Here is a 57,671-nt window from a genome sequence, read left to right on the forward strand (position 1 = left end):
TCAACCCGAAAGCTCCGTTGACACATCAGGAGGCAGCCATTATGGCACTCCGTTTCCTTGGCGTTGATGCTCCAGCCCCGGCTGCTTCCGCTTCTTCATTAGAAGTAAGTGACTGGGCGAATGCCTGGGTGCAAACTGCTATTAATGAAGGATTGATTAAGCCTGAAGAAGAACTGGCAGCAGGCTGGGGTACCCAGAACGCCAGCCGCGAGTGGCTTACACGGCTTGTTGTCCGCCTGATTGACAAGGAGAATGAAGCCCTTGCCTTAACCAGCGAAGCTCTTCCCTTCAACGATGAGAACCAGATTGCAGCGTGGGCAACCGGCTATATCAATGCCGCTTCCCAATTAAAGCTGGTGCAGGGCTTTGAGGACAAGACCTTCAGGCCTTCCGCCGATGTAACCCGTGCCCAGGCTGCAGCTATTTTCAGTCTGGCAGAGCGGTATGCCCCGGTTGAATCAGGCACTGTGGCCCGCGGTAAAATCATCAGTGTGACTGGCGGCAAAGTCGGTGTACTGACAGAGGCTAACCAGACTATCAATCTGACTGTTGACGGCACGACCCTTATATTTGGAACAAACGGAGAAACGGCATCTGCTTTGGCTGTCGGCCAGCCTATTACAGCTATTTACAGCAACGGTATTGCTTCCTATGTTGAAATTGCTGATATCAGTAAAGCGGAAATTACGCTGCCAAAAGGAGCCACTGGGGCTGCCGGGGCAATTGGTGCCACTGGGGCTACGGGTGCAACGGGGGCTACTGGCGCGACTGGAGCAACAGGCAGTGCAGGGTCTTCCGGCGGGCAAGGTGCAGTAGGCGCAACAGGAACTGCCGGAACTCCGGGACCTGCCGGAGAAGTTGGCGCGACTGGAGCAACGGGGGCTACCGGACCTGCGGGCGAGGTTGGTGCCACTGGTGTTACCGGGGCAACTGGAGATACCGGGGTTACCGGGGTTACCGGAGCGACTGGGGCGACTGGGGTTACCGGAGCGACCGGAGATACCGGGGCTACCGGCGCGACTGGGGTTACTGGTGCTACTGGAGATACCGGGGCTACCGGCGCGACTGGGGTTACTGGGGCGACTGGGGCGACTGGGGTTACCGGAGCCACTGGGGCTACCGGGGCGACTGGGGTTACCGGAGCCACTGGAGATACCGGGGCGACTGGGGCTACCGGGACGACTGGGGTTACCGGAGCCACTGGAGATACCGGGGCGACTGGGGTTACCGGGGCGACTGGGGTTACCGGAGCCACTGGAGATACCGGGGCGACTGGGGCTACCGGGACGACTGGGGTTACCGGAGCCACTGGAGATACCGGGGCGACTGGGGTTACCGGGGCGACTGGGGTTACCGGAGCCACTGGAGATACCGGGGCGACTGGGGTTACCGGGGCGACTGGGGTTACCGGAGCCACTGGAGATACCGGGGCGACTGGGGCTACCGGCGCGACTGGGGTTACCGGAGCCACTGGAGATACCGGGGCGACTGGGGCTACCGGCGCGACTGGGGTTACCGGAGCCACTGGAGATACCGGGGCGACTGGGGCTACCGGGGCGACTGGGGTTACCGGGGCGGCTGGGGCGACTGGTGTTACCGGAGCCACAGGTACCACTGGTGCCACTGGTACAACGGGCGCCACTGGAGCTAACGGATCTGCCTCCACTTCCTTTATTGCCTTCTCGTCAGGAACACCGGCTACGATGCAAACCCAACTGGGCGGAAATCAAGGCAAGGCAGCTTTGATTGGCTTCGGCAACAATCAGAGCTACGATTTCACAGGTTCAACTATTGATGTAACCAATAGTGCCAATACTGCCTTTTCTGCACCGGCTGATGGAACCATTACATCCCTTAGCGGATATTTTTCGCTGAGTAACGCTATGACTTTGATAGGCAGTACGATCACAATTACCGGACAGCTATACGCCAGTACAACACCTAATAATATATTCACTCCTATTTCTGGAGCCACTGTAACACTTGCACCTTCAATGACAGGAATTCTCGCGGTCGGTACAACAATGAACGGCATCACCACCGGGCTCAGTATTCCGGTCACAGCCCAAACCCGGCTTATGATGGTCTATACAGCCACAGTAGTCGCCGGTATAGACACCGCAACAACCATTAACGGTTATGTCAGCGGCGGCCTTGCAATTAATACCCAGCAGACTCCTTAATAGCGGTAATCCGGCAGTTTAATCCGTCCTCATCTTATAACATTCATCTTTAAGGCTGTCATGCCGCAGGATATCTGCGGTGCGGCAGCCTATTTATGCTGCTGAAGCGCCGGCCGGTGTGCCGGAACAGCTTGCAGAATCCGGAGCGAACCCCACATAATATGGTAATGAAACAGCATTCATCAGAATGAAGCTGTAAGGAGGCCTCCTCTTGAACACCCTATTAATCGTCGAAGACGACCGCAGCCTGAACAAAGGCATTGCCCTCTCCCTTGCCCAGACCGGTCTGCAAATCGAACAAGCCTATACACTGGCTATGGCTGAGCAGATTTTCGATACTACCAGGATTGATCTGGTCCTGCTGGATATTAATCTGCCCGACGGAAGCGGCCTGGACTATTGCGAGAAGCTGAGGAGAAGCTCACAGGTGCCGGTTATTTTTCTGACTGCCAACGACATGGAGCCGGATATTGTAACCGGATTTGCCCTTGGCGGGGATGATTACATCACGAAGCCGTTCAGCCTGATGGTGCTGCGGGCCCGGGTAATGGCTGTACTCAAACGGACTGCTCTGCAGGCTGACGAGGTCCTCACGTTCGGTGCACTGAGCCTTGATTTCGGAAAGCTGGAATTCTATAAGCACCGGGAACCATTGGCTTTTAGCAAAACAGAGCTTAAGCTGCTGAACATCCTGGTCTCGAATCCCGGCAGCATTTTAAGCAGAGAGCAGTTAATCGATAAAATCTGGCTGCAGGACGCGGAGTTTGTGGATGAGAACGCCCTGACTGTTGCGGTAAAGCGGCTGCGCGCCAAGCTTGAGGATGATCCTGCCTCACCCAAGTACATCAAAACCGTCTACGGCCTGGGATACACCTGGGCGGAAAGGCCACACTTATGATTAAAAGCACTGTCCGGCATCCCCGGCGGCTCCGTTATCTTTTTTCTGCGGTATTATTGCTTCTATTAATAGGTTATACCGGAACCGTGTTCTATCTTGAAGGGTTCAGTGCGGCACTTCTGCAGCTTACCCTGCTCTTCCTGATTGCCGTGCTCGGTACGGGTGCTATATATACCCGTATGCTGCAGCGGCAGATTACAGGCTTCATGGATACGATGGATGAAATGGTGGAACGGGCGATTCACGGGCAAGAACCACTGACCCTTTTTGAAGAGACCCGGCTGTCATCGCTTGAGCATAAGCTCCTGCGCTATATTGAAGTGGGGAAGGCGAACGAGCATAACCTTGCAGCCGAAAAGAACATGATCAAGGAGCTGATCTCCGACATCTCGCATCAGACCAAAACACCCCTTGCAAGCATCCTGCTCTACAGCCAGCTGCTTGCGGAAACACCGGATCTAAGCCCGGACACCCGGCAGCTGCTGGAGCAGATCGAGGCCCAATCGGAAAAGCTGGAATGGCTCATAACCTCGCTCATTAAGCTGTCCAGGCTGGAGTCGGGCATGATCCGATTGCAAAGTGAAGTAAGGCCGGTTGCCGCAACCATTACCAGCGCCCTCTCCCACCTGTACACGCGCGCAGGCAACAAAAACATCATCATTAACATAGACTGCGACCCGCTTACGTCAGCCCGCCACGATTACAAGTGGACCAGTGAAGCGCTGTTCAACCTGCTGGAGAATGCTGTGAAATATACGGAGCCGGGCGGCAGTATCCGGATTACGGCGGAGGGCAATGAAATGTTCACCAGGATCGAGGTTGCTGATACGGGAATCGGAATTCCGGAGGACGGGCTGGAGCATATTTTTAAGCGCTTCTATAGAGGGCATAATGCCAGGGAGGTTGAGGGGATCGGAATCGGGCTTTTTTTGGCGCAAAAAATCATTAGTATCCAGGGCGGCTACATCACAGCAGCATCTCAGCCAGGTCAGGGAAGCAGACTTACGATATATCTCCCTCAGCTCTGAATGTGTCAATTCCGTCAGATTTCAGACACTGTCCGGTTAGAATGGTCTGCTATCTTAGAGGACAACCACGAATGATGGAGGAGATACGCAAATGCCTATTTTAAGCATGGAAAGCCTGAAGAAATATTACGGCAAAGATCCGCAGACTACGGTAAAAGCACTGGATGATATATCCCTGACGGTAGAAAAAGGTGAATTTGTCGCCATTGTCGGCACCAGCGGCAGCGGAAAAAGCACTCTGCTGCATATGCTGGGCGGTCTGGACCGGCCTACGGAGGGCAAGGTAACGGTGGACGGAAACGAGCTTTTTGCGATGAGCGATGAGAAGCTGACGATTTTCCGGCGCCGCTCGGTCGGGTTCGTCTTCCAGAGCTATAATCTGGTGCTGATCCTGAGTGTGCTTGACAATATTACGCTTCCCATCGAGCTCGACGGCGGCAGAATTGACCGGACGTACCTTGATGAGGTCATTCAGGCGCTGGGTCTGCAGTCCAAAATCCACTCCCTCCCCGGAAGTCTCTCAGGCGGTCAGCAGCAGCGGGTCGCTATTGCCAGAGCGCTCGCTACCAAGCCGTCGATCATTCTGGCGGACGAGCCGACAGGCAATCTGGACAGCAAAACCAGCCAGGAAGTGCTGATTCTGCTGAAGCAAATGAGCGAAAAGTTCAACCAGACCATTGTCATGATTACGCACAACGAATCCATTGCCCAGATGGCTGACCGGATTATCCGCATCGAGGACGGGCGCATTGTATCCGGAAATGCAACACCATCTGGAGCTGGGACACTATGATTGCCAACAACAACCGTAAGATCGTAACCCGCCTCTCACTCCGGAGCCTGCGGGTAAGTCCGCTGCGCAACCTGGCTGTCATCTCCGCTGTGGTACTGACGACTCTGCTGATTACCTCGATTTTTACGATGTCGCTCAGCCTCAACAAGTCAATGGAACTAACAATGATGAAGACAGTCGGGACAGATTTTCACGGCAGCTTCAAACGGGTGAGTCCTGAGCAGATAGAGATATTAAAGCAGCATCCAAGCGTTAAGGAATACGGCGTTGTGCTGCATGCCGGGCTTTTGCGCAATGAGGTGTTCCGGGAAAGTGCGGTAGAGGTTAAACGGATTGATGAGGCTTCCGCCAGACATAGCTTTATTCATTTAATTGAAGGAGGCTTGCCGGAAGCTGAGAATGAGGTTGTGCTGAGCACCTGGGTGCTGGATAAGCTCGGTATAAAACATGCACTTGGTGAGCGGGTACAGCTGGACATAGATATTACTGAGCGTGTTCTCAAGCAGGAGTTTGTCGTGTCAGGCTATTACGAAGCGGATAAAAATCTGGCGATCGCAGGGCTGGCCTTCGTCTCCGATGCATGGGTGCAACAAAACATATCAGGGATCGATCCGGCAGATTCTGAAGCCAGCGGCTCCTATGTAAACACCGAAGAGATGAGCGTAATGTTCAAGAATGCCGTCGATATTGAAAAAAAGCTGGATAAAGTGCTCGCCGATACAGGTGTAGATAGGCCAACTGGAGTCAACTGGGCCTATACGACCTCTTCCCTGTCTGATAACCTTATTGAATTTGTGCCTTATGTAGCTGTTATCTTCATTATTATGCTGAGCGGGTATTTGCTGATTTATAATATTTTTTACATATCGGTTGTGCGTGATGTGAAGTTTTACGGTCTGCTCAAAGCGATCGGGACGACACCGAAGCAGCTCAAACGGATGATCAGAATACAATCACAGGTCTTGTATCTGATCGGGCTGCCCTTCGGCCTCGCTGCAGGTTATGTAATCGGACGGCTGCTTACGCCGATGATGAACACCTTTTCCAGTGAGACTATGGAAGCCGCTTATTCCGCCAGCCCGTGGATTTTCATTGGAGCCGCCCTGTTCGCTTATCTGACGGTATGGATTGCCGCCGGCAAGCCCGGCCGGATGGCCGCGCGGATTGCGCCTGTCGAAGCAGTCAGGTATACGGGAGTACAGGCAAAGCGGCGGAGGAACAAACGCTCGAAGCGCGGAGGCCGGCTGCATGTCATGGCCTTCACGAACCTGTTCCGCAGCAAAAAGAAGCTCACCCTCATGCTGACCTCACTTTCCTTGAGCATAGTACTGTTCAGTATTATTTTTACGGTGATAGGTTCGCTTGATGTGAATAAGTATCTTAGCACGTTTCTTTCCGGGGATGTGGTGATCCGCAATGAGAAAATAGAAACACATGAAGGTGAGCGCCCGGGTGATCCTTATAAGCTCTCGGAAGCATTCAGCAGTGAATTGGCGCGGATTGACGGCGTGGAGAGTGTGGAGAAGGTTTACTACTATTATGACATTCATGATATGGATGAGAAAATACGTGCTGTATTGCAGCCTTTATCAGAGACAGAGCCGCCGGAGCCTTATCTTACAAGCCTGCTGGAGCAGAACTCCGTTTATCTGCAATTGTACGGCATCGATCCCGGGTGGTATGACCTGGTGCAGAAGGATGTTATTGAAGGGCATTTCGACCTGCAGAAATTCGCTTCGGGTGACTATGTGCTGGTGGCTCAATCGCTCATGTGGGAGGAAGACACTTATACCTCTTACTATCATCCCGGTGATATGATTGAGTTTAAGAATCTTGGCAAAAGCTATGAGGTCATGGCTGTGATGAATTACGATGCTCTCTATGCTGCGACGACCCAGTCTTACTCAACGTATGGATTTAATGCGTTTTTTCCGTCATCCGAATTGACCAGAGAGCTTCCGGCGGGGACCAACCCGCCATGGGCGCTGTCAGCAACGCTGCATATTGACCCGGACAAGCTGTATAGTGCAACAGAGGCTGCCAAAACGCTTGCTGCACCCAGCGATGAGCTGGTGATTAAATCGAGAGAGGATTACCGGCAGGAGCTGGACGGATTTATCCGGGTTTTTCAGATTATCGGCTACGGCCTGAGCTTCGTTATTGCGTTGATCGGTGTTCTTAATTATATTAATACAGTCGTTACGGGCGTTATTATGCGGAGAAATGAATTCGCCCTGCTCGAGAGCATCGGCATGACCAAACGCCAGCTCAAAAAAATGCTGATCTATGAAGGAATGTACAATGTCCTTCTGACCACAGCCATTACCTCAACCCTTGGTGTCTTTCTCACTTATAGCATTGCAAAGAGCATTGCGGGCAACACAGCTTTTACCGTATTCCGCATGAGCTGGCTGCCCTTTGTACTGGTCGTCCCGGTGCTGGCTGTCATTGCTTACACGGTAACCCTGAGCTCGTACAGGATGCTGAGTAAGGATACGCTGATTGAACGGCTGCGGCAGGGGGAATAAGCTTAGCATTCTGAAAAACAAATTTATCCGCCCGCAGCCCTCATTGTGAGGAGAGCATATAATTAAACAGGCAGATTCGTATGGACACGGGTCTGCCTGTTTTTTGTCGTCTGCTTGCGCAGTATAGTTAAATGGCACTCTCTATAAGGGATAGCTGCACTTTCTGCTACTAAAAACAGTAAATAGGGATGTTAAAATCATATAACTGCACTTCGTGCAACTAAAATTGCCCGAAACGGCCAAAACAGAAGATTTAAGCCCATATAGTTGTGCAGAGTACACTTAAACCGGAGGTAGGAAGAAAAAAAGTCGATATAGCTGTACAAAGTGCAGCTAACCTGCAATAGCAGACTGGGTAAGGTTCAAATTCCCGCAGAAAAATTAGCACAGCATGCCTTGACTCAAGGCTGCTCCGCAACCGGTCCGCCGAACAGCTCCCCGTTCTTCAGCCCGTCAACAAACTGCTGCAGCCAGCTGTAATACTCCGTCGCATGCCGCAGCTTCTCCAAATCCCGGGCGCAGGACAGCCGTTCCTCTTCAGGCGTATCTCCCGTCTGTGCCAAAATTTCCAGCTGCGGGATTACCGCCCCCATCGCCTCCTGCATCACATCAATCTCACACTGCAGCTTCAGAGTGAAGAAGTTACGGAACGCCTGAAAAAAATCCTTCTCTGCCACATAGAGGTCCTTCCGCTCCCGTTTCTCTTCGAGCTTAGTTACCATCTGTGCGGACATCAGGGAGCGGACACCGTAGCTCATGTTGCTTTTACTCATATTCATTACCTGCTTCATTTCCTCCAGCGTCATTGGCTTGTCCTCAAAGAACATTATCCCGTACAGCTGTCCAAAGGAATAATTCGCCCCGTACAAATCCATTGTCTGCGCGATTGCATCAATCATCGTGCGCAGCAGCTGCTCCCGTGGAGATAACTGCCCGTTGTCTTCACTAAATGCGGCCTGCTTCATTCGCTGCACCTTCACTTTTCATTAGTGTTGTTGTCTCAGCATTACATAAAACGGGAATAAGCCGGGTGTATTTCAACAAATTTTACACAATTTCCGAGCCTGCTTTACCTCCGGTTGACCACACGCTGTCTTGTCCAGTGTACAATTTTTTTTGAACAGAGAATGTATTCACCTGCATTATACCGCAAAACTAAGCTCACGGAATGGGGTATCGGAACGAAAATGACACGAAATAAGGTAATAAGCGGTTTAAAGCCCGTTCTTTTTACGCTGCCGGCGATGATACCCTTTGTACTGTTCTGGCTGGCACCGCTGATCTATGTGCTGTATCTCAGCTTTACTGAGTGGGATTTCATGAGTCCAACCAAAACCTTTGTCGGGCTGCAGAATTATATCGACCTTTTTGGCAATCCGGCTTTTTACAAAGCGCTCAGGGTTACGGTACTGTTCTGCATCGGCAGTGTGCTGCCGGTTATCGCCATAGGCCTGGGGCTGGCCCTTCTCATGAACCGCAAGCTGAAAGGCTCCGGCTTCTATCAGGCGCTGCTCTTCTCTCCCTGGGTTACGCCGACTGTTGCTGTATCCATCGTCTGGTCCTGGATCTACGAGCCTGAAGTCGGGCTGGCCAACACGGTGCTGAATACTCTCGGCCTTGAACCGGTCGGCTGGCTGCAGGACCCCAAGTGGGCACTCTTCGGCGTGCTGCTCGTAACGGTCTGGAAATCCGCGGGCTGGGCGATGATCTTCTATCTCGTAGCTCTGCGTAATGTTCCTTCCGATCTGCTGGAAGCAGGCGAGCTTGACGGGGCCGGCGCTGTGCAAAAGTTTGTCCGGATTACGCTGCCGATGATCTCACCGACCACGCTGTTTCTGTTCGTGGTGCAGATGGTTCAGGCGCTCCAGGCCTACGATCAGATTAACGTACTGACACAAGGCGGTCCGTCCGGCTCAACCCGTACGCTGCTGTACCTGTATTACCAGTCTGCTTTTGAGTCCTTCCAGATCGGCGAGGCTTCCAGTGTGGCTGTAGTACTGGTGTTCATCTGTATGCTGCTGTCAGTACTGTCGCTCAGCATCAGTAAACGGACGACGCACTATCAATAAATCGTTACATCTAAGGAGGTCATTCCACTTGCGCACGAGTATGCTCTCACGGCTGGGCGGACCGGCCCGCCATGCTTTCTTCGCCGTACTGGCGCTGCTGATGGCCTTCCCGTTCTACTGGATGGTCACCAGCGCCCTCAAAACCAATGATGAAATCTGGGCCTCCCCGCCGACACTCTGGCCTGCGGCTCCGCTCTGGGGGAATTTCGCCGAAGCCTGGAATGAGGCACCGTTCGCCAGATATATGGGCAACAGCATTCTGGTCGCCGGATGCATTGTCATCCTGCAGATTATCAATTCCGGCATGATGGCCTATGCGCTGACCCATATGAAATTCCGCCTGAAGGGCATTTTCGCGGGAGTCATTCTATTCGGCTATATGGTACCTGCTACGGCAGTCTATCTGCCCAGCTATCTTGTGCTGTCCGAACTGAATCTGCTCAACAGCTACGGCGGGCTGATTCTCTCCAACTGCGTTAGCGTATTTGCAATCTTCCTGATCCGGCAGGCCTTCCTGCAGGTATCCCATGAGCTGGTCGAAGCCGGCGAGATGGATGGGGCATCGCATATGCGGATTCTGTGGACAGTGCTGGTGCCGGTGACAAGGTCCTCTTTTGCCGTAATGGCACTGATCACCTTCATCGATCATTACAACAATTATTTCTGGCCGATGCTGATTACCAAGGACCCTGCCCTGCAGCTGGTCTCCGCCGGTCTGCGCAGCTTCTTTGTGGAAGGAGGTGCTTACGGATTGAAATGGCCGCTAATCATGGCCGCCAGCGCCTTCACCATCGCCCCCCTGCTGCTTGTTTTTGTGCTGGCACAGAAAACGATTATGCAAAGTGTCAATATGACTGCAGGCTCCAGTAAAGGCTAAAATACTATTTTCTAATAAAGAGGAGAATGATGATGAACGTCTCATTGAAAAGATTGTCCGCACTATCCGTAATTGCCGGAATGACCGTCCTAACAGCTTGCGGTGCAAACGGCGCCGCCAATCAGGTTACAGAGGCCAGCAGTGCATCATCAGCTCCCTCCGCAGCAGCCCCTGCTGCCCAAAGCGAGCCGGTAACGATTGAATTCTGGTATGGCCTGGGCGGCAAGCTCGGTGAAAATATGGAAGCACTCATTCAAAAATTCAACGCCTCCCAGCAGGAGGTTACCGTTAAAGGCATCGTGCAGGCGGATTACACAGAAACCCAGCAGAAGCTCCAGGCGGCGATCGCTACCGGGCAGGTTCCGGCGGCCGTATTGTCCTCGAATGTGGACTGGGCGCGCAAGGGATATTTCGCAGAATTGGATCAGCTGATTGCGGCGCAGCCCGATTTCAATCCGGATGATTTCGTACAGACCTTCCTGAACCAGGGCAAGGTTGACGGCAAACAGTATTTCCTGCCGATGTATGGCACAACACAGGTGATGTATTACCGTCAGGATGCTTTTGCGAAGAGCGGAATAGATGCCAGCCAGATCAAGACCTGGGAGGATCTCGCTGCCGCAGCTGAGAAAATGACGGTTAAAGAAGGCGGCAAAACAAGCGTCTACGGCTGGGAGCCGATGTGGGGCTCCGGCAATATGATCGACGCGGTGCTGAGTAAAGGCGGCAGCATTCTAAGTGAAGACGGCAAGACCGTTACCATTGACTCTGCTGAGTGGACTGAAACGTGGGATCTGTTCCGCAAATGGATTCATGAGGACCAGATTATGCGCATTCATTCCGGGGGACAGGGCTGGGAGTACTGGTACAAAACGATTGATGACGTAATGAAAGGCCAGGCGGCCGGCTATACCGGCTCAAGCGGTGACCAGGGCGATCTGGACTTCAGCATCGTAGCGGCAATGGAACAGCCGGGCTGGGCCGGAGTCGGCGAAGGCAAACCGGTAGCCGAAGCTATTCAGGCCGGTATCCCTGCAAAAGCAAGCGATGAAGAGAAACAGGCCGCGCTGAAATGGCTGGCTTACTTTTCAAATTCGGAGAATACCGCCTTCTGGTCGATCAATACCGGATACATTGCGGTCCGCCAGTCTGCCCTGGAAGATCCCGCGTTCATCTCGTTCAGCGAGACCAACCCGCAGATCAAAATTCCGCTGCAGCAGGCCTCTCATGCCTCCGCTCCGTTCCAGGACCCTACGGGCGGCAAAATCAATGATGCACTGAAAATTGCTGCGGATAAGGTGCAGATCGAGAACATCCCGGCGGCTGAAGCGCTCAAAGAAGCACAGGCTACTGCACAGGCAGCGCTCGATAAGGTGAAGTAATCCGGGGCAATAGCGGACTCGCCTGACTCACAGATTAATCCCGTAAATATACAACGATGTAAATCATCAATGACGTGAATTACAAATAAAGGAGGCCGCAGCCGTGCCTGAGCTGATTACCCCGCAGGGGAATTACAGCATATCCGCCATCCTGTTTGACAAGGACGGTACCCTGCTCGACTTTGTCTCTCTTTGGGGGAGCTGGAGCGAATGCCTGCTGATGCATTTTACCCGGCAGCTGGAGCTGCGCGGCCTTACATTTCCCGAGCCTTACCTGAACAGTCTGCTGGGAACAGTCCATAACAGCGAAGGCCGGATTACCGGCTATGACCGCAACGGTCCGCTCGCCATGGGCACGATGAACGATCTGTATGCCATCCTGGGCTGGCAGGGCTACCTGCTGGGCCTCTCCTGGGCAGAGTCGATGGAGCTGGTAGAAGCCTGCCGCCGGGAGGCGGACGCCATGCTGGAGCATAGCCGTCCCGTTCTTCCGCTGCCCGGCCTGCTCCGATTCCTGGATGAATGCGCTGCCGGAGGCGTAAAGATGGCCGTAGTGACAGCGGATGAAACCGAAGCCGCGGAGAAGCATCTCCGCTGGCTCGGCATCCGCCATTATTTCTCGGCCGTGATAGGCACCGATCAGATCGAGCGCGGCAAGCCGTTCCCCGATATGGCCCTGCTGGCCTGCAGACAGCTTGGGGTCCATCCCTCCGCTGCAGCCGTAATCGGCGATACGAACGGTGATATGCGCATGGCCAAGGCCGCAGGCGCTGCGGCTGCCATTTCCATTGCACCGGATGCCGGAGCTGCTGTGCCGGGGGATTCTTCGGCCAGAATTCTATTCGCTCATGTGCTGCCCGATGCTGATACCGTTGTACAGTCTTATGAGGAGCTGGCTTTTAAATAGGCAGGAAATGATGCTCAAGGAGGCGAGTCTTTGCAGATGGAGACCAAGTTAACAGGCGGAGAAATACCGCTGCTCACCTTTCAGATTATTACCGACACCCATGTCACCGCTGACCCTGCCCATGAGTATAACCGGAACTTTGAACGTGCCTTGCAGGATCTGGCCGTCCATGCCCGGGGCAGCAGCGGAATCATGCATGTTGGCGATATTACCGACCACGGCTTCCCGGAGGAATATGCGGAGGTTGAGCGGATTCTCGGCCAATACCGGACGGTGCTGCCGGAAATCCGTTATACGCTGGGCAACCACGATGTCGGCATCGGCCACTGGCAGCCGCAATTGGCGGAGGTCGGTTTAGGCGACTGGGAGTCACGCCTCGGAATGTACACCTCCCGCATGGGCTCGCCGGGGCCTTATCATGACCATTGGATCGGCGGATATCATTTTATTTTCCTGGGAACCGAAGAGGGATTACCGATCTTCTGCAGCCTGTCGGCTGAACAGCTCCAGTGGCTGGAGCTGAAGCTTGGCGAGCGGCCTGACGGCGGACCGGCTGCAGCGGATCAGCCCGTCTTTCTCTTCCTGCATCAGCCGCTGATGAATACTGTCGCCGGCTCTCTTGAAGAACAGGAATGGTACGGAGTTACGCAAGACAAGGAGCTGCGTGCGATTCTGGACAAATATCCGCAGACCCTGCTGTTTACCGGCCATACCCACTGGGAGCTGGAATCGGAGCATACGATGTTCCCGGGTAACGGGGAGACGGCTACGATGTTCAATGCAGCCTCGGTTGCGTATCTGTGGAACAATGAGGATGTCCACCTGGACGGCAGCCAGGGGTATTATGTTGAAGTGTACAGCGATAAGGTGCTGGTGCGCGGGCGCGATTTTACCACTGGTACGTGGATTGAATCGGCAAGCTTCGAGGTTCCTGTGCTGCTGAAAACTAAGGACTAACCCATAAAAAAGGACAGTATCCCATTCGTTTCCGGATGAAATACTGTCCTTTTTTTCTATTTATTTAAAAGCCGGCAGAGCAATCTCTGCATAATTATCTTCCAGGAACTTCTTCACTTCGGGACCGCTGATGCGCTTTGCCAGCTTCTGGATTGCATCGGAATCCTGATTGTCTTCGCGCGCTACGAGCGTGATTGTGAATTCGGAATCCTCACGTTCGGTAATCAGCGCATCCTTCTTCGGAGTCAGGCCCAGCGGGCTGGCATATGCAGGAGTCATTGCCACCAGGTCGCCGTCATCCAGCATCCGGGCCAGCATCAGCAGATCGACCTCCTCGAACTTGAAGTTCTTCGGATTTTCCGTAATATCCGCCTGGGTTGCTGTGATGCCTACACCATCCTTCAGCTTAATCAGACCGGCATCGGCAAACATCTGCAGCGAACGTCCGATATTGGACGGGTCATTAGCCATTACCAGCTTCGCGCCTTCCGGCAGCTCTTCGATGGATTTGACCTTTTTGGAATAGCCTCCGTAGATCGCGTCATACACAGGCTGTACCGGAACGAGGTTCGAGCCCTTGCTGTCATTGAACTGCGTCATGTAAGGCACGTGCTGGAAGAAGTTCGCATCCACTTCCTTGTTCGCCAGCGCTTCATTCGGCTGCACATTATCAGACAAAACAACGATCTCCATATCCACCCCGTCCTCCAGCAGCAGCGGCTTCACAATATCAAGAATATCTGTCATTGGAGGAATCAGCGTTGCTACCTTGATTTTTACGGGTTCTGTACTTGCTGCTGTTGCTGCTGGTGCTTCCGTGGCTTCAGCATTATTTTGAGTATTGTTAGTGTTGTTACCGCAGCCGGCAGCAACCAGGACGAATAGCATCAGCATTGCAATCATGGACTTTTTCATTGTTTTTCAATAACCCCCGATATTTATGTTTGGATTTCAAAATAGTACAGCCAGCACATTCATTGTCCGGTCTTCCCTTGGATCAGCGTTTATCGAGCAGTCTTGCCGCCGTGCTTCCGGTGAACTGAATCAGCTGCACGAGCACAATCATGACGACGATGGCGTAGGCCATCACTTCGGTCTCAAACCGCTGATACCCGTAACGGATGGCAAAATCACCGACACCCCCGCCCCCCACAACACCCATCACCGTTGAAAAAGAAATAAAGCTGATCGTGGATGCCGTAAGTCCGAGCACCAGGCCCGAGCGCGCTTCTACATACAGGAACTTGAAAATCAGCTCCACCTTCGAAGCCCCCATGGACAGGGCCGCTTCAATAGTACCTTTGGGAACCTCCAGCAGGGATTGCTCCACCAGACGGGCATAATAAGCTATGGCGACAACCGACAGCGGCACTGTTGAGGCTAATGTCCCGATAGCCGTTCCAACCAGAAAACGGGTCACTGGAATAAGCGCCACCACCAGCAGCAGGAACGGAAAAGAGCGGACCACGTTAACGATGCTGTTCAGCGTCAGCGACAGGCTCCGGTTCTCATAAAGCTGGCCCTTGCGGCAAAAGTACAACAGTGTACCCAGCGGAAGCCCGACCAGTAGCGCTGCCAGGATGGAGATTCCGACCATAACAAAGGTCTCTCCGATTGACTGCCACATCAGATCCTGGTATTTCAGCATGCTTTCCCACATTATCGCCCACCTGCCTTGCCGGTAATCTGCTCGCGGTAAGAGCCGGAATGCCCTGATGGTGGAAGGAACCCGTTCTCCTCACGTGAAAAGGCATCCACGATTATCCCGTCCCGCATGACAGATACCTCAGTGCAGATGCTGCGCACCACATCCAGCTCATGGGTCACGATCACGATCGTTACGCCGAGCGCAGCGTTAATATGCTTCAGCACGCTAAGGATATCCGCCGTAGTCACCGGGTCCAGCGCGGAGGTCGGCTCGTCGCACAGCAGCAGCTGCGGATTATTCGCCAGGGCGCGGGCAATCGCCACCCGCTGCCGCTGTCCGCCGCTGAGCCGGGCGGGATATTGCTCCGCTTTGTCGGTCAGGCCGACAAAATCAAGCACCTCGGCCACCCGTTTCTGCCGTTCCCCCTTCGGCACGCGCGCCAACTCCAGCGGAATGGCTACATTACGGCTGACGGTTGCATTGGCGACCAGGTTAAAATGCTGAAAGATCATCCCGATCTTCTGCCGCTCCCGGCGCAGCTCTTTCTCTGTTAATGCCGTCAGCTCCTTGCCGCCTGCATGCACAGTGCCTTTGTCAGGACGCTCCAGCAGATTCATCAGACGCAGCAGCGTTGATTTGCCGGCTCCGCTTGCCCCGATTATGCCGTGGATTGAAGCCGGTTTCACTGAGAGTGATACATCCCGGACCGCGTGGTGGCTGCCTTCCCTCAGTTCGAAGCTTTTACTAACTCCGTTCAGCGCTAAAATCGTATTCCGCCCCTCTCCGGACCTGCTGATAATATAGCCTGTTTCCTGAAAAGTGTATTACAACTATTTTAAAACTGTTTTATTAAAAATCTCTTTAAATAATAAGGCATAACCTTCACTGTGTCATCATTTATTTTTAAAATGATATATCAGACCTATGAGAGGGTCCGCTTCCTCTAAGGATGTGCAGCCGGAGTTAAAATTATCCTGCGGCTATATAAGGTAACTGCGGCACCAAAAAGACAGCTGGTCGCGAATTCCCTGGCTTTATCTAGCGTGTCCATCCGGACGTTCAGGCATTGTTAGTGCTTGAGTTTATATATCAAAAATAGGTATTTTATGATATTTTCTTAATGATGCTGGCCGGCATGAATTAAAAAACTTTATTCAAATTCAGATTTTCTTAAATATGAAGGATATCGTAATGACTGGAAATCTCCAGGTACTATGTCCTATTAAATAGTTTGGCTAGCACGGATACACTATGTATTCGTGCTAGCCAACTATCAGGAGGATCAGTAACATGAATAAAAAAATTATTAAAACAGTACTTATTTTAGTTATAGGTGTAGTTATCTTTGGAGGAATAACAGTATACAGTCTGCCAAAAAATGAAATCAATCGCTACATAACCGAATTTCAATCAAAGAAAAGTAATTTGAAAATGTATCCCGGTAACATATCCGAATTTCTAAATTTTGATGAGCAAAATGGTTTACCCGCTCCCTTAGTTAAGCAAAAAGTCATTAACCGTTCTTTAAATAAGGTAGAAATTTTAACGGGCTTTGAAATAATGACTTATAATTCGAATAATGAGCTTACACAGGTGTATTATGGTGAACTATTGTTTTTACTCAATCGTGATAAATTGAATTGGAAAATAAATACCGTTAAGATTATTCATGGGATGCAAGAAAATCAACTTATTAATCAGCAATAATATGCTTTTCTCGAATAATTTGAGGTAATTGTATATCTTGCAAGATAACGACATAAAACCACGCCTTGTTGGCGTGGTTTTATGTCGTGGAAGGGGACTATTGACTTCTCCATTTAGGCGGCAGTCCGGAATGAATTACTTTTAATTAGTTTGTACTGTCCGTCTCTTTATTCATTAGCGGCTGCGCGCAGCAAGCCGCTCAAACGCAGGCTTTGGCCGGTGCTGTTCATCGAACAGGAACGGCCAGTTTTTCCGTCCGCGGACAGGGAAATTGTCCAGCCAGGTGTAGTCGTCCGCCGCCCCCCAGAAGGTGACGGAAGAGATGACCTCACGGTATTCCCGGAGCAGCCGGAATACCGCGTCATACCGCTCCGCCTGGAGCTCAAGCAGCTCCGGCGGCGGGCTTGTGAGGTCCGTCCGCTTATCTTCGAAGCGGAACAGGGATATATCCAGCTCGGTAAGCTGCAGCTGCAGCCCGAGCGAGGCGTACTTCTCGATCGCTGCCCGGATGTCATCCAGCGCTGGATCGTACAGATTCCAGTGGGCCTGCAGGCCGACACCGTGGACCGGCACACCCTGCTCCAGCAGCGACTTCAATAGTGTATAGATTTTGTCGCGCTTCTGCGGATGACTTTCATTGTAGTCATTGTAGAACAGAAGCGCCTGCGGATCAGCTTCATGAGCATATTCGAACGCCCGAGCAATGAACTCAGGTCCGGCGATTTCCAGCCACTTGGAGGGCCGCAGCAGCTCCGGACTATCATCAGCGATTACCTCATTGACGACATCCCAGGCATAAATCTGGCCCCGGTAACGCCCGACTACTGTATCAACATGTGATTTCAGGCGTGACAGCAGCAGCTCTTTACTTACCGCCTCGCCTGCTCCGTCCGTAAAAAGCCAATCGCTCGTCTGGTTATGCCACACCAGGGTATGACCGCGCATCGACAATCCGTGCTTCCGGGCAAATGCCGCCAGCTCGTCCGCCTGCTCAAAGGTATACACCGCCTCCTGCGGGTGCAGGCTCTCAAACTTCATCTCATTCTCGGCAGTGATACTATTGAAATGATAGGCGAGCAGCTGCTCCTGCGAGCGGATCGTGAGCGGATTCACCGCCGCACCGATCATAAAATCATCAGTGAACAAGCCTTTTAACGAAAGCCCGCTAAAGCTGTTATCTCCCATCCTAATACCCTCCCACCATAAAATTTCCGCAAGTATAATCAGCCTTCATTGCCATGCAGATGTAACAGCAGCCGCTCAAGCCTGCCATTCCAGCCAGTCGAAATAAGCAATTCCCGGCATCTCCCGGCCGTTACCAGTCGCGTACATGCCAACCACTACTCCGGTAAAAGCATTTCCTTCAGCAGCCTGCGGTGAAAGCTCATATGCTGCACCTGCTGCAAGCTGTGTCCACTCCTTACCGTCCATGGAATAAAGCAGACGGTACTCGTGGTAATCTGCGGTAATCTTCAGAAAAACCCTGCCCTCAGACCCGTTTACCGGAACCTCCGCTGCCAGCTCCGTCTGTCCTCTCACCGTTAGCCGTGCAAACACCAGCAGTTGACTGTCCCTGCGAATCATCCCTGCTTCATAATGGGCCCGCTCATTCATTCTGACGCATAATCCGGCTTCTGCACTGTCGGCCTGATCGTCCAGCTCAAGCAGCGTGCTCCACTCAGCGGTAAACTGCTGCTGTCTGCGGCCGACAAAGGCTGTCTGGCCGGTATCATTAAGTCCGGCCGGCTGCCCCTTAAGCGCCAGCCAGCCCGGACGCTCCTTCAGTGACCAGCTGTGCTCAGCCGGGTTGCGCAGGAAGACCAAATCATGCGGCAGCAAACGATCGTCAAACTCATGCCGTCCGCTATAAAGACCGCTATCCTGCACCTTTTCATCCAGGCTGCTACCTGACTGCTTAATGATTTTCTCAGAGCTGATCCCAGCTTCACTTAACTTATCAAGCTCACCCGCAGCCTCCAGCTTACGCAGCCCGCAGCCGCTCCCAGCTGCCTGCTCCTCTTCCCCGTCACTGTAACAAGGCCGCTCAACACACATCTCCAGCCCGACCGTACCCTCATTGTTATCAATCAGCGGCCAGCCGTCCTCACTCCAGCTCACCGGGGCCAGATATGTCTCCCGGCCAAGCACACCGTAGCCGTCGTCCCCAAGACGCACACCAAGAAAGACCGCCCACCATCCGCCGTCCGGTCCTTCGATCAGATCGGCATGACCCAGATACTGGATCGGATGCTCAAGCTCCCTGTGGGTCAGAATCGGCTCGGCCCATTCCTCAAATGGACCGTACGGCGAGCTGCTGCGGCCGATGATCTCGCGGTGCTCCTTGGCCGTTCCCCCGGAAGCCGCCATGATATAGTACATCCCGTTAATCTTGTATAAATGCGGACCCTCCAGCCACGGCCCGCCGTCACCGGTCCAGATCACTACGGGTTCAGTCAGCGCTGCTCCGGTAGCAATATCAATCTCATACTGGATGATATGCGAGTCATAGCCGGCACCCTGCTGAGCGGTTACATAGACTCTGCCGTTCTCATCGAACATGAGCGATGGATCAATACCGCCATAAGGGATAGAGATAGGGTCAGACCAGTGGCCTGCGGGGTCAGCGGCAGTCACATAGAAATTACCCCGTCCCCGTACATCTGTAGTAATCATATAGAATAGCCCGTCGTGATAACGGATGGCCGGCGCATAAATTCCGTCAGAGCTGCCGCAATTACGGATGTCGAGCTGGCTGATCCGGTCCAGCACATGACCGAATTGCTTCCAGTGAATCAGATCACGGCTGTGAAACAGCGGAACGCCGGGGAAATATTCAAAGCTGCTGCAGACCAGATAATAGTCCTCTCCCGCCCGGGTAATGCTCGGATCAGGATAAAAACCCGGCAGCACCGGGTTCGTATACTCTATGAATGATCGCTTCATATAAACGCAGACAACCTTTCTTAGATCGAAACTTTAGTTGGATTTTTGCCACCTAATCTCACTGAATCCGAGTCTCTCTGCGAATTAGTTGGAAAACCTCCGCCTAGTTCAGCCCGTAAGCCCCAATAGTGGCGAAAACAGCAGATTTAGTTGACCTTTTTCCCACTAATACCCACTTTACAGCATTTAGCCGCATATTAGTTGGCTAATTTCCACTTATTTGGATCACTCAGCCTGCTATAAACTTAGATGAATAGCGACTCCGGAGTGTACTGTGGATTCCGGCTGCTTTCCTAGAATTCCACCCGCCTTCACTACACCCACTCCTTCGTCTGCTGCCCCTACTCCTTAACACTCCCCACATTCAGCCCGACCACAAAATACTTCTGCATGAACGGATACACGAGCAGAATCGGAACTGAAGCGACTACCGTAATCGCAGCCCGGATCGACAGCGGTGTCACCAGCGCACGTGCTGAATCCTGGTCCATCCCTACCCCGGCGGCAACATTCGGATTGCTGTTGGAGTTCATCGTCGAGGATAAGAGCTTCATCAGCTCGTACTGCAGAGTACTCAGGTGCTGCCGGGAGGAGGTGTAGATAAACGCATCGAACCAGGAGTTCCAGGCACCCACCGCCACAAACAGCGCTATCGTTGCAAGCACCGGCTTGCACAGCGGGAAGACCACCCTCATGAAGATTTTGAAGTCTCCGGCTCCGTCAATTTTCGCCGATTCCATCAGACTCTCGGGGATCGTACCGATATAGGTCCGGATGACGATCATATTAAAGGCACTAATCATAGACGGGAAAATATACACCCAGAAGCTGTTAAGCAGGTTGAGATCCTTGATCAGGAAGTAGCTTGGGATCAGACCGGCGCTGAAATACATCGTCAGTACGAAGATTACTGTGATCGGCTGGCGGAAGACATACTCCCGTCTACTCAGCGTATAGGCCAGCATCGTCGTCAGAAAGATATTCAGCACTGTTGACAGCACCGTCCGCGCTACAGAAACCAGAAAAGCATCATAAATCGTGCCGGAGGCAAAGATCGCCTTGTAATTCTGGACAGTCCAGGCTCTCGGCCATAAGTAAATGCCGCCGCGGATCGTGTCATTCCCCGCGTTAAACGAAACGGCAATCGTATTCAGGAACGGATATAAGGTAACAATCACGAGACAAATCATAAACACCGTATTAAAGGTGGTGAACAGCACAGGCTCCAGCTTCCCTTTACCAATGCTTTTTCTCACCGTCATGCCTGTGTTGTGCCCGGGGCTAATCTGCCGGTTATCCATCATTATAACAACCTCTCTTCCCCAAGCCGCTTGGAAATACCGTTAGCCATAAGCAGCAAGGTTACGCTGACCACCGTTTTGAAGATACCGCCTGCGGTTGCGAGTGAATAGTTGCCTTGTGCCAGCCCGTATTTTAGTACAAAAATATCAATCGTTTCCGCCCAGTCCACAACCAGCCCGTTGCCGAGCAGATATTGTACCTCAAAGCCTGCCTCCAGCACGTGCCCGATGGACATGATCATCAGGATGACAATAGTTGCTTTGATGCCGGGCAGAGTGACAAACTGCATTTTTTTGTAGCGGCTCGCCCCGTCGATTTCCGCAGCCTCATACAGCGCCGGGTCAATCGATGCAATAGCTGCCAGATAAATAATCGTATTCCAGCCGACTTCCTTCCACACATGCGAGGCACCGACAATGCCCCAGAAGTACTTGCCCTCACTGAGCCATAGAATCGGCTCTTTAATCAGATGCAGCTTCATTAGTACAATATTTACAATCCCGTCATTGATCGACAGTGAGGTCGCTACAATGCCGGTAACGATAATCCAGGACAGGAAATGCGGCAGATAGGAAATGGTCTGGACCGTTCTTTTCCACAGCACATTTTTAATTTCATTCAGCAGCAGTGCCAGCACAATCGCCGTTACAAATCCGAGCACCAGGTTAATGATCCCCATAGATAAGGTGTTGCGCAGAACCCGCAGAAAATTATCGTCGGTAAACAAAAATTTGAATTGCTTGAAGCCCACCCATTCCTGTTCGCTGAAAGACTTGGCAGGGCGGTAATTCTGGAAGGCCATAGTCCAGCCCCAGACAGGCACATAGGCAAAAAGAATAATGTAGAGCATTAAAGGCACTGACATCCAAATCAGCTGGTTCTGGCTTTTGATCAGCGACCAGGTAACCGGCCGCTTCTTCTTTTTGCGGTTGGGATGCCGGACGGCTATTTCTGTTTCTAAGGTCTCAGCCATAGTAATTGTCTCCCCGCTCCTCGTTTATTGGAGCAGGCGGAAGGCCGCAACGGCCCTCCGCCTGCTGTTTCACTGCGTATTTATTACTTACTCCAGGTATCAATTCTCCATTTGATCTGCTCGTTGATCTTATCTTCGTAAGCCTTCACATTGGCTTTCTTGATCTGCCCGACATAATCGGTCCACACGGCATCGAATTCTTCCGGACTCGCGAGAATTGCCTTAGGCAAGAATTTGGTCTGTAATTCGTTTAATTTGGTATTAGCTATTTTGGCATCGGAGCCTTCAATCAGGTCAATGGACCAGGCCGGGTAATAGACCGGATTGGCAGGCGGCTCACTGAAGAAGTCCACATAAGTATCGTAGCCGTAAGCATCAAGCACTTCCTTATCAAACGGCTTGAGCCCTGCCTTATACTCTTCCGGCTGCGCTGCTGCATCGGTAGAGTTGCCGTCACTGAAGCTTCCCTCCATCTTAGGCAGGTAGCTGAAGAGTGACTTGGCTTTATTGGCCAGCTGCCAGGTAGCATCGGCTGCATTGTCGCGCTGTTCCTGTGTTCTCATGAATCTGCCGTTCTCTACGATATAATCTTCGCCCTCAATGCCCCAGGAGAAGGTCTTCTGCCATTCTTCCTGAATCAGGGTGTCGAGCAGCTTGATAATTTTCTCCGGATCTTTGGCGTTGATACTGATCCCGAAGCCGTTGTTAAGGTTCAGAACCGCAAGGTCACGGTAATAGTCCTTGGTAGCCTTATCGTATACGAGCGGAAGCCCGACGTAGGTACGCTCGATTTTGCCCTGGGTGGTCAGGGAATCTTCGGCAGCGTTGAAGTTCCAGTGCTGGTCGAACATGCCCAGAACGGTTCCGCTGGACAGCTTCGCCATATACTGGTCGTAGTTCTGCACAAAGGTCTCTTTATCGATCAGACCCTTATGATTGAGTTCATTAAGCTTCTGGTAGTACTGCTTGGCATAATCCTTGTCTGCAAAAATCTCCGCCACACCGTCTTTGACCACGACCCCGCCATCGTTCGGATGTCCGATCAGATGCTGAGGCGCATTGAACAGTCCCCAGTTCTTCCAGTCATAATTCAGAATTTCGAAGCCGATTGTCGGACTGCCGTCAATTTTCGGATATTTCTCTTTGTATTTCTCAATCAGATCAAAGTACTCATCCAGTGTCTTGACCTGCGGATAGCCGAATTCCTTGAGCACTGCCTTCTGGATCCAGAAGGCCGGGCCTGAATACCAGGCGCTGTTCACTTTGCCGTTGTATACCCCGTAGTTAGGCAGGATATAGATATGTCCGTCATTAGGGTCCTTCATCATGTTCCAGTACTCTGCATAATGCGCTTTCAAATTCGGAGCATGCTCTTCAATCAGATCTTCGAGCGGAATATATGCCCCTGCTGCAGTCAGCTTCGTATTTCCTGTCATCATGTCCGGATAATCCTGGCCGGCGATCATAACGCCCAGCTTCTGGTTAATGTCGCCTGCCAAAAATTCGAAATTGAAGCTGGCGCCCGTCTCATCTTTAATTTTCTTATAAATTTTATTGTCCGGTGTCGGCTGCTGGCCGGCTTCGCCCAGAAACACACTGATGTTGAACGGCTCAATTTTGTCGCCCGTATCCGCAGCTCCGGCGGTTTGTGCCGCACCGGTCTCTTCACCCTTGGCATTATCCTTGGTATTACCGTTGTTATTGCCGCCGCAGCCGGCGAGTGCAAAGCTCAGGGATAACAGCGTGATCAGTGATAACTTGAACGTCCGTTTTGACTTGCCCCCCATAAAGCACCTCCATATTTTTGGTTACGCTTTTTGTAAGCACTTACATTAATAAATTATAGAGGTGATTCCAGGCGTAAAATACAGCTGAATTAAAGGTATAACCCCAAAAACTTTAGAACTTTGCCTGCCGGTATTCGTTCGGGGACAGATGCATTTTCCTCTCAAACTGCTTCAGGAACTGCCCGTAATTGGCATAACCCGCCTTCTCGGCAATCTCCGACAGCTTGAGCCCCGGATCCTCCAGCAGCTTCACGGCCTCTTCAATCCGCAGGTTATGCAGAAGCTCATTGAAGCCCATCCCGTTCTTTTTGATCAGGAGCTGGCCCAAGTATACGGGGTGCAGATAAAAGATCTCAGCCAGCCGCTGAATCGTCAGGCTCTCACGGTAATGCTCCCGGATGTAGAGGTTGATATCTCTTACAACATCATGCGAGCGTCTGTCCCGCTCCTGCAGCAGCAGTCCGATCCCTGTCTCAGCAGCGGCAAGCAGATGATTCATCAGCCTGTCCAGCGTAAGAAGCTGACTGGTAAGCCCGGATAGACGATCCTCTCCGTAATTCTCCCGGGACGTATCCTCCTCAGGGAGCGGAGCCAGCTCAAGAATCCGGTAGACCAGGTGGATGATGAATTTCTTCACAGTACCGGGAGACACATGCTTCGCACGGAAGCTGCTGGCCGCGCTGGCCGCTGCCTGCCGGAAGCCGGGCAAGTCCAGCGTATTGACGAACCCGGCCAGTTCATCAGCCAGCTTGAGATGATCATAGTCGCTGCTGAAGGGAATATTACTGATCTCCTCATACATCAGCAGTCCGGCTGCTGGAGCTCTGTAAAAAAAATGCTGCAGCGTCTCTTTAGCTGTCTGGTAGCTGTGATTAATGCTGTTAAGCACAGCCGCATTGTCACCGGACGCAATAAATAACGGAATATCCGGGCACCCCTGCCGGAGTGCATCCGCTATTCTCTTAAACGTCCTGCGGCCCTCCTCAGCTGAAGCACTGCCGAACACAATTGCGCAGCTGCCTGCTTCCATATCTGCCAGAACCGCCCCCGTAATACCCGTGAGCAGCCCGGCAGCCCGGACTCTGACCTCGGCATAATGCTGCGGTTCCGTCTGGATCAGGCATACACTCCAGCTGCCCGGGTGTGCCGGAAGCCCGGCAGGAAGCTCCGGTGAGGCCTGTACAGAAGGCTGTCCGAGGAGCAGCCCTTTGACTACCGCCGCTGTCTCCTCCGAAGCGGCCAGCTGCCGGCATTTGCGGCTGTGCGCCTCCTGCTCCAGCTCCAGCCGGATTTGACGCAGCTCTTCCCCGGCCTCCTCCGGAAATACCGGCTTCAGCAGATAGTGATGGATGCCGTACCGGATTGCCGTCTGGGCATATTCGAACTCGCTGTAGCCGCTGAGAATAGCGAACTTGGTCTCCCGGCCTCCTGCACGCTGCCAGGCAGCAACCATCTCCAGGCCACTGAGCAGCGGCATATTCACATCCGTAATGACAAGATCCGGCGCAAGCTCCCGGATCATCTGCAATCCCGCCTGGCCGTTCGCACAGGTTCCGACAATTTCAAAACCTAATGCCTGCCAGTCAATCCACAGCTCCATTGCCTCCAGAGCGCTTGGCTCATCATCAATCAGCAGCACTTTATACGTTGTCACAGCCTTCACTCTCCTCCCGGCGGATGAATCCGCTCCAGCAGCCTCAGCGGGATACCAAACGACACGGACGTCCCTTCATCCGGTGCGCTGATGATTTCAAAAGTAACCTGATCCGCATAATACAGCTCCAGCCTGCGGTATACATTGCGCATCCCGATATTCAGCCCGGAGGAATCCTCGGTGCGGATATTATGCAGCAGCTCTTTCAGCTTGGCAGCGTCCATCCCTTTTCCGTTATCTGATACGGTAATCTGCAGACGGTCCTCCCGCGCAGCCGCCCTGATTCGGATCACCCCAAGGCCCTCTATGGTCTGCAGGCCGTGCTTGCAGGAGTTCTCGACAAGTGGCTGCATGCTCAGCTTAGGTATTTTGTAAGCAAGCGCCTGCTCTTCAATTTCGAACTGGTAATCGAACTTGTCGCGGAACCTGAATTTCTCGATCTTCAGATACATTTCGATAAACTGCATTTCCTCCTGAAGGGATACCAGGTCCTCCTTCCATCTGAGCAGCCTGCGCAGCAGCTTGGAGAGGCTTTTGATAATATCCGTCACATCGTCATATTTGTTCTTGGTGCAGACTACGAGAATGGCATTCAGCGTATTGAACAGAAAATGCGGATTCATCTGGCTCTGCAGAAAATTCAGCTCCGCCCTCACCCGCTCCATCTCCAGGTTCTTACTCTGGATTTCCAGCTTATACACGTCGTTAATCAGCGAATTGATCCGTGAGGTCATTCGGTTGAAATTATGAATCAGCCCGCCGATCTCATCCCGGCCCTCGTCAATCATGATCAGCTCGAACTTCTCGTTGCTCACCTTCTGCATATGCCTGGCCAGCCGCTTCACCCGGTAATTATAGGAGCGCAGCATCACATAGATAAAAGCTGAAGTCAGCAGCGTGACCGTGGTCGCCAGCACCGCCGCATACAGCCGGATATCCAGAACAGCCTGGGCAATCCGCTCCCCCTGTGTAATGCCGATTAGCCGCCAGCCCTTGAGATAATTGGCCGTACCGATAGGCAGGATGTGCACCTCCTGTTCCCCGTCCTCAGGCTGCGTAAACAGCGGGTAAGGCTCATCCGTTATATGCTGATAGCCGCTTGCCTCTGACATGACGATCTGATTCTGCTCATTGACCAGATAAAGGCTCAAATAATCCTTTTCACGGACAATGATGTCATACACCTCACTGAGATCGAGATCAATCCGCGACAGCTTCTCATAGGTGCCGAACGAGCTGTAGTGATCCATCCAGTCAATGATGCTGAGCATCGGTGTGGAAGAGTTACTGTTCTCGCTTATCCGGTAGGCGGCTACAACCACCTGGTTGCCGGAAGACTCGGCTTGCCTGTACCAGTCGCTTGTCCGGATTTTCGCGTTAATAGCCTGATAATTGCCGCCGGATACAATAGACTGGTTGGCAGTGTATACCGTAATCCGCTCAATCTGGTTGTTAACAGGCATAAAACTGTACAGCCGGTCGCGCAGTTCCTCATCATAGGCATCGTAAAAATCAATGGAATCCTTATAGGGGCGGTCTAGCATTTCATACAGGTTCTTGTCTGTGGACAGGGTATAGCTGACGGCGACCCCGCCTTCGATAAAATCATGGATGTCCTTTCTTGCCCGCTCCAGAGAAATCTCCAGATTCTGCTCCTCCCTTGACTTGATGAGGTCCGTAATCCGGCCGAGAAACACCAGGTTAATGACCATAATGGGCAGCAGCACACCTACGATATAGATCAGAATAAACTTATAATTCAGCGGAATGTCATTGACGATATTGTTGAAGCGGAACCTTTTTTTGAGCATGGATTGTGCACCCGGCTTTCCTAGAGCTGCTTGCTGTGATCAGCGTTCTTGTATACGGAAGGCAGAACGCCTGCGATTCCCTTGAATTTGTCGATAAAATAATCCGTGTTGCTGAAGCCGACCTGTGCCGCCACATCGGAAATTTTCAGCTCTGTCCGCTTCAGCAGCGCCTTGGCCGCTTCAATCCGCTTGACGTTCAGATATTCGCTGAAGCTGCGTCCGGTCTCTTTGCGGAACAGCTGTCCGAGGTAGGCCGGGTTCATATGAAACTCTCGGGCCAGCTCCTGAAGCTGCAGCTTATTGCGGAATTCCCGATCCACATACCGGATGACATTATAGATGGTGTTCCCCTCATTTGCCTCCTGCAGCTGTGCCAGATATACCGCCGCCGTTCTGCAGAGACCGCTTACATAAGCTCCAAGCCGCGAATAATCACTGAGCTCCCCCAGACTGCCCCAGGCCTCCTGATGCCCTTTCATCATCGCTGCCGGATCTCCGCTATGCTCAGCCGCCAGCCTGCACAGGTTCATCTCCAGATGGGCAATACCGGCCTGCACAGCTTCCACAGCATGCTGCTGCTGCGAGTACAGGCGGAAAATCCCCCTTAAACACGGTTCAATCTCCTGCAGCTCACCTGCTTTGACTTTGTCCAGCAGCTCTGTAAAGGTGACCTGCTCCCTGCCTCCATCTCTGCTGCTGCGCCTGAACTCACTGTGTAAAAACACGCCTCCCTGCTCTGCACAGTACCTCAGCTTCTGCATTTCCAGCAGCTGCAGGTAAAGCTCCTTAACGGATTCGATGCCGTTCATTCTGTCGCTGACCATCACCGCCACCGGCTGCTGCGACAGATTTTCCAGTTCCTGCTGCAGGCCTGTGATAGCGGCCTTCAGGCTCTCCCGGGAGACCCCTCCCGATTGCAGCAGCAGGCCCGCCCGTTCAGCCCTGTCCTGAAAGCTGCACGTCAGCTCAGCGGGAAAGTAACAGTTCACCAGCAGCCGCAGATGCCCTGCCGCTGCCGGCGGATCGACCAGAATGCCGAGCAGCTCGGCATCTGCGGGAAGCTTGATCAGGCTGGATGCCATCAGACGGAATTCCTCCTCATCCTCACCCTGAATCAGACGGTTCAGCATGCTGCCGATGATCCCTGCCTGCTTCTGCTGCTGCTCATTAATGGAAGCGATTTCATTGGTGATTATGCTATAGAGCCTGCTCAGCAGGTCCTCCAGCTCATCCTCATCAACCGGCTTCAGCAGATACTGCTCCACCCGCTGGCGCAGAGCTGTCCGGGCATACTGGAAATCATCATACCCGCTCAGAATGACAAACCGGGGCGGCCGGTCCATTGATTGATTCAGCCGGGTGATCAGCTCCAGGCCGTTAAATACCGGTATATTAATATCCGTCAGTACAAGGTCCGGCTGATGCAGCTCAATCAGCCGCAGCGCCTCCGGCCCGTTCAACGCCTCTCCGCACAGCTCAAAGCCGGATTTCTCCCAGTCCACCATAGTCCGCAGCCCCTCCAGTACCCAGGGCTCATCATCCACAATCAGCGCCTTCAGCATGAACCGCACTCCTCTCCTATTGATTCTGTATGCATCTTATTAGTTAACTGCTCAACGAAATAACTATAGATTATGCTAACATAGTTCACTATTTCTGTGACATATTTCTGTTTCAATTTCATTCGGAGCTGCCGCCAGCCTGCCGGACCCTTCATACAAAAACGCTCTTTGCCGGAAGGGACACTATAGTGTCCGCCTCTTGCAAAGAGCGTTTCTTATATGTTCTATCAGCAGCTTACCTCTGTTCAAGCTCTGCGCGCAGCTTCAGAAACACCTGATAGCTCCGCTCCGCACAGGCCGTAATAGCAATCGGATGGAAGCCGGGAAGGTCAGCATACAGCGTACCGTTCAGCGGCGCTGTCCAGCTTGCCGGCAGCTGGCTTGCACCCAGCTTCGCCCCCATGATCGATCCAACCGTAGCTCCGTTGCAATCCGTGTCCATTCCGCCGTAGACCGAGGTGACTACCGCCTTCTCAAAATCATTGCCGCCATAGACCAGTGACGCAGCAACAAGCGCAGCATTATTGACCGTATGCACCGGATCATAATGGCTGAACTTGTCCCAGATGCGGCTGACCAGCTCGCGTTCACTCTTGGCTGATCGGGCAATATCAATTCCCTGGAGCACCGCCTCGGCAAGCCGGCTCTTTGCCGGAACCTCACTGAGGCCAATTTCCAGAATCCGCTCGTTATCCTGCTCGGCGAAGGCGGCCGAGATCATGGCCGCATTGAACATCTCGCCGTAGATTCCGTTCTTCACATGGGAGAAGGACGCGTCGCGCCAGCCCAGCTCGGCGGCCAGCTCCGGATGGCCGGCAGCTCCGTATGCCAGCCCGTCTGCCCGGATCGCCGCCCCGATCCATTCGCGGTACGGATTGAGATGCATCCGCACCCGTTTCAGCCGCTGCTCCCAGTCAGCCGGCTTCTCCTTGTGCATGTGGGAGGTTTCAGCAGCAAAGTTCATATACGTCTGTGTCTCTGCAGTACATACCTGCGCATAGGTCAGATTTCCGTGCCACAGCTTGCCGATATCCCAGGCATCCCAGTCCAGGCCCTTCTGCTCCAGCAGCAGCAGCCCCAGAACGGTATAACGGAGATCGTCGTCACTCTCCATGAAGCTGATTTTCTCCCGCGTGCTGGTAAAGGACCATGCACTAAGGCCCAGGCCATATTCCGCTTCCGCTCTGGAGTTCTCCGGCGTATACCCCTTAATCGGCCAGGCATCCGCGCCCTGGAACCAGAGCTCGATGTTCTCCCAGCCCGGACGTCCGTCCTTGCCGTACAGATAATCCCAATGCTCCAGCGGCTTGCCGAGCGCACAGCCGATGCTTCTGCCCAGCCACGCCCCGTGGAACTTGTCTCTCCACTGTTCCGGTGTCCATGAAGGGTCCAGCCTTCGCGGACCCTCCGGCCGTAAGGCGCGGATTTCTTCAAGCCCTGAAGGCTCCGTGTACGGAAAATCCCCAGCCACCTGAAGCTGCATCAGCTCACGGTAGACTTCCATCAGCCTGCCTTCATCTGTACCTGCCGCAGTCAGCTTCACAGCGATCTCATCTGTCCGGCAGCCTTCCTCGTTCCGCTGCTGCAGCTCGAACTTTACCGTCTCCTGCAGATTTTCCCAGCCGGCCATCAGCTGCTTCCCCCGGCTGCCGTAAGCAGCTTCCGGTCCAGCCGTTCCAGTGAACCGAACAGCAGCTTCATGAACGCTTCGCGGTCAACTCCAGTCAGTACCTGCACATTAGGCTGGCGGTCCGGCTTCTTTCTGCGGTCAGCCACGGTCATGCCGCGGGTCAGCTTACCCTCGGTTTCCACCGTCACATAGAGCTGCTCTGACTGGAACAGCTCCGGATGCACCAGCCAGGCTACGGCGCACGGATCATGCAGCGCGTTGCCGACATAGCCCATTTTTTTGCCATAGATCGAATAGAAATCCAGCAGCTCCCCGACCATAACAGACACCGGGCCCTTCTGCTTCAGTTCAAGGATTTCCTCCTCAAAAATCGCCGCCTTATCCGTCACATCAAGCCCGCTCATCACAATCGGAATGCCCGATTCATAGACAATACGCGCAGCTTCCGGATCAACAAAGATATTGAATTCAGCAGTACTGGTCACATTCCCGTAAGCAAGGCCCCCGCCCATCAGCGAGATTTCTTTAATCTTGTTCTTTACTTCAGGATAAGCAGTGATTAGCAGTGCAATATTGGTTAACGGTGCCAGCGGCACTAGGGTGACCGCTTCCTTCGAAGCGCGGATAAGCCCAAGCATGAATTCAACCGCGCCCTGCTCCACCGGCTTGAACTTGCTGGCCGGAAGCACCGGGCCGTCCATCCCGGATTCCCCGTGCGCTTCCTCCCCCGTCACCAGCTTGCCGAACAGCGGTCCCGCTGCCCCTTTGGCAACAGGGATGTCCGCATTAACGAAGCTCAGCACCTTGAGGGCGTTGTCCGTTATTTTATCAAGAATCTGGTTTCCGCCTACCGTTGTAATGCCCCGGATTTCTAGCTCCTCCGGATGAGCCAGCGCCAGCAGAATCGCAATCGCGTCATCATGCCCAGGATCGCAGTCAATAATTATGGGTCTTGGCATCGTTGTTCTCCCCCTTATGTCTTTCTCAGCAGTCAATCCTTGCCTGAAGCAGCTCTCCGCTACTTCACCACAGGACCTTTAACCTTCTTGTTTTTCTTCCGGGTCTCGGAGACCGCATAGATGACCAGACCGATCACAGTTGCCACATAAGGCAGCGTAGCAATCAGCTCGGCCGGAATTTTCAGCACCTGAAGCGCATTGGACAATGCATCTGCCGCCCCGAACAGCAGCGAAGTCAGCGCTGTTCCGATCGTCGTGCTGCGGCCCATGGATTCTGCGGCAATTGCGATCCAGCCCCGGCCGGCGATCATATCACGCGTGAACAGGGACAGATAGCCCATCGACATGTAAGCTCCGCCCAGGCTGGCAAAAAATCCGCTGAGCAGCAGCGCCGTATATTGAATCCGGACCACGCTGACCCCGACCGACTGGGCCGCATGCGGATTCTCGCCGACTGAACGGATACGCAGCCCGAGCGGCGTGCGGTTCAGCAGATAATACACGACCACTACAGCCAGAATGGAGATGTAAGTCAGAATATGGTGGCCTGACAGAATCGGTCCAAGTACAGGAATATCTTGTATCAGCGGAAGCTGAACACTCGGCAGCACCTTACTCGCAAGGGATGTGGAGGATCCTTTATCTCCGCTCAGCAGATACAGGATGAACACTGTACCGCCTGAGGCGAACATGTTAATCGCTACCCCGCCGAGAATAATATGTGTCTTAAACTTCAGGGTGAAAAAGGCCAGCACCCCGGCAATCAGTGTCCCCGACAGTACCGCGCCAAGCAGGCCTACCCAGGCACTCTGGGTATACGCACTGACAATGACCCCGGCCAGGGCCGACACCAGCATGATCCCTTCCATCCCGATATTAATGATGCCGGCCCGGTTCGAGATCAGCGCCCCCAGTGCGGCAAACAGAATAGGTGTGGTTACACGCAGCAGCGAGAAGGCAAAGTCCGTCGTTAAAATTACATTCAGCAGACTGTTCATGCGTTCGCTTTCGCCTCCTTCAGCAGCATCCGGTTTTTCCAGAATTTCAGGAATTGCTCCGCCGAAATCAGCAGGATAATAACCGCCTGGATGATCGAGATCATCTCGGAAGGCACATCGGACAGACGGGCCATCATATCGGCACCGATGCGGATATACGCCAGGAACAAGGCAGAGCCGATAACGGACAGCGGGTTATTCTTGGCCAGCATCGCCACCAGCGCACCGTCAAGACCGTACCCGGGCAGAGATGCCCACTGGAACCGGTTGTACATTCCCAGCACTTCGACTGAGCCGCCCATTCCGGCAATAAAGCCGGCGATCAGATGGACCAGAATGATTACCTTTGCTGTCTTCATCCCCGAGTAACGGGCAAATTCGCGGTTTACACCAGTCATGCGCAGCTCATAGCCCCATTTGGTCCGGTACAGGAACAGGTGGGCCAGAACAATCATCACCAGCACAATAATCAGACCGGTATGGATGCGTGTGCCGGTGAAGATTTTGCTCAGCCGGGCTGTCTCTTGAAATTTATAGGATACATTGGCAAAAGCCTTCGCATCACGCAAATGATAGTTAAGCAGATAGAGTCCGATTCCGAACAAAATGTTGTTGAACATCAGTGAAGTAACCAGCTCATTAGCGTTCCACTTAGCCTTGAGAATACCGGGGATCGCCGACAGCAGCGCTCCGACAATGGAGCCCGCGGCAATCGCTACGACCGGGTGAAACCAGCTGTTAAGGCTCAGATGAATCGCCAGTACCGAAGCCACTACGCCGGAGAAATAGAAGATACCTTCTGCCCCGAGGTTGAACATATTGGCCCGGAACAGCAGGGACACGGCAAGACCGGTGAACATCAGCGGAATGGCCATTTCGATCACATTGCCGATATGCCCCTTGGTGGAAATGGGCTCCCACAGAAAAATCCCGATCGTCTTGAGCGGCTGGTCGCTGACCAGAGAAATAATGATAAAGGCGATGGCCAGCGCAATCAGTATGACCGCCGTCGTCCGGATCACCTCAAAATATTTGACTTTAAACATGGTTCACGGCCCTCCCGATCTGCTGCTTGTCCTGACGGTTGATGCCCAGCATATATAAGCCCAGCTCTTCTTCACTCACCTTGGACGGATTCTCAAAGTAGGCTACAATCTCTCCCTCATACATGACAAGGAGACTGTCGCTCAGTTCCAGTATTTCGTTCAGATCAGCCGATAAGAGCACGATCCCGCTGCCGGCGGAGCGCAGCTCCAGCAGCTTCTGGTGGATGAACTGGGCTGCACCGATATCGACGCCCCGGGTCGGCTGCTCGGCAATCAGCAGCTGCGGGCTGGTAGAGCATTCCCGGGCAACAACGACCTTCTGCATGTTGCCTCCGGAGAGCATGCCGATCGGCTGCTGCGGGCCTGAGCACCGTACTTTGAACTCTTCCACCAGTGCTGCGGCAAGTGCGGCGATCCGTTTGCCGTTCAGCAGCGGGCCCTTATTCATGTCTTTCGACCGGTAGCGGGTGGAGATCAGATTATCGGAAATGCTGGCATCCCCGGCAGCGCCCTGGCGCATCCGGTCCTCGGGAATATAAGATACGCCCAGGCTGCGGATGCGCAGAATGTCAGCTGCCAGGATATCCGTTTCGTTGACCTTTACCGTTCCGCTGCTGGATACAGCATGCAGCCCGCCTGTGAGCGCCTCAACGAGCTGGTTCTGGCCGTTGCCTTCAACTCCGGCAATCCCGACGATCTGCCCTTTGCGGACTGCAAAGCTGACCTGCTCCAGCAGCGCCTTGCCCTGGCTGTCGTGGACTGCCAGATTGTTTACGGACAATACCGGCTTGCCGAAAGGTACATTATCCTTCTCGTATTTCAGCACGACATCCCGGCCGACCATCAGCCGTGATATCTCCTGTTCACTGACGTCCCGGGTCTGGAAGACCCCTTCGCCCCGGCCCCCGCGCATGATGGTAATCCTGTCACAGATGGCCTTGACCTCCTTCAGCTTGTGGGAGATGAACACAATCGTATGTCCCTGCTCCTTCAGATGCTGGAGTTCAACGAAGAGCTCCTCGGTTTCCTGCGGAGTCAGCACAGCGGTCGGCTCATCCAGGATCAGGATTTTGGCGCCCCGTACCAGTGCCTTCAGGATTTCCACCTTCTGCTTCATCCCGACGGTAAGATCCTCGACCTTTGCCTTAGGATTTACAGCCAGATTGTATTTGCGCGCCGTCTCTTCCGTCAGGCGGACCGCTTCACTGTAGTTGAAGCCAACGCCCTTGCGCGGCTCCATGCCCAGCACCATATTCTCGGCTACCGTAAAGGAGGGCACCAGCATGAAATGCTGATGGACCATGCCGATGCCCCGGTCAATCGCATCCTGCGGGGACTGCAGCTTCACCTTTTCCCCGCGGATACTGATATCGCCTTCACTCGGCTCCTCCATTCCGAACATGATCTTCATCAGGGTCGATTTGCCCGCCCCATTCTCTCCCGCTATGGCATGAATTTCTCCTTCGCGCAGGCTAAAGTGGACATCCTTGTTGGCAACGACGCCATTGGGATACACCTTGGTTATTCCCCGCATTTCCAGCAGCGCGTGTTCCACGGGTTATCAACGCCTTTCAACTAGACTGTTTTTCTGCAAAAATAGGCAGCTGGAATTCTTCTTAAGGAAGGAATCCCAACTGCAGGAGATACGGCGTACCGGTTAGTGTTTAATTCAATTAAGGTTTAACAGCATTACGGATTGCTTCAACCTCTGAAGTCTCCATGCCCATTGCATTGTCTACTGTGATTTCCTTGTTGATCAGCTTCTGCTTCACTTCTTCAACCTTGGCTTGCAGATCTGCAGGGAATACGCTGGTGTAGATGTCATTTTCAGCAATGCCTACGCCGTCTTCAACGAAGCCCAGTACATCGCGTTTGCCCATTTCAAGTGTACCGTCCTGAAGCTTGGTTACGGCGCCCAGAATGGCGCTGTCGATTTTTTTGATTGCAGAGGTGATGATTAGGTTCGCTTTTTCGCTGTCTGTATCTTTAAGCAGCATGGCCTGGTCGGAATCGACGCCGATTGCATACTTTGTCTTTTCTTTTGCAGCATCGAAGATTCCAAGACCGGTACCGCCGGCTACGTTAAAGATCACATCAACACCGGAGTTGTACTGGATCAGCGACAATTCCTTGCCTTTGGCAGGGTTAACGAAATCGCCCGCGTAAGACACAGCTACTTTTACATCAGGATCAACATATTGCGCACCTTGAATGTAACCGACCAGGAACGCGTTGATACCCGGGATATCCATACCGCCGACAAAACCAATGACATTATCCGGGTTCGCATTCGGCATATCCGACTGTGTAGCCAGTGCCGCAGTTGCGCCCGCCAGGAAGGAGACTTCATTGGTGGAGTAAGACATGTTATACATATTAGCCGGTGCTTCTTCGATGTCTGTATCGTAGTTGATGAATTTTTTATCCGGATTCGCTTCTGCCGTCATATTGAACATTTCAGTAATTTCCGATCCGCCGGAAATGACAACATCCCAGTCTTCAGCAGCAATGTCGTTAAAGGTAGGCTCCCATTTGGTTTTGTCATTGCCCATCTCGATGACTTTAGTCTCAGCGCCCAGCTCTGTCTTCACTTTCTGCAGGCCGTTGTTGGCAGCGTCGAAGAAGGATTTATCTCCAAGCGTTCCCGGAATCAGCAGCACAACCTTCAGCTTATCGCCCGATCCGGCGTTTCCGCTATCTGCTGCATCGTTGCCGGTATCCGCCGCGTTTCCATTGTTAGCCGTGTTGTTTCCGCAAGCAGTGACGAGTACCATTACCATAAGCAGCAATAATGTAAGAACATTCTTTTTCATTTTGTCTGTTCACACCCCTGTTTGATATTGATGAACCTTGTAAAACGCCTGACTTCCCCAATTACACGTTTTGTTCTGTTGTTATGCGGCAAACAATTTTATGCAAATCCATAAAACGACTGAAAATTAATGAATAGCTTACATCCAGTGATAAAAAAGGTGGTTTTTCGTCAAATAAACGGTCAATTCCCGAACAAGATGGCCAGTCAGGTTGCGAATCTTTCGTTTAATTGATACGATCATAGCAAATACAGAGACAAACTTTTATATACATTCGGTCATTTTTTTACACGATTCGGCTAAATGAAAAAGAGAAGGAGGATCAACATGGATCGAGTCCTATATATTGTAAATGCGGAGCATGAAGCAGATACCCATATCCCGCGCCATCAGCATGAATGCTTCGAGCTGGTTTATTACATTCACGGGCTCGGCACCTGCAGCATCGGACCGCGCAGCTATCACTTCCGGCCGCACTCCTTTGCGCTGATCCCGCCTAATTTTAAGCATGATGAGAATCACCAGCCCCGCTCCGAGGTACTGTTCGTCGGCTTTCATTGTGAGAACCCGGCAATCAGTACATTGTCCGGCGTATTTGAAGATGACAAGGAGCATACCGTGCTGCAGACGCTGGTACGGATGAACGGGGAATTCAAGCGCAAGCGTGAGGGCTTCTCCGAGCTTTTAAATTTGCAGATGAGCGAAATAACGGTACACCTGCAGCGGCTGCTGGGCGGCTCCGGCTTCCAGTCCCCGGTACAGGACCAGATGCAGTATGTGCTCAACTATATGGAGGAGCATTACCGTCAAAAGCTGTCCGTCCAGTCACTGGCGGAAATGTCCGGGTACAGCTATGACAGGTTCCGTCATTTGTTTAAGGAGCGCTTTGGCGAGTCGCCCCACCGTTATCTTTTACTAAAACGCATCCATTATGCCAAATCTCTCCTGCTGCACACCCAAATGCACATTTCCGAGGTATCCGCCACAGCCGGATTCGTGAACGACGCCCAGTTCTGTAATATGTTCAAAAGAGAGGTCGGCCTCTCCCCCCGTACCTTCCGTGTCCGCAGCAAAGTTATATAATGTAACATAAGTCATTTACTTTGGCATAATTTTCTCTATAATGGAGTTTAACTTATTGAAAAAAATACCTTATACGTGCTGAATCACCCGTATCACGTAAGATATCATTACAGGGAAGTGATCTTCTTGAACGTCTCTCTGCTGCTCTCCTCCAATGAATACAAGAAGAAGCTGTCCCGCTGCTATAACGAGGTCCACAAGGAGCTCTACGGCGTCGGTGTAACCCAGCTCCGTCTGGAGGCTGCCAATGAGACTATGATTATGTTTCTGGTGAAGCATCAGCGGGTTGCCGCACTGCGCGCCCTTGAGGAGCATTATCCGGAACTCAAGCAGTCCGTGGATGCTGCGCTGCACCAGGAATTCAAGCGGCGCATCCAGAAGAAGCTGGCCGAGGAGCTGGAGCTGCCGGTTGCGGGCGTACTCAGGGACTATGATCCTCAGACAGCCTGGGCCTGTACCGTTGTAATCTGCGATACCGGTGCTGAACAATGAAGCAGGATTTATCTTGCGGAATCCAAGGCAGCCGGCATCTGTAACAAGCAAGTTGAATAATCTGAATAGCAGGCTGCATTTCGATTTATCCTGATGCGCCGCATTTATACTAAGGTTAGCCCTATATCTGTTCACAGATTGCCGGAAGCCGTTGATTAGAGAACCCCTCTCTATTTCAGCGGCTTCTTTTTGTTATACACGAGTGAGAACATGGATATTTAAGCTCTCTGCTAAAGGAGATTGCCGCTTATGCGAATTGTAGTAGCCATCACGGGAGCCAGCGGCTCCATCTACGGATATTCCCTGATCCGCAGCCTTCACCAGCTTGGTGTGGAAACCTATATCATCGCTACCGGCGCCGGGGAAAATGTACTCGGGTACGAATGCGGCATTAAGCTGCAGGAGCTGGAGCAGTACGGAACCGTGCTGTCCAACACAGACCTGTTCGCCCCCGTAGCCAGCGGCTCATTCAAAACAGACGGGATGGTCATCATCCCCTGCTCAATGAACACGCTCGGCGCTATCGCTAACGGCATGGGCGACACCCTGCTGAACCGGGCCGCAAGCGTTGTACTGAAGGAGCGCCGCCGGCTGGTCATTGTCCCGCGCGAGACCCCCCTGCATCTGATCCATCTGGAGAATATGCTGCGGCTGGCCCGGGCGGGTGCAGACATTGTACCCGCCTCTCCCGGCTTCTATAATCACCCGACCGAAATCTGGGAGCTGGTGAACTTCATGAATGCCAGAGTACTGGATGCGTTCGGCATTGAGCATCAGCTGATGAAAAGATGGGGGGAGAGCTAATGGCAGCCGTCAATATCAGGCAACTGCTTCACCGCTGGGAGCCCGGCGGAGAACTGCTGCGTATCCGCCGCGAGGTTGACCCGCGCTTTGAGCTCGGCGCTGTCGCCAAGGCTGTCCGCGGCAGACAGGCGCTGCTGTTCGAGAAGGTCAAAGGCTACACCGGACCGATGGCCGTTGGCCTCGGCGGCTCCAAGGAGCTGATCGCTGACAGCATGGATATGACTCCTGAGGAGCTGCTGCCCAAGCTGATAGCTGCGATTGTCCAGCCTACGCCAACCCGCCTGGTGCAGCAGGCTCCGGTGCAGGAGCAGGTAATCACCAGCAGGATCAGCCTGCAGGAGCTGTTCCCGGTCTGTACGTATCACGCGGAGGACAGCGGCGCTTATTACGTCTCCGGCATAATGGTCGTCAAAGGTGAGGACGGACGCAAGCGGTACACCTCCATCCGGCGGATGCAGCTGCTGGACGGGAACCGGACCGGCATTCTCATCTCTTCGCCGGAGCTGTTTCAGCAGTATAAGGATTTCGAGGCGCGCGGCGAGCCGCTGGAATGCGCCTTTATGTTCGGGGTGGTCCCGGCAGTGGTGCTGGCTTCGCAGATCAGCACGCATCTGTTCCACACCGACAAGCTGGAGGTGGCCTCTACCCTGCTCGGCCAGCCTCTGGAGGTCGTCCGGTGCCGGACGGTCGATCTGGAGGTACTGGCAGAAGCTGAGGTTGTGTTCGAGGGCCGGATTTTGCCTGGTGTACGCGAGCTGGAGGGTCCGTTCGGCGAGCTCGGCGGCTATTACGGTCCGCGGACCGAACAGCCGGTGGTCGAAATCTCGGCCGTCACCCACCGCCACGAGCCCGTCTGGCAGACCATTCTGCCAGCCAGCTACGAGGAGAAGCTGCCGATGGCTATCGCCCGCGAAGTCGCTCTGCTCGGCTCTGTCCGCCAAGTCGTTCCGGGCGTACAGGCTGTGCACATCACCATGGGGGGAGTAGGACGCTATCACGCCGTCATCCAGATCCGCAAGGTTCAGGAGGGCGACGGGAAGACAGCGCTGCTGGCCGCTTTTGCCGGGGATAAGGATCTCAAGCATGCCGTGGTGGTCGACGAGGATGTCAATCTGCTGGACCCGCTCGATATTGAGTGGGCCATTGCCACCCGGGTGCAGGCTGATCTCGACCTGTTCATCGTGCCGGGAGCCAAAGGCTCACCGCTTGAGCCCTCGCATAATCTGCGCGGAGTCAGCGCCAAAATGGGCATCGACGCCACCTGCCCCCTCGCCCACCGGGAACAGTACCGGAGAACCCATATTCCGGGGCAGAATGAAATCCGGCTGGCGGATTATTTGTAGCATTATGGACGTGTGGCGCGGGAGTAGGCTGGGACTATGCAGGGATGAGATGTCAGCTTACCAGATGATGTAAGGCAGGGATTTGCAGGAATCAGGCTGGATGTCCTGTACTACGGCAGCTGGATGTCTGCCACTTCGGGAGTTGAATGGAGCGAACAACACTGTTAGTATCGACGCCTTGTTAACATTGACTCCTTACTAGAATCAACGCCTTGTTAGCAGCTCCTCCTTTTAAGGGAATAGATGCAGTGTTTGCAACTAAAAGCAGCTTCTATCCCTATAAGCACCTTATAGCTGTATTTCATACAACTAAAAGTACTCGATTTAGCTAAAACAAGCCTTTCACACCAGTTTAGTTGTACGCAATACACCTAGAGCGGCGTAAGGCGAAAAAAACGGCCTTTAGTTGTATGGAGTGCAATTATGCTGAGTTAGTGCTGATGGCTGAGTGCCTGAGGGATTGTTGAGTTGCATTGCGGTGATTTGCTGCTGAGCGGTGAGGAGCTACTTAGTTGCGGTGATTTGCTGCTGAGCGGTGAGGAGCTACTTAGTTGCGGTGATTTGATATCGGGCGGTGAGGAGCTACTTAGTTACGGTGATTTAATGCTGAGTGTTGAGGAGCTACTTAGTTACGGTGATTTGATGCTGGGCGGTGAAGAGCTACTTAGTTGCGGTGATTTGATGTTGGGCGGTGAGGAGCTACTTAGTTACGGTGATTTGATGTCGGGCGGTGAGGAGCTACTTAGTTGCGGTGATTTGATGTTGGGCGGTGAGGAGCTACTTAGTTACGGTGATTTGATGTCGGGCGGTGAGGAGCTACTTAGTTGTGTCAATTTGCTGCTGAGTAGCCGGGCTGCTGTTAAGTTGCATTTTACAAAAATGACTCTATAGTGCATTGCCGGTTGAATTAAGTGGAATTATGCTACCTATTTGCTGGAAATATCCCGGATAAGCAGCATTAGTGGTAAAAACTCCACTTAATTATCCTGTGTTACCCCCATTAGGGGCTTATGGTCAAAATTAAACCGCTTTTATCGACCTAATGATTAGAAATTCTGGGAATCAGAAGAATTAAGTGGCGGAAATCCACCTAAATACTGCGCACTCACCTTTTCAGGAGAATCTGATCATCTCATCATACACTCCGCCCCTTCTCATCCTAGAAGGCTAATTATCAGGCTTAACCTTCAGGCATTAGTAACGCCTGCAATACTTATAGGAGGTGGATCATGCAAGCTATCGGCTTAATTGAAACGCGAGGCCTGACCCCGGCGCTGGAAGCGCTGGATGCCATGTGCAAGACCGCCAATGTGCGGATGGCCGGCTTCAAGCGGGTCGGCTCCGGCCTGATTACCGTTATCGTCGAAGGGGATGTCGCGGCGGTAACGGCCGCTGTTGAGGCCGGCCTGGCTGCTTATCCAAAAACCGGCGGGCAGCTCGTGTCATCCAATGTCATCCCCCGCCCGCATGCCGATCTCGCCAGAATGCTCCTTTAACCTGCAAGCAGTATTCAAGTCATCAGGGAGGTGATTACCCTTGTCCAGTTTCATGAAAGATGTTGTGGCCGAAGTGCTGCAGCGGAACCGTACCCCGGCTCCGGCTCAAGCAAGTCCTGCTATGTCTGCTATGTCTGCTACGTCTGCTTTGTCTACTATGCCTGCTTTGTCTGCCACGTCTGCTACGTCTGCTACGTCTGCTACATCTGCTACATCTACCACGTCTGCCACGTCTACTACATCTGCCGCCGGCTGCACTGCGGGCAGCAAAAAAAACTGCATCCATACCTGCTCCACCCCAGGAAAATGCCCAAAGCCGGAGCTAACACTTCCGCTTAAACGGATCAATTACCAGAAGGAGCAGGCGGCTAAACGGCTGGCCTCCATTGCTGCCGATGCGGCTGCCGCTATCGGCAATATGCAGCAGCGGCCCCCGGGCGGCGCCAGTTTTGCCCGAGCCGCTGGAGCTGCGGGACCTTCGCTGCCGGCAGCTGACTCAGCCATCCCGGCAGCAGCTCCGGTAGGGTCGCCGGCCTTCCCGGCGCAAGCGGCCCCGCCTGGCCAGTTCGCAGAACAATACCTGTCTCCGCTGCTCCAGCGCACGTTAGCCCGGCCGGAGCAGCTGAACAACAGCTCACCGGACTGCGCGCCTGCACGATCCTCCGCCCCGCCAGAAGCACAGGACCCGCTGGAGCCTGTCCGCCTCCCTGCCGCGGATATGGATGTCTGGCTGTTCCCCCGCATCCGCGACGATCTCCGCCCGCTGCTTGGCAGCTCGGGAAGGGATTACAGCGCAGCCGGGATTATCAGCGCTCCTTCCTGCCAGCCGGGCCAGCTGTTCGCCGCCGACGAGCTGCTCCCGCAGGACTCCGGCCTGGAGGCCGATATCAGCTGGAGAGCGGACGGCGGCGGCTTTGAGCTTAAGCTGTTCGGCCAGGATCAAGAACGGGTCGAGGATAAGCTTAAACAGCTCACTGCCCGGATGCAGCACGATGCCGGTTCAGCCGTCCGGATCTGGATCAGCCGGGAACCAGGCCAGCTGCTGCGCCGCTACTTTGGCGGCGGTCCGCAGGAAGCCGTTGCCGTAGTAGCCGGCTCATCCCGCTGGAACAGCATCGGTATCGCGGAGCAATGGCTGCAGCGAAATCCGCGTTCAGGCTTGCGCCTGCGCATGGAGCGCGGCTGCTGCATTCTCACCGGTACCGCCGGGCAGATGGATGCAGCTGCCAGCGGACTCGCCGGCTTGTCTGCTCCGCGCAGATAAGCTTAGCCGCTGCCGCATGGCAGATCAATGAACAAGGAGGCTCTTTTCATGCAAGCACTTGGTTTAATTGAAGCGCTGGGTTATACCACCGCTGTCTCAGCGGCAGATGCCGCACTCAAAGCAGCAGATGTGCGGCTTGTAGCCGTCGAGAAAATCATTGGAGTCGGAGGATCACTGGGTGTCACCCTGCATTTCAGCGGCGATGTTGCTGCTGTAACCGCATCTGTTGAAGCCGGCAAAGCAGAGGGCCGGCGGATTGGCACAGTGGTATCCGCCCATGTCATTGCCAAGGCGCACAGTGATGTGACCGGCAAGATTCTTGGCAATTACCTATTGCCTGATGATAATAGCGCCCCGTCTGCCGGTGCTCCCGCTCCAACGGCATCTGCTGCCATCCCGCAACCGCAGCCAACCGCTGAAGAAGCTGCTACACCGGATCAGTCAGCGCTGGATGCAGATCCTTCTTCAGGCTCACCGGGCTAGAGTCCAAATTAGCAGCTTGTAAACCCAAAATTAAATTTAACGGAGGTTATTCATATGGGAGAATCACTCGGCTTAATCGAAACAAAAGGTCTGGTAGGCGCAATTGAAGCAGCCGATGCAATGGTTAAGGCGGCGAACGTCGAGATTTGCGGCTACGAAAAAATCGGCTTCGGTCTCGTAACCGTAATGGTCCGGGGCGATGTCGGTGCAGTAAAAGCCGCCACCGATGCGGGCGCTGCCGCTGCCAAGCGTGTCGGGGAGCTGGTATCGGTGCACGTCATTCCGCGTCCGCACAGCGAGGTTGAACGCGCCCTTCTGTCCAAGGGCATTGAATAATCAAGGCCATGGACAGCCGGCATAGTACGGTTGCAGCCAATACCCTGCTCAGCCTGGCATACCGGTCCAGGGAGCAGGAGCTGAATCAGGACTTTCCCCGTGTCCTGATTCTGCTGACCGGCCATTTCATCAGCATGGAGGAGGGCTATACCGCCATCCGGCAGCTGGACCATTTCAGGATGAGGTTAAGGCTTGCCGCAGATGAACCGCTGCTACGGGACATTTCCATTCAGCAGCTTGCGGCAAAAACAGGAATTGATGATATCACCGTTCCCGCCGCCCTCCGCTCACTCGCACCAGAGGCCGCTGATCTTCTGTTCATTCCGGTTCTGTCACTCCCCCTGCTATCCCGCTTATCCATGCTGGATGCCGGTGATCCTTATGTGGAGCAGATTATCCGCTTCGTTTGTGCCGGCAAGCCAGTCGGCGCATTAACAATTGGGGCTAATCCGGGCCATTACCGCTGGGGAGAGCAGGGTCTCCTGCATGCCCCTCCCCGGCTAAAGGACGAACTGAAGAGGAAGCTCGCAACGCTCGAAGACTTCGGCATAACCCTGCTGGAGCCGGATCAGGTAAACCATTGGATAACCTCTGTCCAGTCACGGCTGCATAAGCAGGTACTTACCGCCGAGGACATCCAGGACGCTGCAAAGCTTGGCCGAATATCGATCAGACTGTCCGTCCCGGCTGTAGTTACTCCGCTTGCCGCTGATCTCGCCAGACAATACGGTATAGAAATTATTTATTGAGTCCCTTAGAAATTCGGCAGCAGATCTGCTGTACAGAACGTAATAGAACCTTCCTGGGTGTACTTTACAGCAGGTTTTTGCAGCTAATCCGGCAGCTAATTCATTTATGACTTTATCAAGCATTCGAGGTGACAAGCACATGAAGCTGGGAATCATTACGGGGCATGTCGTTGCAACGAGAAAAGACGACAATCTCATCGGCGCCAAGCTGCTGATCGTTCAGCCGATACTACCGGATCAAACACCGGCTGGCCAGCCCATCATCGCCGTCGATACCGTAGGCGCGGGGGTCGGCGAGACGATTATTTATGCGATTGGCAGCGTGGCCTCAAGAGCAGCACAGCAGCCGAATGCCCCGGTGGATGCCGCAATTGTCGGAATCGTGGACAGTATCGATTGCGCCAAGCCAGGAGGTGTATAACAGATGATCACTACTGAGTTAAAAGATGCCATGCAGCGCCGGCGGATGATTGATGTGCTGCTCTCCGGCAGTGCTTATGCCGACCTGGTGCTGAAGGGCGGCTTTATTATCAACGTCATTACCCGGGAGATTTATCCCGGCGATGTTGCCGTTAAAGGCGACCGGATTCTACTCGTTGGTCAAGCCGATAAGCTGATCGGACCCTCAACCGTCGTCGAAGATGTGAGCGGCAAATTTATAAGCCCGGGCTTCATCGATTCCCACATGCATTTTGAGAGCGCAATGCTGACAGTAACGGAATTCTCCAAGCTGTCCATTCCCACGGGAACTACCACTTTAGTGGCTGACCCGCATGAAATCGGCAACGTGCTGGGCGTGCCCGGCATGAAGGCAATGATTGATGAGGCGCGCACCCTGCCCAACCGTGTTCTGTTTACCGTTCCCTGTCTCACTCCCGATGTGCCCGGCCTGGAAACAGCAGGGGCAGATATCACTTCCAAGGATATGCAGGACCTGCTGAACGATGATTACGTGCAGGGCATCGGTGAGCTGCAGGGCTTCAGCAACGTACATCCGGTGTACAATAACGCTCCTTATCTGATAGATGATCTGCTGGCTTCTGTCTCTTACGCCAAATCCATCGGCAAAACAATCGAGGGCAACGCCCCCGGCCTGTACGGCCCGGAGCTGGCGGCCCATATTATCTGCGGCGGAGGCCATGTCTCCTGTCACGAGACAACAACCAAGGAAGAAATGATGGAGAAGCTGCGCTACGGGGTCAGCGTGTTCATGCGTGAAGGCTCCTCTCAGCGCAACATGGCCGAATGCATCCGCGCCATTACCGAGGAAGGAATGGACTCCCGGCGCGCGATTCTCGTCTCAGACGATATGGTTCCCGAGGACCTGCTCAAATACGGTCATATGAACGATATCGTCCGCCGGACGATTGCTGTAGGCATAGACCCGGTCGAAGCCATCCAGATGGTGACGATCAATCCAGCCACCCATTTTGGCTTCCAGGATATCGGACTGCTTGCTCCCGGCAAAAAAGCCGATATCGCCGTCATCAGCGATCTGGCCCGGATGACCGTTTCACAGGTATATATCGGCGGAGTCAAGCTAGCCGAGAACGGTGAACTGACCCGTGACATTCCGTCCTACATCTACCCTGAATCCGTCAAAAAGTCGGTCAAGCGGAAACCGGTGAAGCTGGAGGATCTGCAGCTCTCCTCCGGCGGATCGCACGGCAGTGTCCGGGTCCGTACCATTGAGGTGATCCCGGATCAGAATCTGACCGGAGCCGGCATCTATACCGCCCCGGTCATAGACGGTGTCGTTCAGCCATCGGTTGACAATGACCTCCTGCCCCTGCTTGTCGTCGAGCGGCACGGCCGCAGCGGCAAGATCGGCAAAACCTTTGTCCGCGGTATGAAGCTTAAAGCCGGGGCCATCGCCGAAAGTGTAGCCCACGACACCCACAATATCATTGTCACCGGCACCAATTACGCTGATATGGTAACTGCAGTCAACCGGGTTATTGCCATGGACGGCGGGATCGCGATGATTGAAGGCGGCAAGGTGGTCGGTGATCTGCCGCTGCGGATCGGCGGCTTGATGACCGACGAGCTGACCGGCAAAGAGATGAGCGCACGAATCGCTGAGCTGCACCGCCTGGCCAAGGAGGAGCTGGGCTGCACGCTTCATGTGCCGTTCATGCACCTCTCCTTCCTCTCACTTGTCACCAGTCCGGCTTGGAAAATCACTGACATCGGCCTGATCGATGCAGACGCGTTCACCGTTCTGCCGCCGCTGGTCTGACCAACCTCAACACCGATGCCTTCACTGTTTACCATCACTAATAAGCAGCGATTCCCCCTTCTTCCGCCGGTGTTCCAACACGCGCCAGCACTTCAACGCCGGTAGCTGAACCGGCCGGTCAGGCTCATTGCTTTTGCCATAACACACAAAAGGGGGCCTCTTTCATGGGTATCCAGGTAATTGATCTGTCCCAGGAGATCTATCAGGGAATGCCGGTGTTTCCGCCGCATCAGAAGACAATGATTTTCCCCAACATGAGCCATGAGGAGAGCAGGCGGAAGCTCGGCTTCGAGTTCGCCACTAACAACCTGCTTATCAACGAGCACGGCCCGACCCACAGCGACGCCATCTATGAATATGATCCGCAGGGGGCTACAATTGATGAGATGCCGCTGGAGTATTTTTACGGCCCGGCTGTCTGCCTCGATCTTTCGCATATCTCTCCGGATGCCTATATTACACGTAGTGATCTGGAGCAGGCGCTAAGCAAAGGTTACCTTCACCTCGACAAAGGCGATATCGTACTGCTCTACACCGGCCATTATAAACGTGCGTATGGCACAGACGAATGGCTGACCCGCTATACCGGGCTGGATTACGGTGCAGCCGAATGGCTGGCGCAGCAAGGTGTCATCAATATCGGCATAGATGCACCCTCGATCGATAATCCGCTGGATACTACCTTTGCCGGGCATCTGATTTGCCGCGAATACAAGCTGACCAACACCGAGAACCTGTGCAACCTCGACCAGATCGCGCAGAAGCGCTTTCTCTACTTCGGGCTCCCGCTCAAAATCCGCAAAGGCACCGGCTCCCCCATCCGGGCCGTCGCAGTATTCATTGAATAAATAATGAAGCAGGTGAATCATATGAGAAATGGAACAGTAATCGAGGAAATATTGGTACCGGCCTATGAGGGCAGAAGCGCAAGGGTCCGCAAAGGCCAGACGCTTCATATCATTGATGTGGAGGGCAAGCAGGTCGGTGATTTTGTCTGCTTCAATGCTGCCGATCATGATGAGCATGTCTCCCCTGTTCATATGCGGGCCTCGCTCAGCAGCATCCGCCTGAAGGCCGGTGACGGCCTGTACAGCAACCGACGGCAGCCGCTGATGCAGCTGACTCAGGATACGGTGGGACGGCATGATTTCTTTTTTCCGGCATGTGACTATTACCGCTACAAGGTGGATTTCGGGCTGGAGGAGCATCCGAACTGTCATGATAACCTCCAGAAGGCACTGCAGCAATATGGCCTGGGGAACCGGGAGCTGCCCGATCCGATCAACTGGTTCATGAACAATAAGCTGGACGATAATCTCGACTATGTCATTGAAGAACCGCTCTCAAAGCCCGGTGATTATGTTGCCCTCCTCGCTCTGACGGATGTCATAGTCGCCCTCTCCTCCTGCTCGCAGGATCTGGCTCCGGTCAACGGGTTCAAGGTCACTCCGCTGCTGATGCAGATTACTGGTTGAATACAGAGTGAACTTAAGAATCCTCCTGGCTCCATTCTTAAGTTCAGCTATATAGTCGCATTTGTACAGGAATATCACTTTTGTTCACTCCCCCGGAATTCTGGTTTGTGCAAGGTTGTCAGCTTGCTGCACTGTTCTGTTCACCCTGTGAAGCTTATACTTATACTGTGAACAATACAGAACCAGGCCAAGCTGCCAGTACACAGAATGAATTCAGGGGGATGACAATGAGACTGAACAAGCTCGGCAACCGGAGAGCACTGTACAGCCGGATATTAGTCAGCATGACACTTTGCGTATCCTTGACCTTCCTTGCCTCCACCATCATTTATTACAACTATTACATCGGCGTCGAAAAGACCCAGGCCTTCCGCTCTGACCTCAGCAATCTCACCCAGACCAGCAAAGAGGTTGTGAATATGAACGAGGCTGCACAATCCCTGTCTTTTCAAATTTACCGCAACAGCACCATCTCCAAAATCGTCCTCTACGACAAGCCCGACATCTACGACGTCACCGCCGCCATGTCCGAGCTCGGGAATTACTTAAGCTCCATGCCTTACATTGAGTCCATCTATGTCTACAATCCAAAAAGCGCAAGAATCTATATTGCCTCCTCCCAAGGCCAGAACGGTGTCTATTCCGAGCGGGAGCTGGTGGATACCGGGATTCTCGATATTTTGAACCATTATAAGGAATATAAGCCGTTTACACCGATTCCCCGCGTCTATTCGAACGGCGCCAAGGAGAATGATCAGGTCAGGGCCTATACCTTCCTGTGCTATGACGCCATCGGCTGGAACCGTTCAATTAATTCAGCAGTCATTGTGAATATCTCCGCACCCTGGATCAACAAGGAGATTAACACACCGGAAGATTCTGAAAGCGCTACCTTTATTTTGTCTGACAACGGAACCTTCCTGTCCGGCAACAGCCTGGAGCAGCAGGAGCTCGCACCTGAAGAAGCACTGTGGGTGAAGCAGCAGATTAAGGGCGATGCTGAGGGCTATTTTATCGGAAAATTCGCAGGAGTTAACTCCCTGATCTCCTATACTGCACCGGATGCCCTGAGCTGGCAGTATGTCCGCATCACGCCGTATGACATCATCACCAGGCAGACGGACAGCATCCGCAATGCCACTCTGCTGATCGCCGCCCTTATTCTTGTTGGGGGGTTCGGATTATCCTGGCTTACCTCCAGGACGCTGTATTTGCCGATCAGCCGGATTGTCAAAGAAATGAATATTCTGGAGTCTGAGAAACGGGACAGCATGTTCATGATCAGGCAGAATACAATGCGCGATCTCGTGCTCGGCCTGAAGCCGCTGCAGTCGATTCAGCAGATGGAGAAGCTGAGACAGCTTGGTATCCATTTTACTTTTAATGACGACTACCGGATGATCCTGCTGCGTATCGATAATTACAAAGAGCTGCGGGATGAGCGCTCCTCCTACCTGCTGGCTTACAAATTTGCAATTATGAATATCGCTTCGGAAATCTGTGGTACGACCTACCGGGTCGAAACTGTGGATATGAATGATGACGGTATCCTTGTGCTGCTGAACATCATTGACCCGAGCGAATATACCGACACCGGGCTGATCGAAACGCTGCTGCGGCAGCTTCAGCAGGCCTGTTCCGATTATCTCAAAATCAGCCTTACGCTCACCTACAGCCATATCGACCGGAATGCCCAGCAGCTGCACCAGCTTTACAAGCAGGTAAAAGATGCGTCGAACCACCGGCTGTTCTATGGACACGGCTGTATGATCAGCGCACAGTCCATTAATGTGCTGCAGACTCATACGTACCACTATCCGACGGAAAAAGAAAAACGTCTCGCCGATGCGCTCATGTCCGGTAAAGTGGAAGAAGCCAGCGAGCATTTCAGCTCGATTATCCGGGAAACGCAGGGCTACCCCTTCCATACCGTGCAATTAGCAGTGTCGAGACTTAGTGTGACGATAAAAGAAATCATCAGCACCGTCCAGAAACGCAATCGCCTGCAAAGCGACGGGACGCCGGCTCTGCCTGCTCTGGATTCGATCGAAACGGTCACAGAGCTGGAAGAGGCCTTCTCCGCCGTATTCAGTGAAATGCGTGAGCAGCTGTCCGAGAAAAAAAACGCCAAACAGCATGACCTGATCCGTCTCATCAACCAAAAAATTGAGGATAACTACAGAGAGCCTAATCTCAGCCTCAACCAGATTGCCGATGAGCTTGATATGTCGCCGATTTATATCAGCCGCCTCTACAAGCAGCAGACCCTGAACAGCATCGTCGATGTGATCCTGGAGGTGCGGATGCGCGAGGTATGCAGCCTGCTGGAAAATACCGATCTGCCGGTAACTGTTATCGCCGAGCGCTGCGGCTTCACCAGCAGCTCCTATCTGCACCGGATGTTCAAGCGCAGCTTCGGTACGACACCTAACGATTACCGGCGCTCTAAAAATGCATAATGAGTTCGGCTTGAACAGGTGTTAGTTCTAACCCGCTTCTTTATACCGACGATTATAGACACTGCCAATTGCTGTCCCTATTACTAACTGCGCCAAGTCTGGAGTGTAACCAACGTTATAGCCATCCATCTCTTTCTGCCGCACAATAAATGCAACTAATACTTGGAACGAGGTGACCGGCAAGTGGAAAAGCAGAAGCTGATCCGCATCTTCGACAAGCAGGCTGCCCGGTACGACAGCCAAAGAGAAGATGCCCGGCAGACACGCTGGCGCCGACAGCTGATTGGCTATGCCAAGGGTGCAGTCCTTGAGCTGGCGGTAGGCGCAGGTGCCAATTTCCCGTACTATCCTCCGGGCATACAGCTTACTGCTGCAGACTTCAGCGCGGCGATGCTCGCGAAGGCCAGGCGTTCAGCGGAGCAGTATCAGATTAACAGTACCTTCATCCACTCAGACATAGAAGAGCTAAGCTTCCCTGATCATTCGTTTGATACCATCGTGTCCACCTTATCCTTTTGCAGCTATGCCCGTCCGCTCCCTGTACTGGAACACCTCAGCCGCTGGTGCAGACCCGGCGGGCAGATCCTGCTTATGGAGCATGGAATCAGCGAGAGTCCGGCCCTTGCCCTGGGCCTCAGAGCGCTCAACCCACTGCTCTACCGGATCTACGGCTGCCATCATACCCGTGACATCTTAGGCCTGGTCCGTGAATCCGGCCTCACCATCAACAAGTTGGAGAGCCACTGGCGGGGGATGGTGCATCTGATCTGGGCCAGTCCAAAAAGTAACTCTATATAAATTGAACTAATACTATTGCTATTTTGGGATTGCATGTGACTCCAGAGAATGTTTGGACTTCCAGCCGCTGTTGTCTGCAGATTTCTTGATTTATTCCGTTTTTAACGGTTGAAATCCGCAGACTGCTTATGCTTCCGGAGCTAGCTTTTCTACGAAAAGCTTTTAGGCGGTCGCTACCGCTCCTCCAGTTCCAAAATTCTCCTCCGCCACTCTTTCCTTAACATAAATTCTTAAGTTCAATTTATATAGCACTTAGCTGTCGTTGAGCTGCCTTATGTTGCTCTTGTCCTATTCTTATGCCGCTCTAATCCCTAAAGCCAGCCTCCGTATCTACCGGGGGCTGGCTTTTCCTGCTGCTCTCCCTCCCCTGCCCCGGAGGCCGCTGGCTGACGGGCTGTGCTGCCTTGCGGTCATGGAGAGCTTGTATCCACCATTAAGGTGAGGAGCAGCGGAAGGGAAGTTTGGAACTGTAGGAGCGGAGCGTCCGCCTTTATATTTGGATTTCTACCGCAGCCAGCGGTTTATATGAAGAAATCCAAATATAACAGCGGCCGGAAGTCCAAACATTCCCTGGAGTTGCGTAACCACCACAATGCCCCCTACAAGCTCTCTCACACACCCCCGCGGCAAAAAAAGCCCCAGAAGCCAAAGGCCTCCGGGGCATCCTCCGTTATTTAATACCTTTCTCCGCCACATAAGCGTTCCACTGCTTCGTCCACTCCGCCTGGATCTTTTCCAGACCGGCTTGTTTAGCCTTCTGCAGGAAGGTGTCCAAGCCCTTGTCGATATCCTCTACAAGCCCGGCCTGCAGCGGGAAGAGGTACTGCTTCTCAACCTGCTCAAGCGCCGCTTTTTCCGCCTGGTAGGAGGAGTAGTCTTCCGCAAAGCCGAGGAACAGATCCGGCTTCTGGATTTTATCCAGCTCATCAAAGATGGCCTTCACCCCGTCGAAGCCCTGGTCAAACAGCATATATTCCGGATTCCGCCAGGCCCAGCCGTTCATTCCTTCGCGGGAGAAGCCGTTGCTGGTGCTGGTGCCGACCAGCTTGTAATAGCCGTTTTCGACGGTGTAGTTCTTGCCCTCAATACCGTACTGAGTCAGCAGGTTGTAGCGCTTGTCGAGTACCAGCTTTTCATAGAAGGCCAGTGCGCGTTCCGGATTCTTGCTGCTCTTCGGAATCGCAAAGCCGTTATGAATCGGATGCACAGGCGTAGCATAACCGGTGGTCAGACCAAACGGGGAATACGCCAGCTCCCACTCGGGATGGGTCGTGCTGATCTTCATTTTCATGTCATTATAGCGGGTCGGGTTATCCCCGAACATGCTGGCCGCTTTGCCGGAAGTAATCGGGTCCTGCATTGTGTCCTTGATGTTCAGCACGTTTTTAGGAATAAAGCCTTTGTCCGCCCAGCGCTTCATCGTTTTCAGCTCTTCTTTTTGCTCATCGGAGCCCCAGTAGGTATAGACAGTGGTCGGGGATTCATATTTTACGCCCATTCCGTAAGGGAGTGCACCGACCATTTTGTTAAGCTCTGTATAAATATAATGGAGATTATTGCCGATATCGCTGTTCAGGGACATTGGCATCAGATCCGGCTCGTTCGCGACAATGCCGTCCATGTACGCCTCATAGCTGGCCAGATCCTTAGGCACCGGCAGATCATATTTCTTGCGCAGATCCTCGCGGTACACAAAGCCGTTAGTTACATACTCCTTATAAGTCGCAGGTACCGTGTAAATTTTGCCGTCAACCTTTACATCCTCCCACATCGATTCCGGGACGAACTTTTGCAGCTCAGGGGCAGCCTTAGGCAGCAGGTCGTCTATCGCCAGGAAAGCGCCGCGTTTTGCATACGACTGATATTGGGTCCAGTCCGCGGTAAAAATCAGATCAATCGCCTGCCCGGAGGAGAGCAGCAGCTTATATTTCTGATCCCAGTCCGTCCAGCTGGTGTAGTTGAATTTGACGGTGGCGTTCAGCTCTTCCTGCGCCATTTTGTTGATCTCATCTTGAATGACCGGAAGATCCTTCGGCGCATCCCCAAGCATATAGAACTGGAGCTCCACTTTCTTCGACGTATCAATTCCGGTCTCTGCCGGGGCTGCTGTACTGGCGCTTTCTGTTGCCGCAGGAGTACCTGCGTTGCCGCCTTCTCCGCTGTTTGCCCCGTTTGCACTGTTACCGCCATTGTTGTTACCTCCGCAGCCTGCAAGGAGCGATAAGGCAAGCGCTGCCGTTGTAAGCGTAACCAGAGATCTTCGGCCTGCTTTCTTTGTCATCATGAACCCTCCTAAAAGTTTTGTTTAGCATACACATCCTTGACTCACTTCGAACAAAACTCGCTTCGAAAGCATATGCCTGGTTTTGTTTAGCATACACATCCTTGAGTCACTTCGAACAAAACTTAATGCTATGTCAGCCGGACAACAGGCACCCTTTAATAGCATGCTCCACTATTCGGTTCTAACCTTTTACAGCCCCGATCGTCAAGCCTTTTACGAAATACCGCTGAATGAACGGGTACAGGAACAGAATCGGTCCGGTGACCACAATGGCCATGGCCATCTTGGTCGATTCCGTCGGCAGGTCACTGCCCAGGCTGACCCCGGTGCCCGCCCCCATGTTGGCGATAAACGCCGCTGAGTTGATCACATTATACAGATGGAACTGCAGCTGATATTTATGCGGATCATTGATGAACAGTGAGGAGGAGAACCAGTCATTCCAGTACGCCAGCGCAAGGAACAGGCCTACCGTGGCAATGCCGGGCATCGACAGCTGGAGCACAATGCGCCAGTAAATCCGGAAATCGCCGGCCCCGTCGATTTTGGCCGATTCGAACAGCTCCTCGGGAACCGCCGAACGGATGAAGTTTTTCATCAGAATAATCAGGAACGGAGTCATCAGCCCTGGAAAAATCAGCGCCCCGTAAGAATCCGTCAGATGCAGGTATTTGGTAATCATGATGTACCAGGGCACGAGCCCCCCGCCGAACAGCGTCGTAAAGTAGATATAGAAGGAGAACGTATTACGGTATTTAAAATCCTTGCGGGCCAGCACATACCCGGCCATTGTCATAAAAAACAGCCCAGTCAGCGTACCCGTCACCGTCGTAAACAGCGTAACCCCGTAAGCCCGCAGCACCTCATCCGGGAAGGTGAACACCGTTTTGTAGCCCTCCAGCGAAAACTCCGCCGGGATCAGATGATAGCCATCCTTGATGATCGACTCATTGGCTGTCAGGGAGGCGGATATAATCAGCAGGAACGGAATCAGGCAGGCCAGCGAGCCGAGGATAATGACCGCGTACGCTAATCCCTGCAGCAGCCTTGTATAATGATCGTCTTTAATATGCATACTCCTTCTCCCTTCCTAGAACAGCGCGTAGTCATCGTTAATTTTGCGGATAATATAATTGACCGTCATGATCAGAATGAAGCCGAACAGGGATTGATACAGGCCCGCTGCTGTCGCCATCCCGATGTCAAACGTTACTTTAAGTGAACGGAACACATACGTGTCCAGAATATCCGTCGTATTGTACAGCACCCCGTTATTGCCGATCAGCTGGTAAAAGAGGTCAAACTGCCCCTTCATAATACTGCCGAGCGAGAACAGCAGCAGCACAACGAAGGTAGATTTCAGCATCGGCACCGTGATATACCAGATCCGCTGGAAAATATGCGCACCGTCGATTTTGGCCGCCTCATAGTATTCGTCACTGATTCCGGTAATGGCTGCCAGGTAGATAACCATGCTGTACCCGAGATTTTTCCATAGATAGAAAAGAATGATCAGGAAAATCCACACCAGCGGCTTATTGTACACATCGACCGGACCCGCACCGAATCTGGCCAGCAGCGTATTCAGGAAACCGCTATCATAATTGAATACGTTGTACACAATAACACTCAGGATAACGAAGGATACAAAGTATGGAAGGAACATAATCGACTGGGTCAGCTTTTTGAACCATTTAACGCGCAGCTCGCTGAGCAGGATCGCACAGACAATAGCCAGAACGTTGCCGAGCAGGATAAAAGCCAGATTGTAGCCGATTGTATTCAGGGTAAGCTTCACCAGCGTGCCGGATTTCCATAAGAACTCGAAGTTCTTGAAGCCGACGAACGGTGCATCGAACAGCCCGGCGTTGAAGTCAAACTGGGTGAATGCGTAATAGACGCCTACCATCGGAAAATACGAATTGATCAGGAAAAACAGCAGTGCCGGAAGCAGCATCAGGAACAGAACCCGGTTATGAATCAGCTCGTGCAGAAAACCCTTCTTTTTCTTCTTTATGGTGCCAGCCCCCGGCGGTGAAGCTGCAGGAGCGCCTCCCTTTAAAGGAAGCTCTATCGCCAGCGGTATTCCGGTCTTGCGTGTGCGCTGTCTCAAAGCCCTCACTCTCCTATGCCTGTATATGACCCAAGTATAGAAAAGCCCCGTCCGACCGGATAGTAGCGCTTCAGGGTATTCCTGTATTATGTTGCGGTTCCGCGGGTGAACTTTTACAACTTTTGTGAAGGATCACAGGATAACGGCCTATATCCGCACGCCAAAAAGCCCCGGTAGCACTGAAGCAGAAGAAAGCACCGGGGTGAATATCCGATATTAAATTATTAAAAAGAAGCCTCTGCCGCCTTGCACTGGACAGCCTGCCGGCCTCCATCCTGCGACTCTGCCGCATACAGCACCTTCCGTCCGCGCCAGCGCCGCAGCACCAGCAGCCCTCTCGCCGCTTCATCGGCGATCATGCAGCAGTAAATGCCGACCAGCCCCCAGCCCCAGCTGATGCCGAGCAGGTATGAGCCGCCGATCCCTATAGTAGTCATGCAGATCAAGGAAATCGTCATCGTATAGCGGGTATCGCCGATAGCGTTAAGCGCGTTGCCCATGGCCATGTTGAGCATTTTGCACGGCTGCAGCAGCAGATTCAGCGCCAGCAGCGTCACCCCGATGGAGATAATCTCCCCGTCGACCGTAAACATTCCAAGCAGTGCTTTGCCAAAAGCGAACAACAGCACAACATTCGCGCTGACAATCGCAAGTCCGATATACAGTGTCCTGAACGCGCTGCGGTAGACCTCGGACAGCTGACGTGCGCCGAACAAAGTAGCAATCCGGATCTGGCCTGCCATCGCTACTGCATAACCCAGCGTAAAGCAGAAGGATTCCAGCGTGTTCAGATAGGTGCGTGCCGCCAGCTCTTTTGCCCCGAGCATAGCCAGAAAAGAGTAAATAGCCAGCTGTGAGACTACCCAGGCTGAGGAATTCAGGCCCAGCGGCCAGCTGATCTTCACAATCTCCCCGAACAGCTTCTGCTTGAAGGTAGCGAAATCCCGCAGCCGGATTCTGCGTTCAAAGGCGCCGCAGAACATCACGAGCAGGACTATCGCGCCAAGCCCTCGGCTGATTACATTGGAAATGGCGATTCCGCCAAGTCCCAGCTGCGGCAGTCCGAACATGCCGAAGATAAAAATATAATTCAGAATAATGTGTATCACATTGACTGCTACCCCCGTATACATCGGCCCCCTGGTGTTGCCCGTATTGCGGATAGCCGAGCCCAGGGAAGCGGTCAGACCTATCAGGAATAATCCGCCGCCGACATAGGTCAGATAGACATGGGCGAGCGGAATCAGCTCTCCGGATATATTCAGCGCTCCGCCGATAGGGTCCGCGAACAGAAACATAATGATGCTGACGATAAGTCCCAGCACCGTACTTGCAGTAACACCCATTATTGCTATTACACGGGCATCCTCCTGCCGTCCCGAACCGAGCCGCTGGGCAATCAGAATGCCAGCCCCGCCGGCAAAGGTGGTGAACAATGTTGTCAGCGCCCCGAACAGCTGGTTCGATATCCCGACGACCGCTACCGCATCGTCCGAAATGCGGCTGACCATAATGGTATCCACGGTTCCCAGCAGCGTCTGCAGAAAAATCTCAATAAATATCGGCCAGGCCAGCACCCAGAGCCCCACATTTCCTGTTTTTAGTTTTACGTTGGGTTTCACTAATTGAACTCCCCCTCATCCTGCTGCACTCTTAGATAGTATCACTGTAACCTGCCTATAGATTACCTTGCTAGGAGTAAATTATAGGTGATATACTACGGGAAATGTAGCAAATTCCCAACCTAAACTTTCAATTTCTAAACCTGATCTGCAGGAGGATGCCATGAGTCTGCTTC

The 57,671-nt window shown here is 53.2% G+C and carries 50 protein-coding genes (2 of these 50 running past the window's edge); 28 read left to right on the forward strand and 22 right to left on the reverse strand.

Annotated features, from left to right (window positions below):
• The 5 genes from R70331_RS32235 to R70331_RS26040 all read left to right on the forward strand — a co-directional run.
• On the forward strand, positions 1-2,183 hold the 3' portion of the coding sequence (locus R70331_RS32235; protein WP_081947756.1) for an exosporium glycoprotein BclB-related protein. The gene continues 280 nt to the left of window position 1, outside the view; only the last 2,183 of its 2,463 coding nucleotides appear in the window; its start codon lies off the left edge, out of view; its stop codon occupies positions 2,181-2,183.
• Between the two features lie 211 nt (positions 2,184-2,394).
• Positions 2,395-3,081, forward strand: coding sequence for a response regulator transcription factor (locus tag R70331_RS26025; RefSeq protein ID WP_042180699.1), 687 nt, complete (start codon positions 2,395-2,397; stop codon positions 3,079-3,081).
• A complete protein-coding gene (locus R70331_RS26030; protein ID WP_052419224.1) occupies positions 3,078-4,109 on the forward strand; it encodes a sensor histidine kinase in 1,032 nt (343 codons plus the stop codon). The genes R70331_RS26025 and R70331_RS26030 overlap by 4 nt, the downstream gene beginning before the upstream one ends.
• 91 nt (positions 4,110-4,200) lie before the next feature.
• On the forward strand, positions 4,201-4,902 hold the full coding sequence (locus tag R70331_RS26035) for an ABC transporter ATP-binding protein (protein WP_042180701.1): 702 nt from the start codon (positions 4,201-4,203) through the stop codon (positions 4,900-4,902).
• A complete protein-coding gene (locus R70331_RS26040; protein ID WP_042180703.1) occupies positions 4,899-7,430 on the forward strand; it encodes an ABC transporter permease in 2,532 nt (843 codons plus the stop codon). The genes R70331_RS26035 and R70331_RS26040 overlap by 4 nt, the downstream gene beginning before the upstream one ends.
• A gap of 401 nt (positions 7,431-7,831) precedes the next feature.
• Here the strand turns inward: R70331_RS26040 and R70331_RS26045 are convergent, their stop codons facing one another.
• A complete protein-coding gene (locus tag R70331_RS26045) occupies positions 7,832-8,395 on the reverse strand; it encodes a GbsR/MarR family transcriptional regulator (RefSeq protein WP_042180705.1) in 564 nt (187 codons plus the stop codon).
• 222 nt (positions 8,396-8,617) lie between these two features.
• Here R70331_RS26045 and R70331_RS26050 point away from each other — a divergent pair, with 222 nt between their 5' ends.
• The 5 genes from R70331_RS26050 to R70331_RS26070 all read left to right on the forward strand — a co-directional run bounded on the left by R70331_RS26050 (position 8,618) and on the right by R70331_RS26070 (position 13,622).
• Positions 8,618-9,499, forward strand: coding sequence for a carbohydrate ABC transporter permease (locus R70331_RS26050; protein ID WP_042183270.1), 882 nt, complete (start codon positions 8,618-8,620; stop codon positions 9,497-9,499).
• Positions 9,500-9,539: 40 nt separating this feature from the next.
• Entirely contained in the window at positions 9,540-10,376 is an 837-nt protein-coding gene (locus R70331_RS26055) for a carbohydrate ABC transporter permease (protein WP_042183272.1), read from the forward strand.
• Positions 10,377-10,408: 32 nt separating this feature from the next.
• On the forward strand, positions 10,409-11,758 hold the full coding sequence (locus R70331_RS26060; protein ID WP_042180707.1) for an ABC transporter substrate-binding protein: 1,350 nt from the start codon (positions 10,409-10,411) through the stop codon (positions 11,756-11,758).
• A gap of 103 nt (positions 11,759-11,861) precedes the next feature.
• Positions 11,862-12,665 (forward strand): HAD family hydrolase, encoded by an 804-nt coding sequence (locus R70331_RS26065; RefSeq protein WP_042180710.1) that lies wholly within the window; start codon positions 11,862-11,864, stop codon positions 12,663-12,665.
• A 36-nt stretch (positions 12,666-12,701) separates the two neighbouring features.
• The gene (locus tag R70331_RS26070; protein ID WP_042183274.1) at positions 12,702-13,622 is read left to right on the forward strand and encodes a metallophosphoesterase family protein; all 921 of its coding nucleotides are present in this window, start codon (positions 12,702-12,704) and stop codon (positions 13,620-13,622) included.
• A gap of 60 nt (positions 13,623-13,682) precedes the next feature.
• Here the strand turns inward: R70331_RS26070 and R70331_RS26075 are convergent, their stop codons facing one another.
• The 3 genes from R70331_RS26075 to R70331_RS26085 all read right to left on the reverse strand — a co-directional run bounded on the left by R70331_RS26075 (position 13,683) and on the right by R70331_RS26085 (position 16,037).
• Complete coding sequence (locus tag R70331_RS26075) at positions 13,683-14,537, reverse strand: MetQ/NlpA family ABC transporter substrate-binding protein (RefSeq protein ID WP_042180712.1); 855 nt, start codon at positions 14,535-14,537, stop codon at positions 13,683-13,685.
• A gap of 82 nt (positions 14,538-14,619) precedes the next feature.
• On the reverse strand, positions 14,620-15,282 hold the full coding sequence (locus R70331_RS26080) for a methionine ABC transporter permease (RefSeq protein ID WP_042180714.1): 663 nt from the start codon (positions 15,280-15,282) through the stop codon (positions 14,620-14,622).
• Positions 15,282-16,037: a methionine ABC transporter ATP-binding protein gene (locus R70331_RS26085; protein ID WP_081947757.1), complete on the reverse strand. Its 756-nt coding sequence runs from the start codon at positions 16,035-16,037 to the stop codon at positions 15,282-15,284. Before R70331_RS26085 ends, R70331_RS26080 begins: the two co-directional genes overlap by 1 nt.
• 523 nt (positions 16,038-16,560) lie before the next feature.
• Here R70331_RS26085 and R70331_RS26090 point away from each other — a divergent pair.
• Positions 16,561-16,977, forward strand: coding sequence for a hypothetical protein (locus tag R70331_RS26090; RefSeq protein WP_042180716.1), 417 nt, complete (start codon positions 16,561-16,563; stop codon positions 16,975-16,977).
• 174 nt (positions 16,978-17,151) lie between these two features.
• Here the strand turns inward: R70331_RS26090 and R70331_RS26095 are convergent, their stop codons facing one another.
• From R70331_RS26095 to R70331_RS26160, 14 genes are all read right to left on the reverse strand, one after another.
• Entirely contained in the window at positions 17,152-18,162 is a 1,011-nt protein-coding gene (locus R70331_RS26095) for an endo-1,4-beta-xylanase (protein WP_042180718.1), read from the reverse strand.
• 75 nt (positions 18,163-18,237) lie between these two features.
• Complete coding sequence (locus R70331_RS32240; RefSeq protein WP_042180720.1) at positions 18,238-19,920, reverse strand: glycoside hydrolase family 43 protein; 1,683 nt, start codon at positions 19,918-19,920, stop codon at positions 18,238-18,240.
• Positions 19,921-20,261: 341 nt separating this feature from the next.
• On the reverse strand, positions 20,262-21,221 hold the full coding sequence (locus R70331_RS26105) for a carbohydrate ABC transporter permease (RefSeq protein WP_042183276.1): 960 nt from the start codon (positions 21,219-21,221) through the stop codon (positions 20,262-20,264).
• A 2-nt stretch (positions 21,222-21,223) separates the two neighbouring features.
• Complete coding sequence (locus R70331_RS26110; protein WP_042180722.1) at positions 21,224-22,195, reverse strand: ABC transporter permease; 972 nt, start codon at positions 22,193-22,195, stop codon at positions 21,224-21,226.
• Positions 22,196-22,278: 83 nt separating this feature from the next.
• Positions 22,279-23,982: a type 2 periplasmic-binding domain-containing protein gene (locus R70331_RS26115; RefSeq protein WP_042180725.1), complete on the reverse strand. Its 1,704-nt coding sequence runs from the start codon at positions 23,980-23,982 to the stop codon at positions 22,279-22,281.
• A gap of 112 nt (positions 23,983-24,094) precedes the next feature.
• A complete protein-coding gene (locus tag R70331_RS26120) occupies positions 24,095-25,636 on the reverse strand; it encodes a response regulator transcription factor (RefSeq protein WP_052419226.1) in 1,542 nt (513 codons plus the stop codon).
• Between the two features lie 5 nt (positions 25,637-25,641).
• Entirely contained in the window at positions 25,642-27,447 is a 1,806-nt protein-coding gene (locus R70331_RS26125; protein WP_042180727.1) for a sensor histidine kinase, read from the reverse strand.
• A 20-nt stretch (positions 27,448-27,467) separates the two neighbouring features.
• Positions 27,468-29,009, reverse strand: a complete 1,542-nt coding sequence (locus tag R70331_RS26130; RefSeq protein ID WP_042180729.1) for a response regulator — start codon at positions 29,007-29,009, stop codon at positions 27,468-27,470.
• A gap of 235 nt (positions 29,010-29,244) precedes the next feature.
• A complete protein-coding gene (locus R70331_RS26135; RefSeq protein ID WP_042180731.1) occupies positions 29,245-30,639 on the reverse strand; it encodes an ADP-ribosylglycohydrolase family protein in 1,395 nt (464 codons plus the stop codon).
• Positions 30,639-31,598, reverse strand: coding sequence for a nucleoside hydrolase (locus R70331_RS26140; RefSeq protein ID WP_042180733.1), 960 nt, complete (start codon positions 31,596-31,598; stop codon positions 30,639-30,641). The genes R70331_RS26135 and R70331_RS26140 overlap by 1 nt, the downstream gene beginning before the upstream one ends.
• 59 nt (positions 31,599-31,657) lie before the next feature.
• Complete coding sequence (locus tag R70331_RS26145) at positions 31,658-32,596, reverse strand: ABC transporter permease (RefSeq protein ID WP_042180737.1); 939 nt, start codon at positions 32,594-32,596, stop codon at positions 31,658-31,660.
• Positions 32,593-33,642 (reverse strand): ABC transporter permease, encoded by a 1,050-nt coding sequence (locus R70331_RS26150; RefSeq protein WP_042180739.1) that lies wholly within the window; start codon positions 33,640-33,642, stop codon positions 32,593-32,595. The genes R70331_RS26145 and R70331_RS26150 overlap by 4 nt, the downstream gene beginning before the upstream one ends.
• Complete coding sequence (locus R70331_RS26155) at positions 33,635-35,197, reverse strand: ABC transporter ATP-binding protein (protein ID WP_081947758.1); 1,563 nt, start codon at positions 35,195-35,197, stop codon at positions 33,635-33,637. The genes R70331_RS26150 and R70331_RS26155 overlap by 8 nt, the downstream gene beginning before the upstream one ends.
• 118 nt (positions 35,198-35,315) lie before the next feature.
• Positions 35,316-36,455 carry a BMP family ABC transporter substrate-binding protein gene (locus R70331_RS26160; protein ID WP_042180740.1) on the reverse strand — a complete coding sequence of 380 codons (1,140 nt, stop codon included), beginning with the start codon at positions 36,453-36,455 and terminating at the stop codon, positions 35,316-35,318.
• A 327-nt stretch (positions 36,456-36,782) separates the two neighbouring features.
• Between R70331_RS26160 and R70331_RS26165 the strand changes: the two genes are divergently transcribed.
• The 16 genes from R70331_RS26165 (at position 36,783) to R70331_RS26240 (ending at position 51,476) form a co-directional block, all read left to right on the forward strand.
• Complete coding sequence (locus tag R70331_RS26165; RefSeq protein WP_042180742.1) at positions 36,783-37,538, forward strand: AraC family transcriptional regulator; 756 nt, start codon at positions 36,783-36,785, stop codon at positions 37,536-37,538.
• A 126-nt stretch (positions 37,539-37,664) separates the two neighbouring features.
• Complete coding sequence (locus R70331_RS26170; protein WP_052419227.1) at positions 37,665-38,030, forward strand: Na-translocating system protein MpsC family protein; 366 nt, start codon at positions 37,665-37,667, stop codon at positions 38,028-38,030.
• A gap of 249 nt (positions 38,031-38,279) precedes the next feature.
• Positions 38,280-38,834: a UbiX family flavin prenyltransferase gene (locus R70331_RS26175; RefSeq protein WP_042180744.1), complete on the forward strand. Its 555-nt coding sequence runs from the start codon at positions 38,280-38,282 to the stop codon at positions 38,832-38,834.
• Positions 38,834-40,177, forward strand: coding sequence for a UbiD family decarboxylase (locus tag R70331_RS26180; RefSeq protein WP_042180746.1), 1,344 nt, complete (start codon positions 38,834-38,836; stop codon positions 40,175-40,177). The genes R70331_RS26175 and R70331_RS26180 overlap by 1 nt, the downstream gene beginning before the upstream one ends.
• Positions 40,178-40,645: 468 nt before the next feature.
• On the forward strand, positions 40,646-41,068 hold the full coding sequence (locus tag R70331_RS26185; protein WP_042180748.1) for a hypothetical protein: 423 nt from the start codon (positions 40,646-40,648) through the stop codon (positions 41,066-41,068).
• Positions 41,069-41,403: 335 nt separating this feature from the next.
• Positions 41,404-41,673, forward strand: a complete 270-nt coding sequence (locus tag R70331_RS26190; protein ID WP_197071538.1) for a BMC domain-containing protein — start codon at positions 41,404-41,406, stop codon at positions 41,671-41,673.
• A 40-nt stretch (positions 41,674-41,713) separates the two neighbouring features.
• Positions 41,714-42,937: a hypothetical protein gene (locus R70331_RS26195; RefSeq protein WP_042180752.1), complete on the forward strand. Its 1,224-nt coding sequence runs from the start codon at positions 41,714-41,716 to the stop codon at positions 42,935-42,937.
• A gap of 48 nt (positions 42,938-42,985) precedes the next feature.
• Positions 42,986-43,420, forward strand: a complete 435-nt coding sequence (locus R70331_RS26200; protein ID WP_081947759.1) for a BMC domain-containing protein — start codon at positions 42,986-42,988, stop codon at positions 43,418-43,420.
• A gap of 54 nt (positions 43,421-43,474) precedes the next feature.
• The gene (locus R70331_RS26205; protein ID WP_019908484.1) at positions 43,475-43,756 is read left to right on the forward strand and encodes a BMC domain-containing protein; all 282 of its coding nucleotides are present in this window, start codon (positions 43,475-43,477) and stop codon (positions 43,754-43,756) included.
• A gap of 8 nt (positions 43,757-43,764) precedes the next feature.
• The gene (locus tag R70331_RS26210) at positions 43,765-44,505 is read left to right on the forward strand and encodes a hypothetical protein (RefSeq protein ID WP_042180754.1); all 741 of its coding nucleotides are present in this window, start codon (positions 43,765-43,767) and stop codon (positions 44,503-44,505) included.
• Between the two features lie 139 nt (positions 44,506-44,644).
• Positions 44,645-44,926: a EutN/CcmL family microcompartment protein gene (locus R70331_RS26215; RefSeq protein ID WP_042180756.1), complete on the forward strand. Its 282-nt coding sequence runs from the start codon at positions 44,645-44,647 to the stop codon at positions 44,924-44,926.
• A 3-nt stretch (positions 44,927-44,929) separates the two neighbouring features.
• Positions 44,930-46,744 (forward strand): adenine deaminase, encoded by a 1,815-nt coding sequence (locus tag R70331_RS26220; RefSeq protein WP_042180758.1) that lies wholly within the window; start codon positions 44,930-44,932, stop codon positions 46,742-46,744.
• A gap of 164 nt (positions 46,745-46,908) precedes the next feature.
• Positions 46,909-47,592 carry a cyclase family protein gene (locus tag R70331_RS26225; RefSeq protein ID WP_042180760.1) on the forward strand — a complete coding sequence of 228 codons (684 nt, stop codon included), beginning with the start codon at positions 46,909-46,911 and terminating at the stop codon, positions 47,590-47,592.
• Positions 47,593-47,613: 21 nt separating this feature from the next.
• Complete coding sequence (locus R70331_RS26230; protein WP_231576361.1) at positions 47,614-48,219, forward strand: DUF1989 domain-containing protein; 606 nt, start codon at positions 47,614-47,616, stop codon at positions 48,217-48,219.
• Between the two features lie 227 nt (positions 48,220-48,446).
• Positions 48,447-50,678, forward strand: a complete 2,232-nt coding sequence (locus tag R70331_RS26235) for a helix-turn-helix transcriptional regulator (RefSeq protein WP_042180764.1) — start codon at positions 48,447-48,449, stop codon at positions 50,676-50,678.
• Between the two features lie 183 nt (positions 50,679-50,861).
• Complete coding sequence (locus R70331_RS26240; protein WP_042180766.1) at positions 50,862-51,476, forward strand: class I SAM-dependent methyltransferase; 615 nt, start codon at positions 50,862-50,864, stop codon at positions 51,474-51,476.
• 670 nt (positions 51,477-52,146) lie between these two features.
• Here R70331_RS26240 and R70331_RS26245 read toward each other — a convergent pair.
• The 4 genes from R70331_RS26245 to R70331_RS26260 form a co-directional block, all read right to left on the reverse strand.
• A complete protein-coding gene (locus R70331_RS26245; protein ID WP_042180768.1) occupies positions 52,147-53,757 on the reverse strand; it encodes an extracellular solute-binding protein in 1,611 nt (536 codons plus the stop codon).
• Positions 53,758-53,941: 184 nt separating this feature from the next.
• Positions 53,942-54,835 carry a carbohydrate ABC transporter permease gene (locus R70331_RS26250; protein ID WP_042180770.1) on the reverse strand — a complete coding sequence of 298 codons (894 nt, stop codon included), beginning with the start codon at positions 54,833-54,835 and terminating at the stop codon, positions 53,942-53,944.
• Positions 54,836-54,850: 15 nt separating this feature from the next.
• A complete protein-coding gene (locus tag R70331_RS26255; RefSeq protein WP_231576529.1) occupies positions 54,851-55,717 on the reverse strand; it encodes an ABC transporter permease in 867 nt (288 codons plus the stop codon).
• 380 nt (positions 55,718-56,097) lie between these two features.
• The gene (locus tag R70331_RS26260; protein WP_231576362.1) at positions 56,098-57,495 is read right to left on the reverse strand and encodes an MATE family efflux transporter; all 1,398 of its coding nucleotides are present in this window, start codon (positions 57,493-57,495) and stop codon (positions 56,098-56,100) included.
• Between the two features lie 163 nt (positions 57,496-57,658).
• Here R70331_RS26260 and R70331_RS26265 point away from each other — a divergent pair, with 163 nt between their 5' ends.
• Positions 57,659-57,671: the 5' portion of an AraC family transcriptional regulator gene (locus R70331_RS26265; RefSeq protein WP_042180772.1), read on the forward strand. It continues 869 nt past the right edge of the window; the window shows 13 of its 882 coding nt (coding positions 1-13); the start codon lies at positions 57,659-57,661; the stop codon falls past the right edge of the window.

The sequence above is a fragment of the Paenibacillus sp. FSL R7-0331 genome, assembly GCF_000758645.1.
Lineage (GTDB): Bacteria > Bacillota > Bacilli > Paenibacillales > Paenibacillaceae > Paenibacillus_AQ > Paenibacillus_AQ camerounensis.

Excerpts from the sequence above, each read along its gene's own strand:
- R70331_RS26045 (WP_042180705.1), bottom strand. The coding sequence starts at position 8,395 with ATGAAGCAGGCCGCATTTAGTGAAGACAACGGGCAGTTATCTCCACGG.
- R70331_RS26140 (WP_042180733.1), bottom strand. The coding sequence starts at position 31,598 with ATGCCAAGACCCATAATTATTGACTGCGATCCTGGGCATGATGACGCG.
- R70331_RS26105 (WP_042183276.1), bottom strand. The coding sequence starts at position 21,221 with ATGGATAACCGGCAGATTAGCCCCGGGCACAACACAGGCATGACGGTG.
- R70331_RS26055 (WP_042183272.1), top strand. The coding sequence starts at position 9,540 with ATGCTCTCACGGCTGGGCGGACCGGCCCGCCATGCTTTCTTCGCCGTA.
- R70331_RS26205 (WP_019908484.1), top strand. The coding sequence starts at position 43,475 with ATGGGAGAATCACTCGGCTTAATCGAAACAAAAGGTCTGGTAGGCGCA.
- R70331_RS26175 (WP_042180744.1), top strand. The coding sequence starts at position 38,280 with ATGCGAATTGTAGTAGCCATCACGGGAGCCAGCGGCTCCATCTACGGA.
- R70331_RS26230 (WP_231576361.1), top strand. The coding sequence starts at position 47,614 with ATGAGAAATGGAACAGTAATCGAGGAAATATTGGTACCGGCCTATGAG.
- R70331_RS26220 (WP_042180758.1), top strand. The coding sequence starts at position 44,930 with ATGATCACTACTGAGTTAAAAGATGCCATGCAGCGCCGGCGGATGATT.
- R70331_RS26125 (WP_042180727.1), bottom strand. The coding sequence starts at position 27,447 with ATGCTCAAAAAAAGGTTCCGCTTCAACAATATCGTCAATGACATTCCG.
- R70331_RS26090 (WP_042180716.1), top strand. The coding sequence starts at position 16,561 with ATGAATAAAAAAATTATTAAAACAGTACTTATTTTAGTTATAGGTGTA.
- R70331_RS26035 (WP_042180701.1), top strand. The coding sequence starts at position 4,201 with ATGCCTATTTTAAGCATGGAAAGCCTGAAGAAATATTACGGCAAAGAT.
- R70331_RS26255 (WP_231576529.1), bottom strand. The coding sequence starts at position 55,717 with ATGCTGCTTCCGGCACTGCTGTTTTTCCTGATCAATTCGTATTTTCCG.
- R70331_RS32240 (WP_042180720.1), bottom strand. The coding sequence starts at position 19,920 with ATGAAGCGATCATTCATAGAGTATACGAACCCGGTGCTGCCGGGTTTT.
- R70331_RS26165 (WP_042180742.1), top strand. The coding sequence starts at position 36,783 with ATGGATCGAGTCCTATATATTGTAAATGCGGAGCATGAAGCAGATACC.
- R70331_RS26135 (WP_042180731.1), bottom strand. The coding sequence starts at position 30,639 with ATGGCCGGCTGGGAAAATCTGCAGGAGACGGTAAAGTTCGAGCTGCAG.
- R70331_RS26150 (WP_042180739.1), bottom strand. The coding sequence starts at position 33,642 with ATGTTTAAAGTCAAATATTTTGAGGTGATCCGGACGACGGCGGTCATA.
- R70331_RS26080 (WP_042180714.1), bottom strand. The coding sequence starts at position 15,282 with ATGTGGGAAAGCATGCTGAAATACCAGGATCTGATGTGGCAGTCAATC.
- R70331_RS26180 (WP_042180746.1), top strand. The coding sequence starts at position 38,834 with ATGGCAGCCGTCAATATCAGGCAACTGCTTCACCGCTGGGAGCCCGGC.
- R70331_RS26040 (WP_042180703.1), top strand. The coding sequence starts at position 4,899 with ATGATTGCCAACAACAACCGTAAGATCGTAACCCGCCTCTCACTCCGG.
- R70331_RS26075 (WP_042180712.1), bottom strand. The coding sequence starts at position 14,537 with ATGAAAAAGTCCATGATTGCAATGCTGATGCTATTCGTCCTGGTTGCT.
- R70331_RS26060 (WP_042180707.1), top strand. The coding sequence starts at position 10,409 with ATGAACGTCTCATTGAAAAGATTGTCCGCACTATCCGTAATTGCCGGA.
- R70331_RS26145 (WP_042180737.1), bottom strand. The coding sequence starts at position 32,596 with ATGAACAGTCTGCTGAATGTAATTTTAACGACGGACTTTGCCTTCTCG.
- R70331_RS26235 (WP_042180764.1), top strand. The coding sequence starts at position 48,447 with ATGAGACTGAACAAGCTCGGCAACCGGAGAGCACTGTACAGCCGGATA.
- R70331_RS26250 (WP_042180770.1), bottom strand. The coding sequence starts at position 54,835 with ATGCATATTAAAGACGATCATTATACAAGGCTGCTGCAGGGATTAGCG.
- R70331_RS26070 (WP_042183274.1), top strand. The coding sequence starts at position 12,702 with ATGGAGACCAAGTTAACAGGCGGAGAAATACCGCTGCTCACCTTTCAG.
- R70331_RS26200 (WP_081947759.1), top strand. The coding sequence starts at position 42,986 with ATGCAAGCACTTGGTTTAATTGAAGCGCTGGGTTATACCACCGCTGTC.
- R70331_RS26110 (WP_042180722.1), bottom strand. The coding sequence starts at position 22,195 with ATGGCTGAGACCTTAGAAACAGAAATAGCCGTCCGGCATCCCAACCGC.
- R70331_RS26225 (WP_042180760.1), top strand. The coding sequence starts at position 46,909 with ATGGGTATCCAGGTAATTGATCTGTCCCAGGAGATCTATCAGGGAATG.
- R70331_RS26130 (WP_042180729.1), bottom strand. The coding sequence starts at position 29,009 with ATGCTGAAGGCGCTGATTGTGGATGATGAGCCCTGGGTACTGGAGGGG.
- R70331_RS26210 (WP_042180754.1), top strand. The coding sequence starts at position 43,765 with ATGGACAGCCGGCATAGTACGGTTGCAGCCAATACCCTGCTCAGCCTG.
- R70331_RS26160 (WP_042180740.1), bottom strand. The coding sequence starts at position 36,455 with ATGAAAAAGAATGTTCTTACATTATTGCTGCTTATGGTAATGGTACTC.
- R70331_RS26245 (WP_042180768.1), bottom strand. The coding sequence starts at position 53,757 with ATGACAAAGAAAGCAGGCCGAAGATCTCTGGTTACGCTTACAACGGCA.
- R70331_RS26050 (WP_042183270.1), top strand. The coding sequence starts at position 8,618 with ATGACACGAAATAAGGTAATAAGCGGTTTAAAGCCCGTTCTTTTTACG.
- R70331_RS26215 (WP_042180756.1), top strand. The coding sequence starts at position 44,645 with ATGAAGCTGGGAATCATTACGGGGCATGTCGTTGCAACGAGAAAAGAC.
- R70331_RS26115 (WP_042180725.1), bottom strand. The coding sequence starts at position 23,982 with ATGGGGGGCAAGTCAAAACGGACGTTCAAGTTATCACTGATCACGCTG.
- R70331_RS26095 (WP_042180718.1), bottom strand. The coding sequence starts at position 18,162 with ATGGGAGATAACAGCTTTAGCGGGCTTTCGTTAAAAGGCTTGTTCACT.
- R70331_RS26030 (WP_052419224.1), top strand. The coding sequence starts at position 3,078 with ATGATTAAAAGCACTGTCCGGCATCCCCGGCGGCTCCGTTATCTTTTT.